This is a genomic window from Marivirga sp., from assembly GCF_035704835.1.
GTDB lineage: Bacteria > Bacteroidota > Bacteroidia > Cytophagales > Cyclobacteriaceae > Marivirga.
The window spans coordinates 1-57,671 of record NZ_DASSWQ010000074.1 but is presented as its reverse complement, the minus strand read 5'-3'; the positions used below and the strand labels follow the sequence as shown (position 1 = coordinate 57,671).

44 protein-coding genes and 2 pseudogenes (1 of these 46 running past the window's edge) are annotated in these 57,671 nt (G+C 34.3%); 39 read left to right on the top strand and 7 right to left on the bottom strand.

Annotation, left to right across the window (positions count from 1 at the left end):
* Positions 1–54 (bottom strand): annotated as a pseudogene (locus VFM92_RS12765) (peroxiredoxin); its annotated part reaches 258 nt to the left of the window's first position; the annotation flags it as partial.
* A 214-nt stretch (positions 55–268) separates the two neighbouring features.
* Between VFM92_RS12765 and VFM92_RS12760 the strand changes: the two are divergent.
* Positions 269–811, top strand: coding sequence for a hypothetical protein (locus VFM92_RS12760; RefSeq protein WP_325122607.1), 543 nt, complete (start codon positions 269–271; stop codon positions 809–811).
* Between the two features lie 66 nt (positions 812–877).
* Here VFM92_RS12760 and VFM92_RS12755 read toward each other — a convergent pair whose 3' ends face one another.
* Entirely contained in the window at positions 878–1,513 is a 636-nt protein-coding gene (locus VFM92_RS12755) for a peroxiredoxin (RefSeq protein WP_325122606.1), read from the bottom strand.
* A gap of 414 nt (positions 1,514–1,927) precedes the next feature.
* Here VFM92_RS12755 and VFM92_RS12750 point away from each other — a divergent pair, with 414 nt between their 5' ends.
* The 8 genes from VFM92_RS12750 to VFM92_RS12715 all read left to right on the top strand — a co-directional run bounded on the left by VFM92_RS12750 (position 1,928) and on the right by VFM92_RS12715 (position 11,923).
* Complete coding sequence (locus tag VFM92_RS12750) at positions 1,928–2,908, top strand: polyprenyl synthetase family protein (protein WP_325122605.1); 981 nt, start codon at positions 1,928–1,930, stop codon at positions 2,906–2,908.
* A complete protein-coding gene (locus VFM92_RS12745; RefSeq protein WP_325122604.1) occupies positions 2,908–3,525 on the top strand; it encodes a rhomboid family intramembrane serine protease in 618 nt (205 codons plus the stop codon). Before VFM92_RS12750 ends, VFM92_RS12745 begins: the two co-directional genes overlap by 1 nt.
* A gap of 175 nt (positions 3,526–3,700) precedes the next feature.
* Positions 3,701–5,155, top strand: coding sequence for a potassium/proton antiporter (locus VFM92_RS12740; RefSeq protein WP_325122603.1), 1,455 nt, complete (start codon positions 3,701–3,703; stop codon positions 5,153–5,155).
* An 18-nt stretch (positions 5,156–5,173) separates the two neighbouring features.
* Positions 5,174–5,992: a universal stress protein gene (locus VFM92_RS12735; protein ID WP_325122602.1), complete on the top strand. Its 819-nt coding sequence runs from the start codon at positions 5,174–5,176 to the stop codon at positions 5,990–5,992.
* 10 nt (positions 5,993–6,002) lie between these two features.
* The gene (locus tag VFM92_RS12730; RefSeq protein ID WP_325122601.1) at positions 6,003–6,560 is read left to right on the top strand and encodes a hypothetical protein; all 558 of its coding nucleotides are present in this window, start codon (positions 6,003–6,005) and stop codon (positions 6,558–6,560) included.
* Positions 6,561–7,202: 642 nt separating this feature from the next.
* On the top strand, positions 7,203–7,703 hold the full coding sequence (locus VFM92_RS12725; protein ID WP_325122600.1) for a hypothetical protein: 501 nt from the start codon (positions 7,203–7,205) through the stop codon (positions 7,701–7,703).
* Positions 7,704–7,886: 183 nt separating this feature from the next.
* On the top strand, positions 7,887–10,118 hold the full coding sequence (locus tag VFM92_RS12720; protein WP_325122599.1) for a S9 family peptidase: 2,232 nt from the start codon (positions 7,887–7,889) through the stop codon (positions 10,116–10,118).
* Between the two features lie 287 nt (positions 10,119–10,405).
* Entirely contained in the window at positions 10,406–11,923 is a 1,518-nt protein-coding gene (locus VFM92_RS12715; RefSeq protein WP_325122598.1) for a fasciclin domain-containing protein, read from the top strand.
* A gap of 462 nt (positions 11,924–12,385) precedes the next feature.
* Here VFM92_RS12715 and VFM92_RS12710 read toward each other — a convergent pair whose 3' ends face one another.
* Entirely contained in the window at positions 12,386–15,367 is a 2,982-nt protein-coding gene (locus VFM92_RS12710) for a TonB-dependent receptor (protein ID WP_325122597.1), read from the bottom strand.
* Positions 15,368–15,572: 205 nt separating this feature from the next.
* Here VFM92_RS12710 and VFM92_RS16930 point away from each other — a divergent pair.
* From VFM92_RS16930 to VFM92_RS12685, 6 genes and pseudogenes are all read left to right on the top strand, one after another.
* A pseudogene (locus VFM92_RS16930) lies at positions 15,573–15,800 on the top strand (BatA domain-containing protein); the annotation flags it as partial.
* An 18-nt stretch (positions 15,801–15,818) separates the two neighbouring features.
* Positions 15,819–17,528: a hypothetical protein gene (locus tag VFM92_RS12705; RefSeq protein ID WP_325122596.1), complete on the top strand. Its 1,710-nt coding sequence runs from the start codon at positions 15,819–15,821 to the stop codon at positions 17,526–17,528.
* Between the two features lie 2 nt (positions 17,529–17,530).
* Positions 17,531–18,814, top strand: coding sequence for a dihydroorotase (locus VFM92_RS12700; RefSeq protein ID WP_325122595.1), 1,284 nt, complete (start codon positions 17,531–17,533; stop codon positions 18,812–18,814).
* 1 nt (position 18,815) lies between these two features.
* Positions 18,816–19,340 carry a DUF4199 domain-containing protein gene (locus VFM92_RS12695; protein ID WP_325122594.1) on the top strand — a complete coding sequence of 175 codons (525 nt, stop codon included), beginning with the start codon at positions 18,816–18,818 and terminating at the stop codon, positions 19,338–19,340.
* The gene (locus VFM92_RS12690; protein WP_325122593.1) at positions 19,337–20,302 is read left to right on the top strand and encodes a glycosyltransferase family 2 protein; all 966 of its coding nucleotides are present in this window, start codon (positions 19,337–19,339) and stop codon (positions 20,300–20,302) included. Before VFM92_RS12695 ends, VFM92_RS12690 begins: the two co-directional genes overlap by 4 nt.
* Entirely contained in the window at positions 20,299–21,288 is a 990-nt protein-coding gene (locus tag VFM92_RS12685; RefSeq protein ID WP_325122592.1) for a glycosyltransferase, read from the top strand. The genes VFM92_RS12690 and VFM92_RS12685 overlap by 4 nt, the downstream gene beginning before the upstream one ends.
* A 13-nt stretch (positions 21,289–21,301) precedes the next feature.
* Here the strand turns inward: VFM92_RS12685 and VFM92_RS12680 are convergent, their stop codons facing one another.
* The 3 genes from VFM92_RS12680 to lpdA all read right to left on the bottom strand — a co-directional run bounded on the left by VFM92_RS12680 (position 21,302) and on the right by lpdA (position 24,259).
* Positions 21,302–22,132, bottom strand: a complete 831-nt coding sequence (locus VFM92_RS12680) for an anti-sigma factor (protein ID WP_325122591.1) — start codon at positions 22,130–22,132, stop codon at positions 21,302–21,304.
* On the bottom strand, positions 22,129–22,656 hold the full coding sequence (locus tag VFM92_RS12675) for an RNA polymerase sigma factor (protein ID WP_325122681.1): 528 nt from the start codon (positions 22,654–22,656) through the stop codon (positions 22,129–22,131). The genes VFM92_RS12680 and VFM92_RS12675 overlap by 4 nt, the downstream gene beginning before the upstream one ends.
* Positions 22,657–22,867: 211 nt before the next feature.
* Positions 22,868–24,259, bottom strand: coding sequence for a dihydrolipoyl dehydrogenase (gene lpdA, locus VFM92_RS12670; RefSeq protein ID WP_414675574.1), 1,392 nt, complete (start codon positions 24,257–24,259; stop codon positions 22,868–22,870).
* A 111-nt stretch (positions 24,260–24,370) separates the two neighbouring features.
* Between lpdA and VFM92_RS12665 the strand changes: the two genes are divergently transcribed.
* From VFM92_RS12665 to VFM92_RS12650, 4 genes are all read left to right on the top strand, one after another.
* Complete coding sequence (locus tag VFM92_RS12665; protein ID WP_325122590.1) at positions 24,371–25,576, top strand: hypothetical protein; 1,206 nt, start codon at positions 24,371–24,373, stop codon at positions 25,574–25,576.
* Positions 25,577–25,677: 101 nt separating this feature from the next.
* On the top strand, positions 25,678–26,430 hold the full coding sequence (fabG, locus tag VFM92_RS12660; protein ID WP_325122589.1) for a 3-oxoacyl-[acyl-carrier-protein] reductase: 753 nt from the start codon (positions 25,678–25,680) through the stop codon (positions 26,428–26,430).
* Positions 26,431–26,664: 234 nt separating this feature from the next.
* On the top strand, positions 26,665–27,159 hold the full coding sequence (locus VFM92_RS12655; RefSeq protein ID WP_325122588.1) for a hypothetical protein: 495 nt from the start codon (positions 26,665–26,667) through the stop codon (positions 27,157–27,159).
* A gap of 49 nt (positions 27,160–27,208) precedes the next feature.
* On the top strand, positions 27,209–29,254 hold the full coding sequence (locus tag VFM92_RS12650; RefSeq protein ID WP_325122587.1) for an OmpA family protein: 2,046 nt from the start codon (positions 27,209–27,211) through the stop codon (positions 29,252–29,254).
* A 319-nt stretch (positions 29,255–29,573) separates the two neighbouring features.
* Here the strand turns inward: VFM92_RS12650 and VFM92_RS12645 are convergent, their stop codons facing one another.
* Positions 29,574–30,563 (bottom strand): T9SS type A sorting domain-containing protein, encoded by a 990-nt coding sequence (locus tag VFM92_RS12645; RefSeq protein ID WP_325122586.1) that lies wholly within the window; start codon positions 30,561–30,563, stop codon positions 29,574–29,576.
* Between the two features lie 283 nt (positions 30,564–30,846).
* On the opposite strand from VFM92_RS12645, the gene VFM92_RS12640 reads away from it, so the two are divergent.
* The 20 genes from VFM92_RS12640 (at position 30,847) to VFM92_RS12545 (ending at position 57,661) form a co-directional block, all read left to right on the top strand.
* Entirely contained in the window at positions 30,847–31,632 is a 786-nt protein-coding gene (locus VFM92_RS12640) for an enoyl-CoA hydratase/isomerase family protein (RefSeq protein WP_325122585.1), read from the top strand.
* Between the two features lie 191 nt (positions 31,633–31,823).
* Positions 31,824–33,302 carry a lipopolysaccharide biosynthesis protein gene (locus VFM92_RS12635; RefSeq protein ID WP_325122584.1) on the top strand — a complete coding sequence of 493 codons (1,479 nt, stop codon included), beginning with the start codon at positions 31,824–31,826 and terminating at the stop codon, positions 33,300–33,302.
* A 25-nt stretch (positions 33,303–33,327) separates the two neighbouring features.
* Entirely contained in the window at positions 33,328–33,759 is a 432-nt protein-coding gene (dut, locus tag VFM92_RS12630; RefSeq protein ID WP_325122583.1) for a dUTP diphosphatase, read from the top strand.
* A 191-nt stretch (positions 33,760–33,950) separates the two neighbouring features.
* Positions 33,951–34,961, top strand: a complete 1,011-nt coding sequence (locus tag VFM92_RS12625) for a sugar phosphate nucleotidyltransferase (protein WP_325122582.1) — start codon at positions 33,951–33,953, stop codon at positions 34,959–34,961.
* A gap of 5 nt (positions 34,962–34,966) precedes the next feature.
* Positions 34,967–36,739 (top strand): tetratricopeptide repeat protein, encoded by a 1,773-nt coding sequence (locus tag VFM92_RS12620; RefSeq protein ID WP_325122581.1) that lies wholly within the window; start codon positions 34,967–34,969, stop codon positions 36,737–36,739.
* Positions 36,723–37,469, top strand: a complete 747-nt coding sequence (locus VFM92_RS12615) for a DUF4292 domain-containing protein (RefSeq protein ID WP_325122580.1) — start codon at positions 36,723–36,725, stop codon at positions 37,467–37,469. Before VFM92_RS12620 ends, VFM92_RS12615 begins: the two co-directional genes overlap by 17 nt.
* Positions 37,459–38,664 carry a murein hydrolase activator EnvC family protein gene (locus tag VFM92_RS12610; protein WP_325122579.1) on the top strand — a complete coding sequence of 402 codons (1,206 nt, stop codon included), beginning with the start codon at positions 37,459–37,461 and terminating at the stop codon, positions 38,662–38,664. Before VFM92_RS12615 ends, VFM92_RS12610 begins: the two co-directional genes overlap by 11 nt.
* A 143-nt stretch (positions 38,665–38,807) precedes the next feature.
* Positions 38,808–39,053, top strand: a complete 246-nt coding sequence (locus VFM92_RS12605; RefSeq protein ID WP_325122578.1) for a twin-arginine translocase TatA/TatE family subunit — start codon at positions 38,808–38,810, stop codon at positions 39,051–39,053.
* 2 nt (positions 39,054–39,055) lie between these two features.
* Positions 39,056–40,480 (top strand): Asp-tRNA(Asn)/Glu-tRNA(Gln) amidotransferase subunit GatA, encoded by a 1,425-nt coding sequence (gene gatA / locus VFM92_RS12600; RefSeq protein ID WP_325122577.1) that lies wholly within the window; start codon positions 39,056–39,058, stop codon positions 40,478–40,480.
* Positions 40,481–40,500: 20 nt separating this feature from the next.
* On the top strand, positions 40,501–41,949 hold the full coding sequence (locus VFM92_RS12595) for a lytic transglycosylase domain-containing protein (RefSeq protein WP_325122576.1): 1,449 nt from the start codon (positions 40,501–40,503) through the stop codon (positions 41,947–41,949).
* A gap of 256 nt (positions 41,950–42,205) precedes the next feature.
* The gene (locus VFM92_RS12590) at positions 42,206–43,300 is read left to right on the top strand and encodes a DUF4837 family protein (RefSeq protein ID WP_325122575.1); all 1,095 of its coding nucleotides are present in this window, start codon (positions 42,206–42,208) and stop codon (positions 43,298–43,300) included.
* Positions 43,301–43,424: 124 nt separating this feature from the next.
* Positions 43,425–45,704 carry an NADP-dependent malic enzyme gene (locus VFM92_RS12585; RefSeq protein ID WP_325122574.1) on the top strand — a complete coding sequence of 760 codons (2,280 nt, stop codon included), beginning with the start codon at positions 43,425–43,427 and terminating at the stop codon, positions 45,702–45,704.
* Positions 45,701–46,294, top strand: a complete 594-nt coding sequence (ruvA, locus tag VFM92_RS12580; RefSeq protein ID WP_325122573.1) for a Holliday junction branch migration protein RuvA — start codon at positions 45,701–45,703, stop codon at positions 46,292–46,294. Before VFM92_RS12585 ends, ruvA begins: the two co-directional genes overlap by 4 nt.
* 52 nt (positions 46,295–46,346) lie before the next feature.
* A complete protein-coding gene (sprA, locus tag VFM92_RS12575) occupies positions 46,347–53,468 on the top strand; it encodes a cell surface protein SprA (RefSeq protein WP_325122572.1) in 7,122 nt (2,373 codons plus the stop codon).
* A 76-nt stretch (positions 53,469–53,544) separates the two neighbouring features.
* Positions 53,545–53,925, top strand: coding sequence for a glycine cleavage system protein GcvH (gene gcvH / locus VFM92_RS12570; RefSeq protein ID WP_325122571.1), 381 nt, complete (start codon positions 53,545–53,547; stop codon positions 53,923–53,925).
* Between the two features lie 86 nt (positions 53,926–54,011).
* Positions 54,012–54,299: a VanZ family protein gene (locus VFM92_RS12565; RefSeq protein ID WP_325122570.1), complete on the top strand. Its 288-nt coding sequence runs from the start codon at positions 54,012–54,014 to the stop codon at positions 54,297–54,299.
* 85 nt (positions 54,300–54,384) lie between these two features.
* Entirely contained in the window at positions 54,385–55,065 is a 681-nt protein-coding gene (locus VFM92_RS12560) for an energy transducer TonB (RefSeq protein WP_325122569.1), read from the top strand.
* A 136-nt stretch (positions 55,066–55,201) separates the two neighbouring features.
* On the top strand, positions 55,202–56,530 hold the full coding sequence (gene rmuC, locus VFM92_RS12555; protein WP_325122568.1) for a DNA recombination protein RmuC: 1,329 nt from the start codon (positions 55,202–55,204) through the stop codon (positions 56,528–56,530).
* 88 nt (positions 56,531–56,618) lie between these two features.
* Positions 56,619–57,377: a carboxypeptidase-like regulatory domain-containing protein gene (locus VFM92_RS12550; RefSeq protein WP_325122567.1), complete on the top strand. Its 759-nt coding sequence runs from the start codon at positions 56,619–56,621 to the stop codon at positions 57,375–57,377.
* A 158-nt stretch (positions 57,378–57,535) separates the two neighbouring features.
* Positions 57,536–57,661, top strand: coding sequence for a hypothetical protein (locus VFM92_RS12545; RefSeq protein ID WP_325121132.1), 126 nt, complete (start codon positions 57,536–57,538; stop codon positions 57,659–57,661).
* Positions 57,662–57,671 lie beyond the last annotated feature (10 nt).

The window sequence follows — 57,671 nt, the reverse complement described above, 5'->3', positions numbered from 1 at the left end:
ATCAGCCACTAATGCATAAATTACACTTAAGATTCCACCATTTTTCTGAGGAGTCAAATTAACTTTCCTATTTTGCTTTAAACTGAATTATGGATAGATAAAATTGAAGGCGTGTGTAGCTTTTAATCACTGTTCAGTCTGAAGTTCATTGCGCCAAATCACTTGCCAAAGCTCTAATATCAGTAAAAATACCTATTATAATTTACGTGATTTCGCTCTTTATTTCTATTTACTTAATGTGTTAAATTTGAATTATAAAAGGAAAATTATGAATAATTCAACACAAGGAGTGACTTTATCATCCGCATTTGTAAAAGATGTAATTGATTTATACGAAGGGAAAGAATCATTTCAAAAGGAGTTAAAAAGAATGGCGGTTGGACTTGATATGTCTAGTGCAATGAAGTTTGTACCGATGGAAATTTATAATTCCATGTGTAATTGGATTGAAGCTCAAATTGGACAGGTCAACACCAAAAAATTAGGTAGAAGAATTGGGTCAACCGCTTATTCTGGTATGTTAGCAAATGGATTGATTACGAGTGATGCCACACCCAAACAAATGATGGAAGGCTTGGTGAAAGTAGCTTCTTTGATGATTAAAGATGCAGAAAAAAGAGGATGGGTGATTTTGGAATCAGGACCTAAGCATATAATCATGCGAAGAACACAGACTTTTAACAGTACTTTACAATTTGGGTTGCTTGATGAATTAATCAGAAAAACGAAAGTGGTAAGCCCTAAAGTAGAATATATTAAGTCAGTAGCGGCAGGAGATGAATTTGATGATTATAAAATTTCTTGGTTTTGAGTTTTGAACTAAAAAAAAAGCCTGCTTAGTTTCCTAAGCAGGCTTTAAAGCCATAATCAATTCAGATTATTTTTTGTTTTTTGCTAAGTATGAAGAAACGCTTTCTTTTGACGCTTGCATAGCTTCTTTTCCTTCTTCCCAGTTTGCAGGGCATACTTCACCATATTTTTCAACATGTTGCCATGCATCAACAATTCTTAACATCTCATCGATATTTCTACCTAATGGTAAGTCGTTGATAGTCTCATGACGAACAATTCCTTCTTTATCGATTAAGAATGTTCCTCTATAAGCTACTGGAGTTCCTTCAAAGATTAACTGTCCTTCTTCATTGTAATTCCAGTCTCCTGCTAATACACCAAAGTTATTAGCAATAGTTTTAGAAGCATCAGCCACTAATGGATAAATTACACCTTCGATTCCACCATTTTCCTGAGGAGTCATTAACCATGCTAAGTGAGTCTCTTCTGTATCAGTTGATGCACCTACAACAGCTACACCTCTTTTTTCGAACTCAGCTAATTTCTCTTGGAAAGCCAAGATTTCAGTTGGACAAACGAATGTGAAATCTTTTGGGTAAAAGAAGAAGATCACATCTTTTTTGCCTATATATTGCTCCAAAGAAAAATCTTCAACAATTTCTTCTCCGTTAATTACTGCTCCTGTTTTAAATACTGGTGCTTTTTTTCCTACTAAAGACATATTCTATTATTAATTTATTGTTAAAAAAATATTGTTCAATACATTTTATCCTATTTCTGTCAACGGATAAATACATTTGATGTTTTTTGTATACTAATTAATTTTAATCTAATTAGTATTAAATTATAACCTTTAAAAACTAAGAAAATGAATTCAAAATTCGCTTTTAAATAACCAAAATTAAGGATTTGAATAAAAATTTTAATTCCATGTCTGAAATCAAAGTGCAAAGGTAAGCTTCATATTTTTTAATAGCAATTGAGAGCGCAAAAGTTTCTATTGATATTAGTAATTGAGTTATCATCATAATCTATGATGAAAAAAGACTTAAATTCTATAACTCCTCTTATAAAATTTACTTTTTATATCCCTTAATATTCCTATATCTTTAAGCTTTTAATTCTAGCGTAAATAATGAATAAATTAATTAAAGAATATATAGTTTCTATTAATTCAGCTATTGAAAAAGAGGATTTTGGAGACAAACCACAAGTGCTTTACGAGCCTATTCGATATATCATGTCTTTAGGCGGAAAAAGGATGCGCCCACTTTTAAGTTTATTGTCATATCAGCTTTATGGAAAAAATATTAAGGATATAATCCCTGCTTCTTTGGCAGTTGAGATTTTTCATAATTTTACTCTTATGCACGATGATATTATGGATAATGCGCCACTAAGGAGAGGACAACAAACTGTTCATGAAAAGTGGAACAATCCTGTTGCTATTCTTTCTGGAGATGTAATGTTGGTAAAAGCATATCAACAGATAATTGCACATTGTCCGAAAGAAAAATTAACTGATATTTTAGAAAAATTTAATCAATGCGCCATTGAAGTATGCGAAGGACAGCAAATTGACATGAATTTTGAGGAGCAAGAGCAAGTTCATGAATCCGAATATTTAGAAATGATTCGTTTGAAAACAGCCGTTCTTTTGGGTTTTAGTCTTGAATTTGGCGGGATTTTAGCTATGGATAATGAAGCCGACCAGGCATTGCTGTACCAGATGGGAGTAAATGCTGGAATAGGTTTTCAATTAATGGATGATTTGTTGGATGTATACGCGGATCAAGAAAAATTTGGAAAGCAGGTGGGAGGTGATATTATTGCCAATAAAAAGACTTTTTTACTCATAAAAGCTAATGAACTTGCTTCCGGAGAAAATACAGTGGAACTCAATAAATGGTTAGCCGCTTCAGATTTTGATAAGGAAGAAAAGGTAAATGCAGTAAAATCTATTTACGATAAGCTTAATATCAAAAAGCTTACAGAAGCTAAAATGAATGAGTATTTCAAAAAGGCATTTCAAAATTTGGAAGATTTAGATGCACCTTCAGAAAGAAAAATTATCATCATGGACTTCTTTAATTATCTAATTAACAGAGAACAATAATGAGCACTACCGTAATTATCATCATAGTGACCTGTATCATCAGCATACCTACTTTTAGTAACCCATCTAGAATGTATGCCTGGATGTTCAATCCTTATCAAGTGGTGTACAGAAAGCAATATTATCGCATGCTAACTTCTGGTTTTTTGCATGCTGATTATATGCATTTGATTTTCAATATGATTACGCTTTATTTCTTTGGAGATGCTGTGGAGTATTATTTTAATCAACTAACGGATTATGGAACCCTGCTTTATGTAGGCCTTTATTTGACGGCCATCGTGATTTCTGATATACCGAGCTTAATTAAGCATAAAGAAAATCCTAATTATAACGCTTTAGGAGCATCTGGGGCTGTTTCTGCTGTTGTTTTTAGCAGCATTCTGTTCAATCCTATGACTGATTTATGCCTATATGGATTATTATGTCTACCAGGATTTATATTCGGAGCGATTTATGTTATTTATTCGTATTATAAAGGCAAGCAACAAGGAGATAATGTTAATCATGATGCTCATTTGTTTGGAGCCATTTATGGTGTGATTATTACAATTGCAATCTGGCCAGGGGTTGTGATGCATTTTATAGATCATTTGAGTACTTTTAGTTTGTTTTAAGTGAGAGGATAGGATTAAGAGTTGACTTATTCGCTGGCACTATTTAATGTGTGAAATATTGAATTTGGTGATAATAGTAAAGTATAGGTAAAAATTTGATTGAATAATTTTAAATCCCGATATATAGTACTTTGACTACGTACATTTGAGAAACCAAAATTAAGATTTAAAAAGAATGGATTTAACTATTGAAAATATAGTATTAGTTGGCTCTCTATTATTATTTATAAGCATTATTGTAGGTAAGACATCTTATAAATTTGGAGTTCCCACCTTATTGCTTTTCTTAATAATTGGAATGATAGCAGGTTCTGATGGACTTGGAATCGAATTTGATAATCCTGAAATCGCTCAATTCATTGGTATTATTTCACTTAACTTCATTCTATTTTCAGGTGGATTGGATACTCATTGGAAATCTGTTAAACCAATTCTCAAAGAAGGTATTGCCTTATCAACATTAGGTGTTTTATTTACAGCCGTTTCCCTTGGAACATTTGTTTGGTTTCTAACAGACTTTACAATTTACGAAAGCATGTTATTAGGTTCCATCGTTTCATCAACAGATGCTGCAGCCGTCTTTTCAATTTTACGTTCCAAAAGTCTTGCACTTAAAACCAACCTTCGCCCAACCCTCGAGCTTGAAAGTGGTAGCAATGACCCAATGGCCTACGTGTTGACTATTGCATTTCTAACATTGGTAGTCAATCAAGACCAAACTATTGTATCCATCATTCCTCTTTTTCTCCAACAAATGATTTTAGGAGCTATTGCTGGTTTCGTATTTGGGAAAATCAGCAAATTCATCATAAACAAAATTCAGCTTGACTTTGAAGGCCTTTATCCTGTCCTGGTAATTGCTTTGATGTTTATTACGTTCTCTGCAACTGATGCCGTGGGCGGTAATGGTTTCCTCGCCATTTACATATGCGCAGTTTACTTAGGAAACCAAGACCTCATACATAAAAAAACCATACTGAAAATGTTTGATGGTCTAGCGTGGCTAATGCAAATTGTGCTATTTCTTACGCTAGGATTACTTGTTTTCCCATCCGAAGTAATTCCTTATTTAGGAGTAGGTATCCTCATCTCCTTGTTTCTAATTTTGGTGGCCCGTCCAGTAGGTGTCTTTCTCAGCTTAGTATTTTTCAGAATGAAAATGAGAAGAAGGTTTTATATTTCATGGGTTGGGCTGCGTGGAGCTGTTCCTATCGTATTTGCAACTTATCCTCTGCTTGCGGGAATTGACAAAGCCAATATGATTTTTAACATTGTATTTTTCATTTCAGTTACTTCCGTCCTGATTCAAGGAACCACACTTTCTTTAGTAGCAAAATGGTTACATGTAGCATTACCAGAAAAAGTGAAGCCTATTTCTGCTATCGACAGGTTTATATCTGAAATTCCAAAAAATGCTATGAAAAAAATTAAAATATCTGCTGATTCAAATGCAGTAGGTAAAAAAATAGTTGAATTAGGTTTCCCAAAAACAGCCATTATTTCAATGATTGAAAGAAATGATAATTATACCATCCCAACTGGTGCAACAATTTTGGAAGAAAATGATATCTTAGTGATACTTTCAGAAAATGAAAAAAGTCTTGAGGAAGTTGAAAAATGTCTAAACTAAATTTATTAAGCCATAACTATGACTAAACGATTTATTATACTTGTTGACTTTTCAGAATATTCATTCAACCTAGTAAAGTTTGCTTGTGATTGGGGTTTGAAAACAAATGCAGAAATTCATCTGGTACATCAAACCCTCATTACTGTACCTGCATTAACTGATAATCAAAGCAGACAACAAATTGTGCAAGAGGTCAATAATGAGGCCTTGAAAAAATTGAAAGAACTTACAGAAGATTTGATACCTAGTTCTATCAAAGTTTCATTTTCAGTTTCAGAGCATAATTTGCATAATGTTTTACAAAAACTAGTTGCTGAACCTTTTGATAATTTAATTTTCACAGGACTGAAAGGAACAGGTTTACTAAAAAAAATATTTCTGGGCAGTGTAGCACTAAAAGTGATTGATACTATACAGAATATTGTAGTTGCTATGCCCAAAGAACTAAGCAGTTTTTCACAAGAAAAAATATTTATAGCAGTAACAGAAAAGCATCCATTAAACATTTCGGAATTAAATCACTTTTTAAATTTCATAAATAACGAGAAATCAAAAATCACTTTTTTTCATTTGGCTAAACCCAAAGAAAAAACAGAGAATATAGAAAAACATCTTAAAGATTTGCAAGCATTATTCTCGGATAGATTTGATGCTAATTATGCAATTTATGAAGGTGAAAACCCTTTTAAAGATATCAAGAAAGTGATAAACAGTACTGTTAATGAAATACTCATTATTCAAAAAGGCTCACGTCTTTTAACTGACCAACTTTTTAGGAGATTTTTAATTAATGAATTAGTATATGAAGGGCAAACACCCTTAGTTGTTTTACCGTAGAATAAACATTATGACTGACCCAACTTTACAAATGTATTTGCCTGCCTTTATGGTCATAGCGACTTGGCTAATTGTTTTTTGGAAGCAGTTCAGGAAAATATCCAGAATTCCAGAACCTGAACCTACTACTCAAAAAATAGTTGAATACAACCGCCTGAAACGCATCAGTCTGTTTTTTTGGATTATTTTTTCTCTGTTTGGTGTGATGACCATAATTTATTCTCTAGTACCTGAATTTTATTATGTGTTCTTACCGCTTGACGTTTTCCATCATCCTTTGATAAATGTAATAGGCTTATTAATTATGAAAATTGCTATCGTTTTGATAGTAGTTGCTCAGGTTCATATTGATAAAGAGATTTATAAGTATTCACGCAATATTGAAAGTTTATCTGCAATGGAGCTTGTTCGATATTCCGAGAAAATGCTACTTACAGGCATGTTAGTTTTATTTATTGGCTTTTTTACAACCATTACCAACATCATCGGTCTCCTGTTAGTAGTGACGGGGGTTATCATTTATCTAAAATTATTTTTCTTCAATCCTCCGCATCAATTTCAAAATTAAATAAATTTATTAGTCTATATTTACCCCGTGAAATAGTCAAAACCAAATATACTTACTGAAATGAATATTACAGATCACTGAAGGTTGGTTAACTTGGTTTTTGAAATTTGACTATTCCATGTGGCTTTTTAAAACAATCAGATACACATGAAATCGAATAGCATAAGAGTTTTTAGTGTAATCTGTTTAATGACGGTTTATTGTTTTTCAATAGGCGTTGTTGCAAATTCCTTTACATATTCTGATTTTCAATCCAAGCAATTTTCTTCTTCACAAGAAAAAATTGTATCAGATTTTTCAACCAATCTATTTCTTCATGCTTCTCAACATGAGAATTCGGTAAATAACTTAAATAATTTTCCTGCCCCAACATTCAAGAACCATTCCCATGAATATTGGGCAATAGCCAAAGAAACTGAACACCTTTTTAACACGGAATTTTCTCAATACATCACATCCTTTTCGAGAAACATTCTTATAAACTACAGAAAATCTAACATCATTTTTCCCTTTCAATATTTTTGGTAATTCCTTTTTTCATCGCTCATTATTGTTCAATCGAACGATAAGAATTGATTATTTAATGTTTTGCATGTCCGCAAAACACATTCAAACCTTTTAGAACACTTAAATACCAAAAAAATGGAATTAGATTGGGGAACAGTTATAATCGGCTTTGCTGCATTAGTTATATGCGTTTTACCTTTTGTTTTTGATTACAGAAGTAGAAGTAAGAAAACAAAACACCTCAAATTATCGCTTGCAAAACTTGCTGAACAACATAATTGTGAAGTAAATCAATACGAGTATTGTAGTAATTTTATTTTAGGTATAGATGAAAACAGGAACTCTCTTTTCTTCTTTAGACAACCAAAAACAGAAGAAGGAATTTCTCAATACATTAACCTTGAAGAAATTCAAAAATGTGAGGTCGTTAAAAAAACAAAAAACGTAAAAACCGACACTGAAAACCTTACGATTGTTGAACGTGTTGAAATGAGTTTCATACCATCAAACACAAACAAGGTTGAACAAAAAATTGAATTGTTTGACAAGGAAAAAAATATGCAATTAAACGGTGAATTACAATTCGTTGATAAGTGGTCAAAACAAATTAACGGCCACCTTAAATCCAAAAAGTAATTATTACATAGCCCTGTGGAATTTTCACAGGGCATTTTTAAGCATTAAATTAATAGAACATCAATAATCAATAAATATTCATTGATTTTGTTTCAAATTTGGTAACTCATCAACTTGAAAACCTGCTTACCTATCAACCCAAATTCCAAACATTTTTATTAAATTCAGGCACAATTGAAAAAAATGGAAAATAGAAATATGATAAGGAAACGATTTACGCAGCTATTAAGCTTGCTAATACTATTGGTGTGCTTCTCGCTTCAAGCACAAGAGAAACAAACATTTACTAGCTTTCAAGAAGCTATGCAAGGATTACGTCCTTTAGGTGGAAACCCAGGGCCAAGTAATATTAATTGGATAAATGACGGAGAAGCCTATTCATTTACTGAAAGAGGAGAAAATGGAGCGCAACTTATTAAGTCATTCAATCCTGAAACAGAAGAAGAGAAGTTGATTTTTTCCACAGAGGGATTGAAAGTTCCTGGAACTGAAGATGCTTTTCAATATGTTTCTTTCCAATGGTCAGATGACTCAAAATATCTACTATTCCAAACCAATTTTCGTCCAGTATGGCGAAGATCTGGGATTTCGGATTACTACTATTACTCCATTGAGGATAAGAGTTTAAATTTAGTGGCGAAAGATGCCCAAACCGCTGAATTATCTCCTAATGGGAAGAAAGTAGGCTATGAAAGAGGAGGTAATCTTTTTGTTTTTGATTTGGCTGCAGAGCAAGAAACCCAATTGACAAATGATGCTGAAGATGGTTTTTATAATGGTCGCTTTGGATGGGCTTATGAAGAAGAATTCGGATTAGCTCAAGCTTGGGAATGGTCTCATGATAGTGAATATATCGCTTTCTGGCAGTCAGACGAAAGAGAAGTGCCTATTTTTCAAATGACCGACTACCAGGGTACTCATAAAGAATGGGTAAAATTACCCTATCCGCAAGTTGGAGATACAAACCCTACAGTGAAAATTGGAGTGATTAATGTAGCTAAAAAGTCAAAAGAATGGATGCAAGTGCCGTTAGAAGAAGGATATATCCCAAGAATTTACTGGACAGCAGAAGAGGAGAAATTGGCGATTATGCATCTAAACAGAGCACAAACCAATATGAAATTGTATATGGCGGATGCTACTTCAGGTGATGCAAAAATGATTTTGGAGGAAAGCTCTGATGCCTGGATAGATGTATTTGATTTTTTTGCCGGTATCATGCATTATGCATTTTTCCCTAAAGATTCTAAAGAATTTTTCTGGATAACGGATAAGGACGGCTATGCGCATTTATATCGCTATAATTATGAAGGAGAACTTTTAAATCAGGTTACCACTGGAAATTGGGAAGTAGTTTTTGTTCATTCTATAGACGGCAAAAAGAAGAAAATTTATTACAGCTCTACAGAAGACTCACCTTTGGAAAGGCAGCTTTACGTAGTTAATTTCAATGGTAGAGGAAAGAAGAAAGTAACAGAAATGACAGGCCGACATGCTATTGATATGGCTCCTGAGGCTACCTATTTTATTGACCGATATTCAAATGTGAATACGCCAACAAAAGTCGAATTGAGAGATGCATCAGGTAAATTAGTGAAAATGCTGGAGGAAAATAAAGAAGTTAATGAAGCCCTAAAAAATGTAGCTTTTGTAATGCCTGAATTGTCAAGTTTTGAAAATAGTAATGGTGATAAAATTGACATTTCTATTTATAAGCCTGTGGGATTTGATGCTTCAAAGGAATATCCAATGGTCTTGGATGTCTATGGTGGGCCTGGTGCGCAGTCAGTTTATAATCAATGGAGCGTAAGCGCATGGCATCAATATCTGGTTCATAATGGATATGTGGTTCTTCAAGTTAATAATAGAGGTGGTGGAGCATACGGTCGTGAGTTTGAAAAGGTGGTTTATAAAAATTTAGGACATGCTGAAGCTCAGGATTTTGCGGAGGCAGCCCAGCATATGATAAATCAAGGTTATGTAGATGCGGATAATGTTGCGATAAGAGGACATAGTTATGGAGGTTATATGAGCAGTTTTTCTATTCTAAACCACCCTGATGTATTTAAAGTTGCCTTAGTGGGTGCTCCAGTTACGGATTGGAGATTATACGACAGTATTTATGCCGAACGTTATATGGGATTAGAAAAGGATAATGAGGATGGTTACATCAATTCAGCTGCAACCACTTATGCCAAAAACTTAAAAGGACATATGTTTATTGCGCACAGCACGATGGATGAAAATGTGCACGTTCAAAATACTTTTCAATTGGTAAAAGCATTGATAGATAATGGAAAAGATCATGATTTAAAGATTTTTCCTCCGGGCGCCCATGGGGTAGCTTACAATTATCCGAGTTACTTACTACTCATGAATAATTATATTAATTATTTGGATAGATATTTAAAATAATAGTGTCTAAATTATTTTAGTAATCCTGTCAGGTTTGAGATTGTGAAATCATCTAGCTTTTATTTTAAAAAGTATGATTTTTTAGAACCTGACAGGATTTTTTGTATATAAATAAATAATAATTTTAATCAACTCCCAACTATATAGACTTATGTAGTGTCTTTTGAACGTTAGTAATTTATTAATTGGGATAACAAGTCGTTATGCATAATAAAAAATTACAACAAAATTTTAAGAATGAGGTTTAAATACCTATTTTCACAACTATTAACAAAACAAAAACAATTATGAAGAAGAAGAATTTATTTTTAAGATCAACAAAAACGCTTTACACTTTGCTTTTTGTTGCGATGTCGACTTTAATATTTTCGGCATGTACCGAGGACGTTGAGCCAGAACCAGAAAACAATATTGTAGAGACATTAACCGATTTAGGTGGATATGATTCCCTATTAAAATATGTATCAGTTTATCCTGATTTAGTATCAATTTTAAACTCAGCTTCTGAGAAAACTTTATTTGCACCTAATAATGCGGCCTTTGCCTCACTATTAGAAACTCCAGGTTTTCCTCAAGATATTAGAGATATCAATCCTGATATAATCAAAGGTGTTTTATCTTATCATGTTGTGCCCGGCCAAGAGATTTTAGAGGCTGAATTATCTGGTGAATTAGTTACCGCTTACAATGGTGAAACTATTAAGGTTAATAATGGTACTTTAGAAACAGGTGCTACTAACCCTGAAATTACTTTAGGTGATACTGATATAAAAACGACCACTGGTATTATTCATGAAACTAACTCTGTTCTAATCCCACCATCAGTAGGTGCTAGTTTAACTCCAATTTTAGGGACAGTTTCAGGTACTTTATTATTAGGAGCAAATTTCTCTGATTTAGCTATAGCTATTCAAAGGGTAGATGCTGCTAGAACTGAAAGAGGAGATACTCCATTTGCAGCAATATTAGCTAATAGACAAGGTAGCTATACCGTTTTTGCACCGATAAATCAAGTTTTCGAAGGAGCGGGTATTGACCCTGAAACTGCTAATGTAGGATTTTTGGAAGCTGTTATATTGAATCATGTAATTTCAGGTGAAAATTTATCTTCGACAGATATAGCCGCGCAATTACAGGGAGGAAATAATATTTTGACTTCTCTAGGTGGAGACGTAACAGTTTCACCAACTGAATTTCAAGGAAATCCAACATTGTCTATAGGTGGAGCAGCAGTTGTTTCTCCTGATAATGTTACTGGAAATGGAACAGTTCACGCGGTTGCTGGATTTGTATCTTCAAATTCAAATTCATATACAACTGTATTGTTAGGTTCACAAGGAAGCGCAGAAGCTAGTTTTTATGATGCAGTTCAAAATGCCACTAAAGGATATGCTGCTTCTAGAGATGCTTCAGCTACTGTTGATTTTGCTTACTACTGGGGAGCTAACAATCTTAATTCTTTAGGATCAATAGATTCTGAGGATTTACATACTGTTTTCAATTCAGTTGATTTACCTATTGAAGGAATTTTTGCAACAAGAAATGCAACAAGATTCCAAGTAACTGAATTGGGTGCTGCAGATTTTGATGCAATTGTTACTAATGCTCAAGTATCTGGAATTGCAAACTCTGAATTAACTTCACAACCAGATGCTACTCAATTAGTAGAAGGCAATGTGGTTGCTTTCAAATTAGATGACGCAAGAGGAGGATTATTTGGTTTAATCAAAATTGCTGAGGTTAATGATACTAATGGAACTGGTTCAATTACTATTGATGTAAAAGTAATTGCAGATGCATTTTAAATAGTTAACACAATATTATTTAAAGAGGTTATCATATTGGTAACCTCTTTTTTTGTGTCTTATTATGAATACTATCTCAACCATTTACCTTTCTTGAATGATAAAAATTTACGCTTCTAAAAGATCATTAAAGATGTTTTTTGCATTCAGGCTCTTTAATTAACGTTGACATTTTCTATCCTGTAAGCAAGAGATTAATTTCCGCAGCTAGAATGGTCTTTTTATTTTTAGCTTTTAAAGTCTTATTTATTATTCATAGTGTTAACAAAATAATAGTAAGCTAATTCCTATTTACTTTACAATTGATTGAATCCTATTTTTGCTTGAGATATCAAACTCTGTATACTAATCAACAATTAAGTAATGCATCCTAGCTAGTTAACAAATTGTTAAAATGTAGGAGAAACAAAAAAAGGTGACCAATTTACTGGTCACCTTTTTTATTAACGTTAGAAATGTTTCTTATCTATTTGTTAACTGGTCGAAAGTAAGCGATACATAGTAAATAGCGCCTATATTAGGTGCACCAAAACTTTGGATGTAATAATCATTAGTAAGGTTACTACCGCCAATTTTCAACAATGTCTTGTAAGGCATTTTATAAGAGATTTGGGCATCTAAGGTTCCGAAAGCAGGAATTATTCCATCTCCGAATGACGATTCCCAATAGAATTCTGATTGCCATCTGTAGGCAACATTAAATCCAATCTTATCCGTCAATTTTCTGTTACCAAATTTCACATTGAATTTATGTTCTGGAGTATTAAAACCAAATACAAAACTTTGTCCTTCTGCATTTTTGGTGTTTAGAACGTTCCAATTGTAATTAGAACCAACCGTATAACCACTGCCAATAGAATAATCAACCCCTATTGCTGCACCTTGTGATACAATTTGCTGTTGAGCATTTGTGTAAATTTGGAAGGTATTATCAGCGTTTCCTTGTAATAAACTACTCAAGTTTGGTGATCCGTCAGGATTTGCCTGCGCTTTTCTTACTCTCTGTTGTGTAATGAAGTTATTGTATTGATTATAGTAATACACAGCATCAATCATTATCTTTTTATTGATTAAGCTCTTATAGCCTACCTCAATTGATTGTACCTGCTCAGGTTTAACTGACTCATAATTCAATGTATTTTCATTATCTAAGAACGACTCATCAAAGCTTCCTGTAGAATATAAGTTATTAATCATTGCGTTGACAGACTCTAAAGTGTAGATATTTGGGTCAGTTCCAATTCCATACGTTTCAGCATATTGAGGAAGCCCTCCCAGAAGTCTACTAGAGATGATATTCAAATTAATATGTTGTCCCTGAGTAGTTGGATTTCTAAAACCAGTTTGGAAAGAAGCCCTTATATTGTTGTTCTCCGCAACTTCATAAACTGCCGATAGTCTTGGGCTGAATACTGCATCAAAGTTTTGATTTTTATCAACTCTGGCAGAACCTGTTAGCTTTAATTTATCGTCCATTACTTTCTTACTGGCTTGAACATATGCGCCATATTCTGCAATTGAAATAGGATTGCCGACTGTATCTGGAAATATTGTACCGTTTGAATTCAAATTGTATAATCTAAATGAACCCCCAACTTGAATCGAAGCGAAATCTATTTTTGAAGTTAAATCATATTGAGCCTCTGCATGATACATTTGCGTCATGTCCGCAAAGCTTGGTCCATCAGGAACAGTTCCTGAAGATAATGCACGTTCTTTAGCTTCGTTAAATGCTTCCGAACCTGGCTCATAACGGCTTCTGTCGGCAGCATTTCGTGCAGCACTGAAAGCAGACTCTTGTAAATTAATAAAGCCCATCGGGTCATTAGCACGTAAAGCTGCTAATTCTTGAGGTGTGTAATTTCGGCTTATCTCTTTTAGGTAATTTGCAGTATAAGTAGCAAACCACGTATTATTTGGTGAAAAGGAACTGTTAACCTGATTTCCTAAAAATTCTGTAATGTAGGAGTCTCCTGAATTTTCAAAAGTTCCGTATGCTCTTACAAACCAATCTGTAGACTTTAATTCTAATTTATGCTGCTGAATACTAAAATTAGAAAGAGAATATCTTTGAGCTCCAGTATAAATAGAAGTTCCTGAACCATAATTCCACTGATAAATCCCTTCTATATTGTCTGTAAGTCTGTAATGTGCAGATGCATTTAATTTATAATTATTTGCTCCGTAATCAATTAATTGATGTTCTTCGTAAGGAGTTCTTGAAACCACTTGATTAGGGGCAAAGGCTAAATAATCAGTAAAGTTCTGATTATCTTTTGGTGCAGAACCTTGGAACATGATTCCACTGTATAATGTTCTTAACCTTTGGAAGGTTTCATTATCTCTTTCAGTCCCATCAGCAGCAAATGCTGACTGAATTGCGGTACCTAAAAATGCAGCGTTTACACTTGCTTCGTCACCCATTGTATTTGGATAGTCACTTCCAGGGTTAAAAGAAAGATTTCCTTGTCGACCAGCTTCTCGATCAGTGGTGTAATTTGTGGCATACCAATCCTCCGCTTGCATAAAGCTTGCATTTACTTTGAAAGCAAAACGGTCGTTGAAAAGAGATTTCGCATAACGAACTGAAGCTTCATACATAGGCTGAGGACTAGAAGGTGCGCCAGCCTCAGTATCAGCACCAAAATGATTCATACCAAATTTAGTGAAAGCGCTAAAACCCTGATACTCAAAGGGTGATTTAGAATTCACTAATAAAATTCCATTAAATGCATTGGGTCCATACAGTGCGGATGCAGCTCCAGGAATCATTTCCACGCTTTCTACGTCTAGTTCTGAAGGGCCATTAAGGTTACCAATAGGGAAGTTCAAAGCAGGTGCTTGAGTATCCATCCCATCCGTTAACTGAACAAATCGTGTGTTACCAGTGGAGTTAAATCCTCTTGCATTTACAATCTGAAAGTTGATACTACTTTGAGTAACATCAACACCTTTCAAATATCCAATTGATTTGTAATAATTATCTGCTGGAGTTTGCTGAATATCTAATACATCCATTTTTTCAATGGAAACGGGCGACTGCAATATGCTCTCTTCCACTCTGGATGCAGAAACAACTACTTCTTGTCCCATCAGAAATTCTTCTTCCATTGCAATTTTAATTCCAGTGCTGCCTCCAGTTTGTCGTTCCGGATTATTACCACCGTCATTAATGGTATATTCTTGCGTTTTGTAACCCACCATGCTAAATTGAAGTGTAAGTGGAGTAGGTAAATTTACATTGAAGCTAAAATTACCATCAAAATCTGTGGTGGTTCCTAATACTTTTCCTTTTACAACTACATTGACACCAATTAAGGGGATTTTCGTTTCCGCATCAATTACTGTTCCTGATATAGTGGTACTTTGGGCACTGCTTTGCCATGCAAATCCTATAGATAGGATGAAAAATAGGATAGTTTTTTTGAGTAAATTCATTTCCATAGGGTATAGTTTAAAAATCATATATCAAATTAGCTAAAATTTAAAGCCTATTAAGCCGTACATTCAACAATTTTAAATAAATTAATACAATTTATCCCTAAAAATTAAAATTATCTTTCGGATGTTTAATTATTATGGATGAAAGCATGAATTATTACCATAAAGTGTTGATTACTTTCTTCCATTGAACTAATTTGCCCTTTGTATGAATATTACCAATCCCAATGCCTTTTGGCTTCTCTTTTTAATACTTATACCTATTCTGATCCATCTATTTCAGTTTAGAAGATATAAAACCTTAAAATTTAGTAATCTCTTTTTTCTGAACGTTGTCAATGAGGAACAAAAACGAAGTCAGAAACTAAAGCATATTCTCATTTTATTGAGCAGAATGCTTTTGATTTTATTTATAGTGCTGTGTATTGCTAAACCATTTTTGAAAAGTGATTTGATGGCACCAGAGATTAATCTGGTCGTAATTGATAAGAGTCCCTCTAGTTACGGGTATGCTGAAGGAAGCACAAATTCTGTGGTGGAGGATAATATGAATATTGTCAATCAATTATATGAAAAGTATCCTCAAAACCTAAATGTTGTAAATCACAGAGGCCAATCAATAGAGCCTTATCAAGAAATAAATGTAAATGAGGCGAGCAGTCAATTAAATCTAAAAAATATAGTAAAACGTAATGCATCTTCAGAAAAAGTGTTGATTCTGAGTGATTTTCAAAAGCAGGTGATTGATGAAAATGTTGATTTATTATCTGATTCCGCTTTTGCTTTTGTATTGATGCCTCCGCATCAGTCATCACCCGATAATGTTTGGGTTGATTCACTATGGCTGACACAAGAGGGGAACAGTGGGGAGAATTTACTTTTACAAGTTCAGTTATCTTCTACAGGAAATAATGATAATGTAAATGTGGCATTAGAAAATGCCAATCAGCTAATCGGAACCCAACAAATTGAATTAGTGGGCGGTAATTATAAAAAAATAGAATTTCCAATAGCTCGATTTTTAGAAAATGAAAATAGGTCTTATCAGCTTGTTATTGATGGAGACGCAGTGGAATTTGACAATGAATTTTATTTTGAAGTTCCTTCTCAAAGAAGATTGAAAATTTTGTCACTTTCAAATGAAAGAGAAAACCTACTGATGCGCACCGTATTTGAAAATGAGAAACTTTTTGAGTTTAAATCTGAATCATATAATAACTTTTCCTTTCAAGATTTGGATGAATATGATTTTGTTCTTTTGCAAATTGGGCAGGAGCTCAGCAGCTTTGCTTCCTCAGCACTCAAAACATATGCTACTAGTGGAAATAGTTTATTGATTATTCCTGAGGATGATTTTGTCCAAACTTCTCTACTGGAAGATTTAGGTTTTGCCAATGTTCGCAGGATAAGTCGTGATAATTCTTCCCCTATTAAGCTTGAAAATCCTGATATTCAAAATCCTTTCTTTAGCAATGTTTTTAGTTCAATGGATTCAAAAATGACGATGCCCGAATCTAAATTATTTTTAAGATGGGAAAGTGGTCAAAGTTTACTTTCCCTCGTAAATGGTTATCCATTTTTAAGTGTAACTGGAATTAATAGTAATGTTTATGCATTTTCGGTTCCCTTATCAAATGAATTTACAAATTTCCCTCAGCATGGTCTTTTTCTTCCTACTCTTTATAAAATGGCCTTCTCAGGAAGAAAGGAAAACCAGTTACAATATGCATATTTGAATCAGGAAATTGTAACTCTTAATTTTGAAAATGGTCCCAACTCCTCTGTTTATAAATTGAAACAAGGGGAGCAGGAATTAGTCCCTGACCAGCGGATGAGTGGAAATAAATTAAGGTTAATTCTTCCTGATGAAAGTATTAAGGCTGGTTTTTATGATTTAATTGATACCAAAACGGAAGAAAAAATAATGAGTGTAGCATTGAATTTCCCGAAAGTGGAAAGTGAAAATTCATTTTATACGACCTCCGAGTTGCAAGATTTATTTCAAGATGAGCGTAATATTCAGGTTCTGGAGGAATACGATTTTTCATCAATTGATAATTACATTGCTGAAACCAAAAAAGGTTTTCCTTTGTGGAAATACTTCTTAGTATTAGCTTTGTTGAGTTTATTAGCTGAAGTTTTAATTATCCGCTTTTTAAAATAGATATGCGCACTTACATCAAGGCTGTCAAAATACTGAATTCCGCTTCCAAATGGCATAATCAAACTATTGATTTGATTATAGAAAATGGGAAAATTTCAGACATTAACCCTAAGGGAGATATCAAAGCGGATCAGGTGATGGAAGCTCATAAAATGTTCGCAACTCCATCTTGGGTAGATATGCGCGTTTTTTCGGGGGAGCCAGGTCAAGAATACCGAGAAGATTTTGAAAGTTTAGCCCAAGTTCTAGAAAGTGGTGGCTTTGGTTCAGCACTATTGATGCCTAATACTAATCCTGTAATTCAAAATAAAGCTGATATCAAGACTGTTTTATCACACAATAAATCTCAGGTAAGCCAGATTATGCCATCAGCAGCCATTACAATTAATTGCGATGGAGAAAATTTGAATGAAATGTTGGATGTTTATCATGCTGGAGCAATTGCTTTTACAGATGGTTCACAGCCACTATGGAATAGCGATATTTTAGTTAAGTCATTGCAGTATCTTCAGAAATTTGATGGATTGCTCATTAATTTTCCTCAAGATCATAAATTGGCGCTTTTCGGCCAGATGAATGAAGGGAAAGTGAGTACAGGCTTAGGATTGAAAGGTATCCCACATTTAGCTGAAGAAATTGTTATTCAGCGGGATCTGGAATTACTAAAATACGCAGGTGGTAAAATTCATTTTAGTTGTATTAGTAGTGCCAAAAGTGTTGAAATGATAAGGCAAGCTAAAAGGAATGGGTTGAATGTCACTTGTGATGTGAATATTCATCATTTGATATTGGATGACGAAAATCTTGAAAGTTTTGATACCAATTTTAAAGTTTTGCCTCCTTTAAGAACACAGAAAGATATAGAAGCATTGATTGAAGGTGTAAATGACGTGACGATAGATGTGATTGTATCAGGTCATCAGCCTTACGACCAAGACCATAAAAAAATGGAATTTGATTTAGCTGAATTTGGAATAATGGGAGCTCAAATTACTTTCCCACTTTACCATAAATTCTTATCAGAAAAAATTGAGCTTGAAAAATTTATTGCTTGTATCGAAAGCAATCCGAAAAAGATTTTAAAACTTAAGCAAACCGTAGTTGAGAAAGGCGCTGAGGCTGATTTAACTTTATTTACCTTAGATGAAAATTGGAAGTTTGATGCTGAAAGTAATCATTCTAAAAGTGATAATTCTCCATTTATGAATACAGAATTTTCTGCTAAGGTTCTAGGTGTTTTCAACAATAATCATCAATATTTAGGTTCAAAATTTATCCACTCTTAACATGAGTTTATTAGTCAAAAGTCCATTACGATTTAGCTTGATTGCCATCTTTTTTGTGGTATTGATGTTTTTCATCTTAATTTTTTTAGATAAAAACCCAGTTATTTATTCAAGCAATATTATTTTTATTGGTCCGCTACTGAGCATTTTTCTTTTCTTTAGCATTAAGATTTTTCGAGATACTAATCCTGATGGGCTTAGGTTTTGGCAAGGGTTCTCTATCGGAATTTTATATACGGTATTCTTTACTACTTTTTATGCCATAGTTTTATGGTTTGATGGAAACGTATTTGAAACTGCTCATTTTGATGAATACAGACAGATGATAACGGAAAAAATTGTAGCTGGAAAGGATATGCTAGTAGACCAAATGGGGGAGGCAGGTTTTCAGGAATATTTGAAGTCTGGGGAATCATCAAATGCTAGAATTATTGGAAGTTTAGCTTTTAACAACGTTTTGATTGGTATTTTAATGACGCCTTTAATTTCTTTATTTATGCGTACCAGTGAACCTAAGCGAGTATGAAGTATAATATTAGCATAGTAATACCGGTTTTTAACGAGGAAGAATCTATTCCCGAGCTGATTGCATGGATTGAAAGAGTGATGGCAGTTCATCCAATGCTTAGCTATGAAGTGATCATGATAGACGATGGAAGCTCTGACGATTCATGGAAAATTATTCAAAATTTAGCTAAAAATAAACTTTGCGTTAAGGGTGTGAAATTTGCCAGAAATTATGGTAAGTCTGCTGCGTTACATACAGGTTTCCGTTCGTGCCAAGGAGAAGTAGTAATTACTATGGATGCGGATATGCAAGACAGTCCTGATGAAATTCCAGCTCTATATAATATGGTAGTTAAAGATGGCTATGATATTGTTTCAGGCTGGAAGAAAAAACGACATGATCCTATTAGCAAAACGATTCCTTCCAAATTCTTTAATTTAGTAACGCGTAAGATTTCTGGAATTAAGCTTCATGATTTCAATTGTGGTCTAAAGGCTTATCGTCATAAAGTTGTAAAAAATATCGAAGTATACGGAGAGATGCACCGCTACATTCCCGTTATTGCCAAGTGGAATGGTTTTAGAAAAATAGGGGAGAAGGTAGTGCAACACAGAGCAAGGAAATACGGAGAAACCAAATACGGACTCGAACGATTTTTATATGGATTTCTGGATCTACTATCCATCACCTTCGTTTCGAAATTCAAGAAAAGTCCGATGCATTTTTTTGGTGCCATGGGCACACTCTCCTTTATCTTTGGTTTTTTTGTAACTATTTACATTATCGCTAAGAAATTTTATGAAATTCATTACAGTCTACCAGTTCGGGAAATCGTAGATCAACCATTATTCTTTTTAGCATTGGTAGCGCTTATTGTTGGAGTACAATTATTTTTAGCGGGTTTTGTGGGGGAAATGATCACCATGAATTCTCCTCAAAAATTGGATTATATAATCGATGAAGAAACTGGAATTGAATGAGGTTCTATTCAGTCATTATTCCTATTTATAATCGCCCCGATGAAATTAGGGAATTATTAGAAAGCCTTACACATCAATCTTTTCAAAACTTTGAAGTATTAGTAATTGAAGATGGGTCAACGTTGAGATGTAAAGAGGTTTGTGATTCATTTTCTGGACAATTAGACATCAATTATTACTATAAAGAAAATTCAGGACAGGGGTTTAGCCGAAATTACGGTTTTGAAAGAGCAAAAGGAGATTATTTTATCGTTTTTGATTCGGATTGTATAATTCCATCCAATTATTTTGAAACAGTTGATAATTATCTTAGCCAAAATAAACTTGATGCTTTTGGCGGACCCGATGCTGCTCTTGATAGTTTCACCATTGTTCAAAAGGCCATTAGTTATTCAATGACTTCATTTTTCACCACGGGTGGTATAAGAGGTGGGCAAAAGCAATTAGAGAAGTTCCGACCAAGAAGTTTCAATATGGGGATTTCAAAGCAGGTTTTTGAAAAAACAGGTGGCTATCATATTACTCGAATGGGAGAGGATATCGAATTTAGCATACGTATTGAAAAGGCAGGTTTCAAGACTGGATTGATTACCGATGCTAAAGTTTTTCACAAACGGAGAACAAAATTAAGTCAGTTTTACAAGCAATTATTCTTTTTTGGAAGAGGTAGAATTAACATTTTCAGATTTTATCAGAGCGAATTGAAATTAGTCCACCTATTACCTCTTTTTTTTGTATTAGGTCTTTTTCTTTGGGCATCAACTGCCTTCTGGAACTGGCAACTTTTTCAATTGGGAGGAGCTTTAATTGCACTTTATTATTTTTTAATCGGAATAGATGCCTTGATTAAAACTAATGATTTTAAAGTGGCTATCATAAGCCTTATCACCTCATTTATACAGCTATTTGCTTATGGGATGGGATTTATAAAAGAAAGTTTTTCGTATTTAGCGGGAGACCGGTCTGTTAAGATGAACAGAAAATAAAAGCGATTATTTATTAAATCTGACCAATCACATACATTTTCTCCATTGTAGGATTTTCACTTCCGCCTCTAGGCTCCAAGGTTACTGCAAAAGCAGAGGCTTTTGAAGTAGTTTTCATCTTGAGTAATTGCGTCATGTCACCTGCTACATCAAAAACTCCCATATCAACTGGCGCTCCATCAACAATGGCCCAAAGCTGATACTGATTATCCATATCATTGGAAGGCATCTTCTTAGCATTAAGAAAAACTTCGTTTGTTTTCTTATTCCAGTGTACAAATGCTTGAGCTTCTGGTGCAATATCTAATCCATTCATAGGAACCGTTTCTATTCCAGGCTGCCTTAAAATTTCTATATTTTCAGCATATTGATCCATTTGGTTTTTCACCACATTATATTGCTGAGCCATGCTTTGATTCTGCGCAATTATATTGGACAATCTATTTTCAGTTGCTTGCCATTGGTTATAATAATAAGCACTTAAAGCGATACCTATTACTGCCACGATACTTGCTGCTGCTGATAGAAACGGATAAATAGAGAATGATTTTGCTTCTTTTTTGATTTTGCTTTCAGAAATATCCTTTTTCACTTCTTCAGATGCTGAGGATTCCATTTGTAACACTAACTCTTCAAATAAAGCATTTTTAGATTGAGCTGGAGGTGCAATACTACCTTTTTGCCCTAAAGCAAATAAAGTTTCCTCAGCTTCATCAATGGCCGATCGGACTTCCTGATGCTCTTCAGCATACTGAAGTAACTCCTTTGTTTCAGCATCACTAAGCTGCCCCAAAACGAAAGCTTCGATTACTCCTGACGATATGTATGCTTCAATTTTATTCACGATAATAGTTCCCTTAATGTACGCATGGCTGTTCTTGCTCTAGTTTTGACAGTCCCTAAAGGAATGTCAAATTCTTCTGCAATTTCAGTTTGCGTATAGCCTTTAAAATACATTTGATCAATTACAAATCGAAGTTCGTCTGAAAGTTTATCTAAAACTTTCTCTAACCCTATGCCGTCAATCGACAGCTCAGTGGAGTTTGCATTGTCAATAGTATGTACGTTGTCTGAGACTGAATCGGTTTTAGTTGTTTTCTTAATTTCTTTTGACCGAAGTTTATCGATGGAAGCATTTCGGCTAATATTCACTAACCAAGTATATAGGCGTCCTTTTTCAGCACTGTAGGCATCAATATTTTTCCACGCTTTCATAAAAGCATCGTGTAAAACTTCTTGAGCTACTTCCTCTGATTTTACTATTCTCACTATAACTCCATATATGGCTGCACTGTAATTGTCATACAGATATTCGAAAGCACTTGATTTTTGTGCTTTTAGTTCTTTAACGAGAACTTCTTCCGATATTTTGACTGCTGTTGCTATAGTGCTGAATTTGTAGATGCTAAATAAATCATATTACGGCAATAAAAAAAGCTGTTAGGCAAATTCAATTCATTAAATCTGCTTAACAGCTTTTTGTTTTATTTTTTATGAAGCGCTAGCGCGAGCTTCCTAGCTCGTGCTTATGTATTACACTGCACTGTCGCAAGCGTCCGCTTGTGACTAGCTCGTGCTATTATATATGAATCACCTCATCATAAGCAGCCGCTGCAGCTTCCATGACTGCCTCACTCATGGTTGGGTGAGGATGAACGGTTTTTATCAATTCATGACCAGTAGTTTCTAATTTTCTAACGGCTACTAATTCAGCGATCATTTCTGTTACATTGGCACCTATCATATGAGCACCTAGCAGTTCACCGTATTTGGCGTCAAAAACTAATTTCACGAAACCATCTTTAGCACCCGCAGCACTTGCTTTTCCTGATGCTGAGAATGGGAATTTTCCCACTTTCAATTCATAGCCAGCTTCTTTCGCTTGTTTTTCAGTATATCCCACAGATGCAATTTCAGGACTGCAGTAAGTACAACCAGGAATATTTTTATAATCCAGTGGCTCTGGGTTTTCACCTGCTATTTTCTCAACGCAAATGATTCCCTCAGCAGAAGCTACGTGAGCTAGTGCAGGACCATGAACGATATCGCCAATAGCATAAACACCATCTACATTGGTTTTATAGAAATCATCAACCAGTACTTTTCCTTTATCAGTTGAAACACCAACATCTTCCAGACCAATATTTTCTAGGTTAGTAGTTACCCCAACTGCTGAAAGGACAATGTCACACTCTATTTTTTCTTCACCTTTTTGTGTTTTAACAGTCACTTTGCAACCACTTCCTTTGGTGTCAACTGAAGTTACTTCAGAGCTGGTCATAATATTGATACCCGCTTTTTTGTAAGTCTTAGCCAAAGCTTTAGAAACTTCTTCGTCTTCAACTGGAACAATTCTGTCCATAAATTCTACTATGGTTACTTCCGTACCAATAGAATTATAGAAATAAGCAAATTCAACACCAATAGCTCCTGAACCTACTACAACCATTTTCTTAGGTTGTTTTTCTAAGCTCATAGCTTTTCTATATTCTATTATTTTCTTTCCATCAATTGGAAGATTTGGCAATTCTTTGGCTCTTCCACCAGTTGCTAGAATGATGCTATCAGCAGAGTATTCAGTTTTTTTACCGTCAATTTCTACTTCTACTTTTTTACCTGATTTCAATTTTCCAAAACCGTCAATTACATCGATTTTGTTTTTCTTCATCAAGAACTGCACTCCTTTGCTCATGCCATCAGCTACACCACGACTTCTTTTTACCATGCCTGTGAAATCAGCTTTAGCATCTTTTACAGTAATTCCGTAATCCTCAGCATGGCTGATATATTCAAATACATTGGCACTTTTCAATAATGCTTTAGTAGGGATACATCCCCAGTTTAAGCAAATTCCACCTAAACTTTCTTTCTCCACTATAGCTACTTTTTTGCCTAATTGAGAGGCACGGATTGCGGCCACGTAACCACCAGGGCCAGAACCTATTATTATAATGTCATATTTTGATGCCATAATATCTATTAATTAAAATTTGGATTCTTTTTTACTTGTCGACAAATTTAATGGAAAAGGGGCTAGAAAAAAATTTTGTCGCTTTAATCAAATTTTCCATATCATTGAGTAATGTTTAGGAAGACTAATTTTATTTTAATAAATGAAATTTCCCTTTCGTTTTTTCTCAAAAAGAGCGGTGATTATTTTTGGGTATTAAGTATTTCCGGAATTTTATTTTGGATTGCAAATTTCTTTGGATTGGGAAATACTTCTGATTCTATGCTTTATAATGAAATTGCGGAAGAAATTAATTCAAAAAGTTTTTTTCTTGTCGAGGGATTTAAGATTAAACCGCCTGTTTTTCCCTTAATTATTTCAGTCATAGGTGAACAAAACATGGTTTGGCTAAACTTTCTGTGTTTATTAGGCATTCAAAGCTTCGGTGTATTTTGGTCGCGTAGAATCACTAATAGATTTTTGAGACACCTGTTTTTGATTATTGTTATATTCTCAACCCCACATCTATTGATAAGTTCTTTTCTCTGGACTGAACCCCTTTTTTTGTTCACATTGCTTCTTGTTTTTTATTTTTTAGATAAATTTCAACATACAACCCAGTTGAAATTTTTGATACCAGCTATCATTTTGATAGTTATACTGCCTTTTATTCGTTTTGCTGGTGTGTTTTTAATTATACCTCTTTTTGTAGTACAATTAGCTACTTTAAAGAATAAGAAAATCGCTTTTTTTTCCTTTCTTTTTTTACTTTCCCTCATCGTTGTTTGGGTATGTATATTTAATGAAGGTTTTATAAGACGTTGGGATAGGTTTACTTATCTATTTTTTTCAGGAAAATTAAGTCATTTGGAATTTAATCTTTATTCTTATTCAAAAGCTTTAAGTAGTTGGTTTTTTCCATATGTGATTGAAGGAGTTTTTTCTCGATTATTGAGTGTCATGATTTTACTTGCTGTCATTTATAAAGCATCAAGACTCTATTTTATTTCGCGAGCAAATGTCCTTTTCTTAGCTCCGCTATTATTTTTTGTATATTATTTTTTAATGATGTCAATTTTTAAGGTCGAATATTATGCTGCAGAAAGATACCTAGCTATTTTTTATTTCTTGATTATGCTGAATCTTTTTCTTCAAATTGATATTTATTTTAAATCAATAGAATCTGTTTATTTTAGAAGGGGAGTATATTTTACGATAATTATTTTTGCTGTTTACAACTTACTCAGAACACTCAAGAATGTGTATTTTTGGTATGATTTAAGGTCTGAATCTTCTTGGGTAGAGATTGTTGGAAATACGCAATCAATGATTTTATAAGAGAATTTATAATCTATAAAACCCTGTATCTTTCTTTTCATTTTCTTAATTAGCTTATTCCTTGTAATTTTAGGCTTTTTAGAATCAACTACAAACCCATTATGACAAAACTATTAGAAGGAAAAACCGCACTTATCACGGGTGCTTCAAAAGGAATAGGAAAAGCCATTGCTGAAAAGTATGCCGAACAAGGTGCTAATGTGGCTTTCACTTTTTTATCAAGTGTTGAAAAAGGTCAGGCGCTAGAAAAAGAATTATCGGATGCTTATGGTGTAAAGGTAAAAGGATATCGATCTGATGCCTCAGATTTTAAAGCAGCGGAAGAATTAATAGCAGGAGTAGTTGCTGATTTTGGAAGCTTAGATGTTTTGGTAAATAATGCCGGGATCACCAAAGATAATCTATTGATGAGGATGACAGAAGAAATGTGGGATGAGGTAATCAATATCAATTTGAAATCATGTTTCAATACTGTGAAAGCTGCTAACCGTACTTTTATGAAGCAAAAAAGCGGTTCTATCATCAATATGACTTCTGTGGTAGGGATTAAAGGAAATCCAGGACAGGCAAATTATTCAGCTTCAAAGGCAGGTATCATTGGGTTCACAAAATCAATAGCTTTGGAATTAGGCTCTAGAAATATTCGTTCAAATGCTATTGCGCCTGGTTTCATAGAAACTGAAATGACTGATGCCTTAGATGAAAAGACAGTTCAAGGATGGAGAGATGCTATTCCTTTGAAACGAGGAGGCAGACCAGAGGATGTTGCTGACTTATGTGTTTTCTTAGGTTCTGATATGTCTTCTTATATTACAGGCCAAGTAATTCAAGTGGATGGTGGAATGCTGACCTAATAATTAAATATTTTTTAAAGCCTGTCAGGTTTCTTAAGTTTCGCATCAATTCTAAGAAATGAATCTTTGATTGGGCAAAGAATTTGAAATTAACCTGACAGGTTTGATAATCCTCTATAATTATTTATTCTCGCCCCTTTTTTCCGTTTCTTTCACTCGAACTTATTAACTTTAACTTCCGTTTAACTGAACAATAATTATTCAGTTTAGACTGTATTTCATAAAAACAGTATCATGTACACTAATTTTGAAGATTTAAGCAAGAGTTCAAGACTTTGGGTTTATCAAGCCGATAGAGCTTTCAATATTGAAGAGAAGGAATTTATTCTACAAAATGGCAAAGCATTTGTAGCATCTTGGACTGCTCATAGTAAGGCATTAAATGCCTCAATTGATGTAAAATATAATCAATTTATTGTTTTGGCGGTTGATGAATCAAAAGCTCCTGCTACTGGTTGTTCTATTGATAAATCTGTCCATTTTATAAAAGCATTAGAGAATGAATTGAAAATTAATTTACTTGATAAAAGTAAAGTGGCTTTCTTAAAAAACAATGAGGTTTCTTTGGTGAATTTACCTGCTGTTAAATCAAAAGTAGAAACGGATGAAATTTCAGCTGATGTATTGACTTTTAATAATATGGTGACACGCAAAGAAGACTTTGAAACAAATTGGTTAATCCCAGCTGGAAAAAGCTGGATGGGAAGATTTTTCAAAACAGAAGCATGATTTTATCCCAAAATTCGTTTAGTTGGTATTGACTTTAATTTTTAAATTGGTGAGGATAAAAAACGTATTATTTGCTATAGTTTTAATTTTTCAGCTTGCTTGTTCTCCTTTTAAAAAAGCAGAGAAAAAGTTTGAGAAAGGGGAGTTTGATATTGCTATTGATTTATATCAAAAAGCACTAGAGAAAAATGAGAATCCCTCTGAAGCCTTATTTTCTATAGCTGAATCCTACAGATTATCTAATCGATTAGAAATTGCTGAACCGTATTATAAAGCGGCCATTGATTCTGGTTATACTGAAGACGAAGTTTTTTACAATTACTCCTTGTCATTAAAAGCAAATTCAAATTACGATAAAGCAGAAGAAGTTTTAGAAAATTATTTGCTTGAGGCCAATAATCCTGAAATAAAGCGATTAGCAGAATTTCAACTAAACAATCTGAATAATATTGATGAAATTCTTGAAGATCAAACATTTTATACTGTAAAAAATCTGGAAGAGATAAATACTCCTGATGCTGAATATGCCCCTTTTTTCCATGAAGATGAATTATTCTTTACCTCCACTCGCGATGAGGATGGAAGAATCTACAAAGCTACGGGCGATAATTATTCGGACATATATAAAGTTAGCTCTAAAGGAGCAAATGTTGATACTGCTACAGTAGAAAAATTACCTGCAATAATCAATTGGCCTGATGCAAATGAAGGCTCAGTTGCCATTGGACCAAGAGGGCGTACGATGGTTTTCGCACGCGGTAACACAGGGAAACGAAAGGGCTTAAATGATGTGAATCTATACATTACACGATATAGAAATGGTAATTGGTCCGAGCCAGAATTAATGCAAATTAATGATCCTAACGCATGGAATTCAACACCCGCATTTAGTGAAGATGGGCGAACTTTATATTTTTCATCTACTAGAGAAGGTGGCTACGGAGGAGTAGATTTATATTCAGCTACTGTTAATAGCCGGGGCCAATGGGGAAATGTGAGAAATTTAGGTGATAAAATTAATACTCCTGAGGACGAAATGTTTCCTTCTACCTCGCAGGATGGGAAATTATATTTCTCTTCCAATGGACATCGAGGCTTAGGCAAGCTGGACATATTTATTGCAGAGCGTACAGGTGGGAGAATTAAGATTTCTCATTTAGGTAAACCGATGAATTCTAATAAAGATGACTTTGCCGTTTTTATGTATTCACCCGACAGAGGTTTTTTCTCCAGCGATAGAGCAGGAGGCAAAGGAAGAGACGATATCTATACGTTTAAAAATGAAGATCCAAATTTAAAGATTGTGAATTACTTCTTAGCAGGAGAAACCACTACCAACAATTCCAGCAATCAGGAAGTAATCTTACCTGGAGCAAATGTGAGAATCTTTTCTCAGGACAGTGTTTTGCTTGGAGAAATATTGACGGGCCAAGATGGTAAATTCAATTTCAGGGTTTCGGAAGAGGAGGATTACTTTATTATTGCGGAAAAAGATAATTATTTAACCACTAGAAAGACTTTTTCCACTGTTGGCAAAACCTTGGATAAAAGCAAGCTTACTTCCCTGATTACTAATAAAGTATTTGAGACTGAAATATTATTGGAAGAAATCATTTTGGATAAAGCCTTCGAGTTGGAGAACATCTATTATGATTTTGATTCGGCAAATATTAGAGCTGATGCAGCCCTTGAATTAGATAGATTGGTGACCATATTAAAAGATAATCCTCCTATCAAAATAGAATTGAGTTCTCATACTGACGCTAGGGGAGAAGCCGCTTATAACCAAGAATTGTCAAAGCGCAGAGCGGAATCAGCAGTTGCTTATATCATTTCACAAGGGGTTGACCCCACAAGGATTAAAGCCAGAGGCTATGGCGAAAGTCAGCTGATTATTGAAGATGCTCAAACGGAAGAAGAGCATGAAACCAACCGTAGAACTGAGTTCAAGGTAACCGAATATGATAAGGAAATTGCCAAAAGGATACGTGAACAAGAAGAAGCCCAATTCAAAAAAGGAACCGTAGAAGTCGAAATTAAAGAGGAAAAAGAAGTCCCAGAAGAAGCTTCAACTGATGAGTTTGATTTTAATTAGACAGCCCCCTAACCCCCAAAGGGGGAATTTTCTCACAGATTATACTTATTTATTTTAATGTGATACAGAATATTCCTGAGTCACATTATTTTGCTCTTTTCATTTAAAAGTAAAGATGCTGTCTCAATTTTACTGCTCCGCGAAATCCGTGCGTGTTCCCCCTTTGGGGGCTAGGGGGCTGGACTAAAAAAGCCCCAATTGCTGTGAGGCATCCCCTATTGTTGAATGATGATGAATTTTTTGGCTTGAGCTACAACTCTTTCAAATTAAAAAGCTGAACTTCTTCATTGCGTGACTCCCCCTTTGGGGGCTGGGGGGCTTACTGCACAATCACCCTAATATTTTCCTGCAATCCGTTATGATTTACTTTTAAGATATACATCCCAGCTTTTAATTGCTGGTTGATTTGCAAAGTACCATCCGTATTAAAGTTTCTAAACTCCTGCACTTTAATTCCAGAAAGGTCAAATAAACCTACATAAGCTAATTGTTCTCTAAAATCACTTGGCACCTGTATTTTCAAGTTTGAAGCATCTTGCACTGGATTAGGAGAAACTGCTAGTTTACCTTCAAAACCAACTTCAATAGTCACTACAGGTGAGAATTCGTAAGAAGCATCTATATCAACTGATTTTAATCTATAATAAATTACTCCAAAAGGGACACTTCTATCAGTAAAATCATATTTTACATCAGACATGCTATCACCCATACCTTGAACTAATCCAATTTGCTCCCAATTCTTCTGATCTATAGAACGCTCAATCTCAAAGTGAGAAAAATTTTCTTCTTTAGCTGTTACCCAGTCTAAATCAATATTTTTACCTGATTTTGAGGCTGAGAAGGATTTTAGTTCGATTGGGAGAGTACCATCATTTACAGAATCTGCTCCACCTGCAGCTATTATATCTTGAAAATCTTTACCTTGATATGTTCCAGTTCCAATTGAAATAAAAACGTTTCCATTGTTGCCAGAAGATAAAGCGGAGGTATTATTTGTATCATCAATTAATAGAAATGAAGATTCAGACATAAGTAGTTCATCTCTATTGTTACCACTGCCGCTGAATATTAGCTGTCCTGATCCTTCAATTCTTAGAATCAAATTAGAAAATGATGTTAGATCCCAAGAATCTTCCATATTCACTGCTAGTCCAGTAGGAATAATAACCTCTTTACAATTGCAAGCATTAATACCAGAAACTATCTCTGCTCCAGAATAGGAAGTTTCAGATAGCGTAAATTGTGCTTGTGTTTTAAAGGGTAAATATATTATTGAGGCAACAAGTAAAAATAAAATCTTTTTCATAATCATTAAATTATATATGCAAATATACGGGTTTCACCTACAAGTATCTATAAATCAATAAGGATAAACCCTATTTTTCTTACATGAAACACCTAATATACGACTTAACCCTATTTTATGGATGTCAAGTATATAGCTTTTCCGTTGAACCATCGATTTCACTCGATTAAGCCTTTCAAATTCAAATTATACCAATCTTCATATTGTCATTAAAGCAATTTGCTCTTTGTGGTTGGGACTGCATAAGCTATATTTGCATTCTAAAAGAAACAAGAATTCATTTATGGCTGATTTTGAAAACCTACAACTGGCTAATGACAATGGTGTACTAACCATCACCATCAACAGAGCCGAAAAATTAAATGCCCTAAATATCGCCACTATAGAAGAATTGCGTGAAGCTTTCCAAGATATTTATGATAACCAAGAAGTAAAATCTGTCATTTTAACTGGGGCGGGAGAGAAAGCTTTCGTGGCTGGTGCCGATATTTCTGAAATATCAGAATTGAATGAAATGAACGGAAGAAAATTTTCTGAAAATGGTCAGGAAGTTTTTGAAATGATAGAGAAATGCCACAAACCTGTCTTGGCAGCTGTAAATGGTTTCGCTTTAGGCGGTGGTTGTGAATTGGCTATGGCTTGCCATATGCGTATTGCAACTCCAAATGCTAAATTTGGTCAACCGGAAGTAAACCTCGGAATTATCCCAGGCTATGGCGGCACTCAGAGATTAACGCAATTAATCGGAAAGGGAAAAGCATTAGAGCTAATGATGACAGCTGATTTCATTGGAGCAGAAGAAGCAAAAAGCCTTGGTTTGGTGAATCATATTGCAGAAAGCCATGAAGAATTAATGACTCTTGCCACCTCCATCCTAAGTAAAATAAACAGTAAAGCCCCTCTTGCCATTGGTATGGTAATCGACTGTGTAAATGGATATTATACTGGAGATGAAAACGGTTATCAAACGGAGGCCAACAGCTTTGCAGCTTGCTGCAAGTCTGAAGATTTTAAAGAAGGAACAAAAGCCTTTTTAGAAAAAAGAGCCGCGGAGTTTAAAGGAGAGTAGTTTTAATTACGAATTAGGAATTTGTTAATTACGAATTATAAAAACATGGAAATTAGGAAGATGAATTATCGTTTTGGTACTCATCTCCCTATTTTCAAATTCCGTTTCTCAACTTCCTACTTCAAGCTTCCCACTTCTAACTATTATCCCTCAACTCCCCACTTCCAACACCCAACTTCCAGCCCCACCACATGAACCCACTCAAAAAATTAGCATCAGAAGCCGGTTTGTATGGATTGCCTAGCATCCTGGGTAGGTTACTGAATTATTTATTAATACCTCTTCATACGGCAGTTTTTATTCCTGAGCAATTTGGAAGTATTGGTGAACTCTATGCCTATGCTGCTTTTTTAAACATTATTTATACTTACGGCATGGAAACGGCCTATTTCCGTTTTACCACTAAAGAAAATTCCGAAAGCTATTATGCACAGGCTTTCACGGCTATTCTGTTAACCTCAATCATTTTCAGTGGCAGTATATTTATTTTTGCAGAACAAATTATCCAATTCCTTGATTTATCTGTTGAAACATACATTGTCCGTTATCTGGCCGTCATCTTTTTTGTTGATGCCATAGTAGCTATTCCACTAGCGAAACTTCGACTCGCGCACAAAGCCAAGAAATTTGCTTTCACTCGAATAAGCAATATTGCCTTGAATATTTTATTCAATCTATGTTTTTTGATGCTCTTTCCTTTTTTAGCGAAAGCCGGAATTATGGATTGGGATACACAGAAGCCCTATGAAATTGGCTATGTATTCTTAGCTAATTTATTAGCCAATGTATCCATGATTTTGATTTTATATAAGGAAATCTTCTTAGTCAAGCTGCAGTTCAACTGGGCAAAGACCAAAAAAATGCTGGTTTATGCGTGGCCAATTTTGTTAATGGGCGTAGCAGGCATATCCGTAGAGCAACTGGATAAAGTGATTTTTGAGCATCTACTACCTGAAAATTTTTATGACGGAAAAACAGCTGAAGCAGCATTGGGAATTTATATGGCTGCTTTCAAATTGAGTGTTTTTATGATGTTGGCTATTCAAGCTTTTCGTTACGCAGGCGAACCTTTCTTTTTTAGCCAAGCGGAAGACAAAGAAGCACCAGAACTTTTCGCAAAAGTACTCTACTATTTCGTTTCTCTTTCGTTAGTTATTTGGGTAGGTGTTAGTTTGAATGCCGATTTGATTGGAAAGCTGTTTTTGGGAAGGGCTGAATATAGAGAATCACTTTTTTTAGTGCCTATCTTGCTTTTTGGTAAATTGTTTTTCGGTATCTATATCAATTTGAGTATTTGGTTTAAAGTAACTGACAAAACGCATTATGGAGTTTATATTAGTGTTGTGGGTGGGATTGTGGCTTTAATTGGGAATATATTGTTAATTCCTATTTTAGGTTATACTGGTGCAGCCCTAACTTCAGTACTCGCTTATTTTAGTATGATGGTTTATTGTTATTTTATAGGTCAAAAATATTTTAAAATCCCATATCCTGTAGGTAAAATTGCCCTGAACATATTAGTTGCCGGGATAATAGTTGTTGCTTTTTTCTACTTTAAACCGACTTCTATGTGGCTTAATTACGGATTGGGAATTTTGATTACCTTAATTTATGCAGGATTGATGTTTTTATATGAGCGAAAAAGGATTTTTTCCAAAAGATTAAAATGATACTTTTGAACTAGAAAAATAAATTATGCAAGTAAAAGTTATAAATAAATCAACGAATGAATTGCCAGCCTATCAAACGCAAAGTGCAGCTGGCTTGGATTTAAGAGCAAATTTGGATGAACCCATTAATTTAAAGCCCATGCAAAGAATTTTGGTTCCAACAGGTTTGTTTATGGAATTGCCTGATGGTTATGAAGCGCAAATCCGTCCTAGAAGTGGGCTGGCATTCAAACATGGTATAACAGTTTTGAATAGTCCTGGCACGATTGATGCAGATTATAGAGGAGAGATTAAGATTTTATTGGTTAACTTATCGGATGAAGCCTTTTTTATAGAGTCGGGAGAAAGAGTAGCACAAATGGTGATTTCCAAACATGAGCAAATTGATTGGAACTTAGTAGAGGTTTTGGAAGATTCTGAAAGAAGTGCAGGAGGCTTTGGAAGTACGGGGAAATAGAGCCCCCTAGCCCCCAAAGGGGGAACGCTACCAGATTGAAATTTGCAAAAATAGCTTGTTTCATCACTCCTTTTGTAATTTCACGAGTTAAAGATTTAATAAAGCGATACAAAATCAAATTAAAATGTAAATGCAGTTCCGTGCGAATTCCCCCTTTGGGGGTTAGGGGGCTGGGCTAAATATAAAACATTATGAACATTATCATTCCAATGGCGGGCATGGGAAAACGCATGCGTCCACATACATTAACAGTACCAAAACCATTAGTCCCAATCGCTGGAAAGCCAATCGTGCAGCGCTTGGTGGAGGATATTGCAAAAGTTTGCAGTAGCCAAGTAGATAAAATTGGATTTATTATAAAATCTTCTTTTGGTAAAGAAATAGAGCAAAGTTTAATAAAAATAGCTGAATCAGTTGGCGCGGAAGGCTCCATTCATTATCAAGAGGAAGCTTTAGGTACCGCCCATGCTATCATGTGCGCTAAAGATTTATTGGAAGGAAATTCGGTAGTTGCTTTTGCAGATACGCTTTTCAAAGCCGATTTTAAATTAGATACTTCCGAAGAAGGAATTATTTGGACGCAAAAAGTAGACGATCCTTCCGCTTTTGGTGTAGTAAAAGTAAATAATGATAATGTAATAACTGACTTCATTGAAAAGCCAAAAACTCCTGTTTCCAATTTAGCGATTATTGGTATTTACTACTTTCAAAAAGGGGAAGACTTAAGAAAAGAGCTTCAGTATCTTTTGGACAATGACGTCAAAGATGCAGGTGGTGAATTCCAAATTACAGTGGCATTGGAGAATATGAAAGATAAAGGAGTGAAATTGCGTCCAGGTACTGTCACTGAATGGCTGGATTGTGGAAATAAAGATGCTACAGTTTATACCAATCAACGTTACTTGGAGTTTATAAAAAGTGAAAAATTAATCAGTAAATCAGCTAAAATAGAGGATTCTGTCATTATTCCTCCAGTATATTTGGGAGAAAATGTGTCAATTAAGAACTCTGTAGTAGGTCCACACGTTTCTATCGGAGATAATACTGAGATTAAAGATAGTCGAATAAGCAACAGTATTATTCAAACAAACTCTGTCATATCTGAAGCACAAATAAAAAACAGTATGTTAGGAAATTTTGTACAGTACCAAGGCGCAGCTAAAGACTTGAGTATTGGTGATTATAATAAAGTGATTGAATAAAAATTGTGAACAAAAACTTTCAATATTTTTTAAAGGTTCTAGTTATTTTCTGTCTATTTCATGGACAGGTAGAGGTACTATATGCCCAGACTCCCGAAACTCCAGAAATTCTTCAGCAGGAAGATATTCTTCCAGATTCCGACCCACTAAAAGTGGATCGTTTCAATGTAGAATTTTTGATTGTGGAAGGGATGCATTTTCTAGCAATAGAAAATCAAGCGAAAGCATTAGAAAGCTTTTTAAAAGCCCATCAAATAATGCCTGAAAATGCAGCTTTAAACTATAAAATTGCTGAAATTTTTAAAGCAAGTGAGGAGACTGATCAAGCGCTTTTGTATATTTCAAATGCTACGGAAAAGGAAAAAGATAATCACTATTATCAGTCATTAAAAGCGGAAATACTAACCGCTCAAGGTGATTTGCCAGGTGCAATTGCTACTTATGAGGATCTGTACAAATTTGCTGAAGATGCACCAGATGATTACCTATTAGAATTGGCTGCTTTATATCTATACAATGAAGAACCTTATAATGCTTTAAAAACATACGATAGAATTGAAAAGCGATTAGGTATTTTAGAGGAAGTGAGTATTCAAAAGCAAAAAATATATTTACAGCAAAATAAATTAAAAGAAGCCCTAATTGAAGGAAAAAATTTAGTGAATGCCTATCCGAAAGTAGGAGGTTATGCGGTTTCAGTGGCTCAAATATTGGTTTCTAATAATAAAATTTTAGAAGCAATAGAATATCTGGAGAATTATTTAATTGAGCATCCTAACCAAGCAGAAGCCCATTTAGAATTAGGGAAATTATATCGGCAAAGCAATCAAATAGACCTTGCCTTAGTTAATTTCACAACCGCCTTTCATTCTGAAGAAATTTCGTTGGAATCAAAGCTAAATGAATTTATAGCTTTGATTAGAAAATCTCTTACTCCTACTTACACTAATAAGTTTAAGGAATTAGGAGAGACTATCATAGAAGTTCATAATACCGAAGCAAATGCATTTGCTGCATTCGGAGATTTATTTATTGAACTAGATCAAAAAGATAGTGCACAGTTTTTTTATGAGAAAGCGGTTGCTTTAAATGGAGATAATCTTCAGTTGTGGCAAAATATCTTGTCATTAGAACTAGAAAATAATAATTTTCAACAAGCTGCGGAATATTCCGAAGAAGCGATTACCTATTTCCCTAATCAGCCAATATTATATTTATTCGGAGGATCTGCCTATTATGCTTTAAAGGAATTTAAAAAAGCCATTATGCTCTGGGAACAAGGTAAATCTATGGTTTTTGGAAATGACAGGATGAAAAGTAGTTTCGCGGCTCAACTTGCGGATGCATATCACGCGAATAAAGACTATAAAAAAGCATTTGAGACCTATGAAGAAGCTATAAAACTTAATCCTGAGAATTATTTTGCGGTAAATAATTTCGCTTATTATTTATCTTTAAGAAAGCAAAATTTGGAAAGAGCAAAGGAGCTTTCTTCGATTATGGTAAAAGCTAATCCTAATAATGCTAACTTTTTAGACACTCACGGTTGGGTTTTATTTCAAAAAGGAGAATATGAAAAAGCTTTAACTGTTCTAGAGAAAGCAGTAAAATTGCAAGCATCTGGAACAATTATTGAGCATTATGCAGATGCACTCTTTAAATTAGGAAAGAAAGAGGAAGCATTGCAACAATGGAAGCGTGCCAAAATGAAAGGTGGAGCATCCGATTTAATTGACAAAAAAATATCTGAAAAACAATATTATGAAGCATCTATTTAGCGTATTACTATTTTCTGCAGCTTTGATTTTCACCTCTTGCGGTAAAAAGCTTTTACCAACTTCCACTGTAGAAAAGGAATATGCATTAGAAAAATTTGATTTTGAGTATTTGCAAGCTAAATCCAAGATTAAATTTAATTCTCCAGACCGAAACTTAAGTTCCAACGCCAATATTCGGATAAAAAAAGATAGCATCATTTGGGTTTCAGTTGCTCCTATTTTTGGTATAGAAGCAGCCAGAGGATATATAAGTCAAGATACTATTGTTTTTTTGGATAGAGTAAATAAGGAAGTCTATCGCTACAATTTTGAAAGTTTGAGTAATGAACTTAATTTTGATATTAATTTTCAAATTATTCAATCTATCCTTTTAGGTAATCAAGTATTTGAATTTAAAGGAGATGATAATTTTTCTAAGAGGTCGGGAGAATTGAGAATTAATCAAAAAAGAGGACGTTTTGAATTACAGACTTTAGCTTCATCAGAAAATAGAAAAGTAAAAAGCATTAAAGTTCAAGAAATACCAGATGGAAGTAAAATGGAGATGATCTTCACAAATTTTAATATTGTGGCAAACCAAAATTTCCCTTTTAACGCTTATGTTAATATTATTTCGAAAGGCACCTCAGGCGAAGAATCTACAACAGTAGAAATCATTCATTCTAAAGTTGATGCAGGAAGCACTCCAATTTCATTCCCGTTTAGTGTTCCCGATAGATATGAAAATTAAATTTCCCTATATTATTTTATTGCTTTTTTTTCTATTTGCATTACAGAGCGTTAAAGCCCAAAAGTCTAGAGCTCAGTTAGAGCAAGAAAAGAAAGAAAACCTTGAGAAAATAAATCAGGCTGAAAAAATATTAAATCAGACCAGGTATAAAAAGAGTGCGACTATCGGTCAATTAAATGCTTTAAACTACAAAATAGAAGCTCAGGAAGCACTTACTAATTCTATATCCAATGAATTAAGTTTATTGAATGAGAAGCTTAACGAAATTGGAAGTATTATCAATTCTATGGAAGAAGATTTGGAAAGCATGAAAGCTGAATATATTAGCATGCTTTATGCCACGCAAAAAAGCAATCAATCTTTAAGTAAGCTAGCATATATTTTTGCATCAGAGTCTTTTTATGAGATGTTTATGCGCCTAAAATACATGGAATATTATGGTACCATGAGAAGACAGCAAGCCAAGCAAATTGAAATGATTAAAGAGTTATTAATCGGTCAAAAGGAAAGTGTAGAAGACGTCCGTATGGAGAAAAGCACCCTGCTGCAAGAACAAATTTTTAGAAATCGAGAGTTAAATAAATTAAAAATTAGCCAAAGTAATCTCGTTGCAGAATTGAGCAAAAGAGAGAAGCAAGTAAGAAGTGAGATTGATGAACGGAAAAAGGCAGTTGAAAATTTAGAAAAGGTAATAGCGGATTTAATAAAGGAGGAGATTGAAAAAAGCTCCAAAGGTGCTTCATCATCTAAATTTGCTTTAACTCCTGAAGCCAAGGAGTTGTCAGATTCATTTGCAGGAAATAAGAATAAATTATTTTGGCCAGTAACAGCTGGTTTTATTTCTCAGAAGTTCGGAACACATCCACATCCAGTATATAAAAATATAATTGTCAATAATAATGGAGTAGATATTCAGACAAACGAAAACGAAGAAATTCGAGCAGTTTTCGATGGAGAAGTGAAAAATGTGGCCTTTATACCAGGTATGAACAACGTAGTAATGGTACAACACGGAGAATATTTCACGGTTTATGCTAAGCTCAAAACAGTAGACGTTAAAAAGGGTGAAAAGGTAACGGCCAAGCAATCTTTGGGAGTGGTTTATACTGACAGAGACGGTACTTCAGAAATTCAATTCCAAGTCTGGAAAAATAATAATAAATTAAACCCAGAACAGTGGTTGTTTAAGAAGTGATAAAGTAAAATAGAACCTTTACCCCTGAACTATTCCTCTAAATTTTCCCTTATGTAAGAATAAGCAATCAATTTTTTGATGTCTGATTGCTTATGCAATGGATTATTATTTAACTTTACGTTCACATTATTAAATTGAAAGCAATGAACACAGTATTTGCATTTTTAGGCGGTGGAATAGGCGGATGGGAAATCCTCCTTATCATGTTGGTGATATTAATATTTTTTGGTGCTAAAAGAATTCCTGACTTGGCAAGAGGATTGGGTAAAGGTATTAGAGAATTTAAAGATGCTACCACAGAGATTAAAGATAACATTGAAGACGGAGGAAGAAAAAATACAACTTCCAAAACAGACACGACTGAAAGTAGCAATACAAAGGACCAATAAAATTGGACACTTATCACAGTCTGAAATTACTTCAACTTGAGCTGAAGCAGGAGAAGTATTCCCTAACCTCAGTTGTTAAATATTATTTAAATCAAATTAAGGTGCAAAAGCACCTTAATGTGTTTTTAGATGTTTATGAAACTGAAGCATTGGCTAAAGCCGAAGAACTTCAAAAGAAGTTGAAAGCTGGAAAGCCTTTAGGAAAACTCTTTGGATTAGTGATAGGAATTAAGGATGTATTGGTTCAAGAAAATTATAAAGTACGTGCTGCTTCCAAAATTTTAGAGGGCTTTGAGTCTCAATTTACCGGAACAGCTGTCCAACGATTACTCGATGAAGACGCCATTATCATTGGGTCTCAGAATTGTGATGAATTTGCGATGGGGTCTTCAAATGAGAATTCTGCATTTGGTCCGACCCTCAATGCCGCAGATAATTCAAAAGTAGCAGGTGGTTCTTCGGGTGCATCCGCAGTTGCAGTTCAAGCTGGACTTTGTATGGCCTCTTTAGGTACTGACACTGGCGGGTCAGTAAGGCAACCCGCAGCTTTTTGTGGAGTCGTTGGCTTAAAACCAACCTATTCCAGAATTTCTCGATATGGATTAATAGCTTTTGCATCTTCTTTCGATTGTATCGGAATTCTTTCAAAAAATATTGAAGATAATGCCCTAATTTTAGAAGTAATTGCGGGTCATGATGAATTCGATAGTACGGTTTCCTCGGAAAAAGTGCCTGCTTATGCTGAAAATCTCCAACTTGATAAAAAGTTGAAAATAGCATTCGTAAAGGAAACCTTAGAAAGCGAAGCACTTCAACCAGAAATTAAAGAAGCCACACTTTCAAAACTAGAGTGGTTAAAATCACAAGGACATCAAGTAGAGGAAGTCACATTTCTATATTTAGATTATCTTTTACCAACTTATTATATTTTAACCACAGCAGAAGCAAGTTCTAATTTATCGCGTTTTGATGGGGTAAGATATGGATATCGGGCTTCAGAAGTTCAAGATGTTGAGAGTATGTATAAGCTTTCCCGAACGCAAGGATTTGGTGAAGAAGTGAAACGCAGAATTATGTTGGGAACTTTCGTGTTATCAGCTGACTATTTCGATGATTACTACACAAAAGCGCAAAAGGTTAGAAGAATTATTCGAGATGAAACCAGCGCGGTGTTCGCAGAGTATAATTTTATTATAATGCCAACTACGCCTACAACAGCTTTTTCATTAGGTACTAAACGAGATAATCCTGCAGAAATGTACTTAGAGGATGTTTTTACCGTTCAAGCAAACGTGGTAGGAAGTCCAGCTATTTCAATTCCTAATGGTAAGGATAAGCAAAATTTACCAATAGGATTGCAGATTATGGCTGATTCATTCAAAGAAAGGGAATTATATGCATTTGCTGATTATTTGATGAAGTCTTAATATTTTTTAATAGGAGAGTAATGATAAAAAATATATCGATTTTTGCATTAATATGGCTTTTTTCGCTATCTGCTAGTTTTGCAGTTCAGAAAAGTCCATTGTTTTATACTTTATCTTTTGATTCTACTTTAGTTTTGGAAGATACTACCAATGAAAATTTAATTCATTTCTCGCATCAATATGAATTTGTGCCTGAATTTGAAGATAACGTCATACAAGAACGTCTCGCACTCATTGAAAATGAAATACCATTAACTTACAATCCTATTGTCAATTCATTCATTCGCTACTTTACTGTTACGGATAGAGAATATACCCGAAAAGTTGCCAAATTGCAGACTAAGTATTTTCCGATGATTGAGCGTTATTTGAAGAAATATGGATTGCCCGATGAGTTAAAATATTTAGCAATAGTAGAATCCGGCTTAAACCCAAAAGCACAATCACCAGCTGGAGCTGTTGGGCTGTGGCAATTTATGCCTTTAACTGGCAGGCTGGATTATGGGCTTTCAGAGAATTGGTATTTAGACGAAAAAATGGATATGGAAAAATCGACTGATGCAGCTTGCCGATATCTATCATTCCTTTATAATTATTTTTATGAAGATTGGCCTTTAGCACTAGCAGCTTACAATACTGGCCCAGGAAACGTTAGAAAAGCAATCAGAAGAAGTGGTTATAAAAAGAATTTCTGGGAGATTTACCCCTATTTATACAGAGAAACCAAGTCCTATGTGCCACAATTCATAGCCATTATGTATAGCATGAATTATTTGGAAGAGCATAATTTCTTTATTGAAGAATATGAATATATGCCTGATTATGAAACGATTGCTATTAATGGATTTCTTAGTTTGCCTTTATTTGCTGAGCATTCAGGCATTTGCATGGAGACTTTAAATGATTTAAATCCAGAGCTGAAACATGGTGCTATTTCTGAAAACCATAATATGTATCCATTAAGAATTCCTTCGCATCAAATGGACTTTGTTGTAGAAAATTTGAATGAAATTATGCGTTTTGCAGGTCAAGGTAAAGAGCATTTCGAAAGGTTAGTAAAAAATGAAGTAGGAAGTACGTATGGTCGTCAAAAATTGACCTATAAAGTCAAATCAGGAGATGTATTAGGTAAAATTGCCAGTACTTATAAGGTTAGGATAGCAGATCTACAACAATGGAATAACTTGAATGGAACGATTATCAGGGTAGGACAACCTATAAATATCTGGATTGCAGATGAATTTTATGATCAATCTAATAGTAAACTAGCATCAGCAAGTCAAAATGCAAGTTCTAATCAAAACGTTAACATTCAGTCTGGAGAATATAGAGTGCAAGTTGGAGATACATTATGGGATATTTCTAGAAAATTTGATGGCTTAACGGTAGAAAAGTTGAAAAAAATAAATAATTTGGACGGAAATAGCATAAAGCCTGGTCAGGTTTTGAAAATTAACAGTAACTCATAGTTAAATTAATCTTTCATGAAATGAGCGTAAATTTTAGAATCCTCAACATACCGACCAAGGATAGCTTGTCTGCCTCTGGCAGGAATAAAATTTATCGAATTACATTTGACCGTTGAAAATAAAACTATACACATGAAATAACCATAAACTGCCGAATACCAACCGAGCTTGAATAATATAAGTAAAAGTGTTGGTTTTAAGGTTTTCTGGTGGCTGAGCTATTCCATGTGCCGAATAAAAAATAAAACATATACACATGAATAATCTTAAAAAATACCAAAGCATTTTATCCATAATTTTTGCTACACTTTTATTATTTTCATGCGATTCTGGAAATGAGAATTCTGATGATAATAGAACTTTACCGAATGCTAGAGGGGAGTCTGGAGAGATAATCATGGTAATGCCTCCATCTATTTGGGAAGGTGAATTAGGTGACTTAATTAAAGAAATATTTACTTCAAATGTTGCGGCTTTACCACAAAACGAACCTCTTTATGATTTGAAACAAGTGGACCCTAGTAAGTTTAACAGCATATTTAAAAGCTCAAAAAACTTGTTATTTGTAGCCACGCTAGACAACAATAAGCCAGAAGGGAAATATATGAAAAGATATTTCACAGATAATTCATTAAATCAAATCAATAAAAACCCAGATATATTTTCATTCAATCAGCAAGATGTTTATGCTCGCGGTCAGGAGGTTTTGTATTTATTTGGAAGAAATGAGCAAGAATTAATTAAAAATTTGAAAGCAAATAGAACTGCTATAAAGGAATTTTTCAATGTCAAAGAGACGAATAGATTGGTAGAATCATTCAAAAGTTCAGCTGAAACAGGGATTATGAATTATATTGCAGATAGTTTGAATCTAGAACTTATTATTCCAAATGGGTTTGATATTGCAGTGAAGGAAGATAATTTTATATGGCTAAGAGAGCTTGATTCTGAAGAGGAATTTAATTTATGGCTTGTAAGAATGCCTTATAATAATGATGAAGTTTTCAATCCTAATAACATTAAAGAATTAAGAAATTCCTTGGGTGAAAAATATATTACAGACAAAGATTTGCCTGATTTGCACCTAACAAGTCAAGATGAGGTTGAATTTGTAATTGATACTGTTAATCTGAATGGTAATTATGCTATCAGAACAAAAGGTTTGTGGAAATATTCTGATAATTCAAGAGGAGGGGCTTTCGTAAGTTATCTTTTTGCTAACGAAGCCACAGGAGAGCTTTATTATTTAGAAGGCTATTTGGATGCGCCTGGAGGGGAAAAAAGAGAGCCTATGCGTAAGTTGAAAGCAATTCTAGGAACAGCTAAAACGCCTACTGGAATTAACGACTAATTTGAATCTTTTTCTTGTTGATTTGAGATTGCTATCCTAAATTCAATTTTTCTTTTATTATGGACTTAATCTAAACTTTGAATAAAAGATTAAGTATGCTATTATTTACTATTACATATTTATTATGCCAAAAAAAGTTCGCAGACAGGACGCATTAAACTATCATATGCAAGGGTCACCAGGTAAAATTGAGGTGGTGCCTACAAAAATGTTAAGCTCTCAATCGGATTTAGCATTAGCCTACTCGCCAGGAGTGGCAGAACCTTGTAAAGAGATTGAAAAAGATAAAGAAAATGCCTATAAATACACAGCCAAAGGAAATTTGGTAGGCGTTATATCAAACGGAACTGCTGTTTTAGGATTAGGAGATATTGGACCTGATGCCTCTAAACCTGTTATGGAAGGAAAAGGTGTGTTATTTAAAAAATTCGCAGGAATAGACGTTTTTGATATCGAAATACAAGAAAAAGATCCTAAAAAACTGATTGAAATAATCAAATCATTAGAACCTACTTTTGGAGGAATTAATTTAGAAGATATAAAGGCGCCTGAGTGTTTTGAAGTAGAAACTGCATTAAAGGAGCAAATGAATATTCCAGTAATGCATGATGATCAGCATGGAACGGCTATTATTTCTAGTGCGGCCTTGCTGAATGCCTTGGAATTAGTAGACAAAAAAATTGAAGATGTCAAAATTGTAGTGCTAGGAGCTGGTGCAGCTGCTATTTCATGCACTAAATTATACCATTCGTTGGGAGCCAAGATTGAAAACATTTATATGTTTGATAGAAAAGGCTTGCTCACAAAAGATAGAGATGATTTAAGTGAATTTGGAAGATTATTTGCTTCTGATAATTCTGATATTAAGGAGGTATATGATGCAATGCAAGGAGCCGATGTATTCTTAGGATTGTCTGCAGGAAATGTGATTAGTAAAAAACACATCAAAGCAATGGCAGATAATCCAATTGTGTTTGCCTTAGCGAATCCGGATCCGGAAATTCCTTACGCAGATGCACTTTCAGTTCGGAAAGATATTATTATGGCTACGGGTCGATCTGACCATCCTAACCAAGTCAATAATGTAATTGGTTTCCCTTATATTTTTCGTGGTGCTTTGGATGTGAGAGCAACTGCGATTAATGAGGAAATGAAACTAGCAGCCGCTTATGCCATTGCAGAACTGGCTAAGCAACCTGTACCGGAATTAATTAACAAAGCCTATGACGATCAAAAAATTGTTTTTGGACGAGAATATTTGATTCCAAAACCATTAGATCCTCGATTAATCACTACCATTTCACCCGCAGTAGCCAAAGCAGCCATGGAATCAGGAGTAGCTAAAACCAATATTAAAGATTGGGCTCTTTATGACGTTGAGCTTCAAAAAAGAATTGGGGTTGATCAGAAATTGATGAACAGAATTCTTACCAAAGCTAAGAAAGATCCTAAAAGAGTGGTTTTTGCTGAAGCAGATAATGTAAATATCTTGAAAGCTGCTCAAATGGTTATTGATGAAGGAATTGCTCAACCGATATTATTAGGAAATAGAGAAAAAATTGAAGCTCTAATTGAAACTCATCAGTTAGATTTGACCGGTATAGATATAATAGATAATTTTCTTGATGAGGAAAAGCGTCAGGAATACGGGAAAGTACTTTACGATAAAAGAAAACGAAAAGGTGTTACTCAATATGAGGCAGTAAAATTAATGCGTGACCGTAATTATTTCGGTAGCATGATGGTTGAATTAGGTGCAGCAGATGCATTGATTTCTGGACTTACTAAAGATTATCCGAAGACCATTCGCCCAGCACTTGAAATTATTGGAGCCGAAGAAGGAAAAAGAGTTGCAGGTATGTATATTCTACTGACTAAAAAAGGGACATTCTTTTTCTCCGATACTACCGTAAATACAAATCCAACAGTTGATGAATTAGTAGAAATCATAGGATTAACAGCAAGAGGAGCTAAAGTTTTTGGTTTTGAGCCTCGTATGGCGGTGCTTTCCTATTCCAACTTTGGAAGCAGCAAAGGCGAAATCCCAGAGAAAACTGCCCAAGCTAGAAAAATTGCCAAAGAAAGATGGCCTGAATTAATAATAGATGGTGATATACAAGCCAATATCGCGGTAAACGAAGAATTATTAAAAGAAACCTATCCGTTTAGTGAATTAGCTGAAAAGGGGGCTAATACATTTATTTTCCCAAGTTTAGCTTCTGGAAATATTGCCTATAAATTATTAATGGAATTAGGTAATGCTGAGGCAATTGGTCCAATTCTATTAGGAATGAATAAACCTGTACATATTTTGCAATTAGGTAGCTCAATTAGAGAAATAGTAAATATGGTGGCTATTTCAGTAGTGGATGCTCAGAATTATCAGACCCGAACAAACTTATGATTTCATATTTAAAAGGAATTTTAATAGAATTAGAGCCTACTCACCTCATCATTGATGTTGGGGGAGTAGGTTATCATGTTAATATTCCTTTATCAACCTACGATGCTTTTAAGAAGCAAAAAGAAGCGAAAGTATTGACTCATTTCCATGTAAAGGAGGATGCGCAAACGCTTTACGGATTTCATTTATCGGAAGAAAGGAAAGTATTTCTAGATTTAATTGGAATTTCAGGTATTGGCCCATCAACAGCAATTGGTATGCTTTCAGCCATGAATCCTAAAGAAATTAAGTCTGCTATTGTAGCAGATAATGTTAAGCAAATTCAGTCTATTAAAGGAATTGGTGCCAAAACGGCACAAAGAGTGATTCTTGAATTGAAAGATAAATATAAGAAAGAAGATTTAATCACTGAAAGTGGACATTCTAGTGTATCTTCAAACAATAGCTTACGAAATGAATCGTTATCTGCTTTGATAAATCTGGGTTTCGCTAAAAATTCAGCTGAGAAGGTAATTGATAAGATTTTGCAGGCTAATAAAGAAGATATTACATTAGAGCAATTAATTAAACAAGCATTAAAATCAGCTTAAACTAAATTTTATTTTGCTAAGTAGAAGGGTTCCACTTCTTTTATGGGTTATAATGCTTTTTATCCTCTTTTTTGGGGGAAAGAGTCATCTATATGCAAATTTTAACGCAAGTTCTTTTGAATTGTTTCAAGAAGTTCAGCAGGTTCAGGATACTGCTAAAACGGACAGCACAAAAGTAGACAGCACTAAGGTTGATAGTGTTCGAAATTACCAGCCTAGTAGAAGACCAACCTACCAAGCACAGGACCGCTACGGAAACCCCTTTTTAAATAATTTTAGCAACAGCCCACTATTGCTGGAAGATCCAGCTGCTTTAACTTTAGAAGTTGAAATAGACACAGGCTTTAATTATTACTTTTACGAAACGATTGGAGATATTGATTTCAGACCTACCTCTTCTATGTCGTATGAAGAGTTTTCCGATTATCAAGATGATCGAATTTTAAGAGAATACTGGAAAGAACGTTCTTTAGGGCTTGATGGTGAAAGTGCTGTAAGTGGTCGTTCATTAATTCCACCACTTTATGTGAGTCCAGTTTTTGATCGATTATTCGGAGGTAGCTTCGTTGAGTTAATTCCAAATGGATTTATCACACTTGATTTTGGGGGTAGATTCACAAAAAATGCGAATCCCAATCTTCCAGCTCAATCACAACGATATGCAAGTTTTGAGTTCGATCAACAAATCAATATGAATGCAGTAGGCAAGGTGGGAGACAAGCTTGCGGTCACGGCCAACTTTGCAAATAATAATTCATTTGATTTTCAGAATGATTTAAAAGTAGAATATACAGGTTATGAGGAAGAAATTTTAAAGAAAATTGAAATTGGAAATGTGAGTATGCCAGTCAATAATTCACTCATGTCTGGTGCACAGAATCTTTTTGGAGTAAAAACACAAATGCAGTTTGGGCATTTATTTGTTACTAGCGTTGCTTCCACGCAAAGAGGAAAAGCAGAAAGCATCAAAGTAGAAGGAGGTTCTCAAAGACAGGAATTTGAAGTTCGAGCCTCAGATTACGATGAAAATAGACATTTCTTTTTAGGTCATTTTTTTAGAAATAATTATGAAAGGTGGTTAAGTGGTTTACCTAGAGTGAATTCAAGTTTGGATATCAGAAGGGTAGAAGTTTATATTCTTAATCGAAATCAAAACACACAAAATTTAAGGTCTATAGCCGCATTTATGGACCTGGGAGAGGCTAATCCAAATGACATCAATCAGCCTCAATTTTTAGAATCAGGTATTCCAAATAATAGTCCCACTGATAATGATGCAAACGGTTTATGGGCTGAAATCAATAGCTACAATAAAAATTATGATAATTTTCTAAGCTCTTTAGAAACTTCAAGTCAAGAATTAGCCAGAACAGAAGATTATGAAATAATTAATGTAGCAAGAAAGTTAGATGCTACTGAATATTCATTCGATAAGGTGTTGGGATATATTTCTTTGAGAAGGCAGCTTCAAAATGATGAATTACTTGCTGTATCTTATGAGTATACTTATAATGGTGAAAGATTTCAAGTAGGAGAAATGGCGGAAAATTACGGAAGTAGATCGGATGACGAAGTGGTTATTTTAAAACTTCTTAGACCTTCAAAAATCAATGTAGATGTACCAACATGGGATTTGATGATGAAGAATATTTACAACCTGCAAGGAAATCAAATTTCTCAGGATGGTTTTCAACTTCGGATTATTTATAGAGATGACAGAACGGGACAAGACAATCCAAGTTTACATGAAAGTTCATTGCAAGATATTCCTTTGCTTAGAATTTTTAACCTAGATAGTTTAAATCAGAATAATGATCCGCAACCTGACGGTAACTTTGATTTTATTAATGGATTAACGATCAATCAAGAAGAAGGAAAAATTATTTTTCCCGTTTTAGAGCCTTTCGGAAGTAGCCTCAGCGAACAATTCAGAGAAGATGAACAAACATTTAGAGGTAAATATGTTTTCAATACGCTATATGAATCTACTAAAAACGATGCTCAGCAACTTACCTCCAAAGATAAATTTTTTATAAAAGGACAATACGAAAGTGGATCTTCTACTGAAATAGCACTTCCTGGATTAAATATTGCAGAAAACTCTGTTAGAGTCAGTGCCGGAGGAACCCCCCTCCAAGAAGGTATTGATTTCCGAGTGGATTATAACTTAGGCAGGGTGATTATTCTTAATGAAGGTATTTTGGGTTCAGGTAGAGATTTGGACATTGATTTTGAAACAGAAGACATGTTTAATTTTCAATCAAAGACACTAGTTGGAAGTCGGTTTGATTATGTTTTAGGTGATAAATTTAATGTAGGTGCTACGGTTTTGAAACACACGCAAAGACCTTTAGGGGTTTCTCGATACACAATAGGTTCAGAGCCATCAAGTAACACCAAATGGGGGGTAGATTTAAATTATAATGATGAAGCTCCTTTTCTGACGAAATTAGTAGATTTAATTCCATTGATCGATACGAAGGAACCTTCTTCTCTAAGCTTTAGAGGGGAGTTTGCTCAGTTGATTCCCGGAACAAGCAGTGAAGTGGATGGTCAAGGAACTGCATATTTAGATGATTTCGAGCAATCAGTCACGGTTAATAATTTGGGAAGTGATTTTGTAAGTTGGAATTTGGCTTCCACACCCGAAACGGGGGATATGCGATTTATCGGTCAAGGTAAATACGGTGTTAATAAAAAACGTGCAAAAATAGCATGGTATAATATTGATAACACTGCCATTTACCAAAATACAGGTTTTAATTTACCCGAGATTTCAGATGAAGCGAAAGAGAATCACTATGTAAGGAGTGTTGCTGAGCAGGAAATTTATAAGAACCGAGATCCTAATTTTGGAATTAATCTACAACAGACATTTGATATTGCTTATTTTCCTGACGAAAGAGGGATGTATAATTTTAATAGTGATTTGACTTCTGAAGGCTTTTTAAAGAACCCCAAACAAAACTGGGCAGGGATTACCAGAGCTATTACTTCGGAAGTTGATTTTGACAAGAATAATATTGAGTACATCGAATTCTGGTTGTTAGATCCATTTATTCAAACCGATAGGGGTGTGGTGGATGATGGAACTGAAGATGCCACTAATAATACTACGGGTGGGAAATTAATTTTTAACTTAGGGAGTGTGTCTGAGGATGTATTATCTGATAATAAATTATCTTTTGAAAATGGATTGCCGGAAAATTATACTAATGAATCGGAAGTAGATATCACAGAAGTGGCAAGAGTACCTTCTAATGCTCCTATTACGGATGTTTTCTCTGCAGATGCTAATGCTAGAGAAAATCAAGATGTTGGATTAGATGGTGTTAGAAATGACCAAGAGGCAGAATTTTATAGCGAATTTGTGGATGAAATTATGGCAAACACACAAATTTCTCCAGAAGCTAAAAACCGTATTTTGAATGATATTTCTGCAGATAATTTTACATTTTTCCTCGGCGAGGAGTTTGATGAACGAGAAGCACCGGTTCTGGAGCGCTATAAGGACTTTAGTAATTTGGAAGGAAATACCCCTGCCAATAATGGTGATACTGACGTAAACCCTTCAGGTAGTAGATATCCAGACTCTGAAGATTTGAACAATGATAGAACGGTATCAACTTTAGAGGAATATTATGAATATGAAGTACCATTATCTAGAAGTACGTTAAGCGTTGCCAACAATCCTCTTATAGTCGATGAAGTAACTGCTTCTGATGAGGATGAAAATGTTAAATGGTATCTTTTTAGGATCCCAGTAAGAAATCCTGATAGAACGCAAGGTAATATTCAAGGATTTAAGACTATCAGATACATTCGAACAATTTTAACTGATTTTGAACAACCTGTGGTTTTAAGAATGGCAGATTTTAGATTGGTAGGTTCTCAATGGCGTAAGTATGATGGCTCATTAGTCAAAACAGGAATAATTGAAACACCAGAAGAAGAATCTTCTAATTTGGTAATTTCTTCAGTCAGTATAGAAGCCAATTCTGAAAATGGTCAGGGAAAAGTGCCTTATACTTTACCTCCTGGCATCACACGTGACCAAGACATTGCGTCAGTTGCAAATCCAGTTCGGCAAAATGAAAAATCAATCCAATTGTGTGTAGAAGATTTGGAGGATGGAAGAGCAGTGGCGGCTTTTAAAAACGTGAATTTTGACCTTATCAATTACAACAGGCTTAAACTTTTTCTCCATGCTCAAGGACCGCAAGTTAAGGATGATGAAGTTACTGCTTTCGTACGATTAGGGACTGATTTTGATGATAACTACTATGAAATTGAAATCCCGTTAAAGATTACGCCATATCAAACTACTAGTCCGCGTGATATTTGGCCGCTAGAGAATGAAATCGATTTAGATCTTAACCGACTTTATGAATTGAAAGCTAGGAGAAACAGAATTTTAGGGAATCAGAATATTTTACTTCCATATTCTGAAGAGCTTGGCAAATATACAATTACAGTAAGAGGAAGACCTGATATGACTTCTGTTCAAACTATGATGATTGGTATCCGAAATCCTGATGGTGGCAATACACTACCCCAAAATATTTGCCTTTGGGCGAATGAAATGCGAGTTACAGATTTTGACCAAACAAATGGCTGGGCGGCAAATGCCACCATGAATGCAAAGCTAGCCGATTTTGCCAATGTAACGGTAGGGACTAACTATTCCACAGTTGGATTTGGTGGAATAGAACAAAATATTGCCCAGAGAACTCGTGAAACAGCTGAAGCATTTGATGTATCAGCTAATATAAGTCTAGGAAAATTCTTTGGAGATGAATCAGGCGTGAAAATCCCGATGTATCTTGGATATCAAACTTTTACATCCACCCCATTTTTTGATCCAAGAGATCCCGATATTCCCCTTACGGCAGCTCTAGAAAGTTTTGAAACCGTTCAAGAAGCAGAAGATTACAGAAATTTGGTGGTAGATCAGGAAGTTAGAAGAAGCATTAATTTTACGAATGTTCGGAAAGAACGCAAATCTAATGATAAACTCGTATTGCCATTTGCCATTTCAAATTTTGATTTCACTTATATATACAGCGATATAAATAGAAGCAATTTACAAACTGCACAATTTGAAACCAGAAATTATAAAGGAGCAGTCGGATATAATTATGGCTTTCCGAACACCAATATCGCGCCATTAAAAAATGTAGAACTATTTAGTTCGCCTTATCTAAAATTAATACAAGACATCAATTTTAATCCTTTACCATCAAGTTTTAGTGTTCGAGCCGATTTGGATAGAAGTTATGTGAAAACACAATTAAGAAATGATAGGTTAACAATAGAAGGCATTGAGCCACAATTTCAAAAATCTTTTACGCTCAATAGAAACTATAACTTAGATTGGAATTTGACGGAAAATATCAATATGAATTATTCCGCTCGAGCATTTTCTATTATAGATGAGGCTCCGGGAGAAATTAATTCTGAAGCTAAAAGAGATAGTATCATTACTAATCTTCAGAATTTGGGTAGGATGAAAAGTTTTGATCAAAGTATAATAACAGGGTATCAAGTGCCCTTTGCAAAGTTCCCTTTAACTGATTGGATATCTTCCGAGGCTAGATATAAAGTAGATTTTAATTGGACTTCAGGTTCACTGAATCAAATCGATACATTAGGTCATATCATCCAAAACAGCAGTGAGTGGGGGTTGAACTCTCGATTGGATATGAACAAGCTTTACAATAAATTAAAAATTTTAAATAGTATCAATAATCCTCCTAGAATGAGGGCGGATCAAGAAGATACTACCTGGACGCAACCAGGAGCACCAATTGTGAAAGGACTTCTGAAATTATTAATGTCTGTGAAAAATATAACGGGAAATTATTCTGAAAGAGGAGGTACCATTCTTCCCGGATTTAGAAATAGAGCTTTCCTTTTTGGACTTGATTCCTCACTGACGGCTCCTGGTATCCCATTTATTTTAGGTAGTCAAGATCCAAGTATAAGATTTAATGCAGCAGAAAATAATTGGTTAGCCAAATCATCTTCACAATCTAATTTCTACACTCAATCTATTGTCAAAACCTTGGATATAAAAGCAACACTTGAGCCAACAAAAGATTTAAATATCCAATTAGAGGTAAATAGGACCGTAAATGAAAATTACAGTGAATTATTTAGGTTTAGCGAAGATCAAGATGCTTTTGTTAATCTGACTCCAACTCGAAGTGGGAATTATATCATGAGTTACAATATGATAAATACAGCATTTGTAAACACAGATGAAAATAATTCTCCGTTATTTGAACAGGTTCGGCAAAACAGAGAGGTTTTGAGACAAAGAATTTCAAATTTGAATCCCAATGATGGAGCATATCAATTGAATCACCAAGATGTTTTAATTCCATCTTTCTTAGCGGCATATTCTGGTATCTCACCCGAAGAAATTGATACCAATCCATTCCCTAAGTTTCCTTTACCAAATTGGCGTATCGATTATAAAGGACTAAGTAATATAAAGGTCATTAAAGAAATTTTTCCTAGCGTGAGTATAAGTCATGCCTATGTTTCTACTTTAACTATCAATAATTATATCAACAATGCGGTATATAGCAGTGAGTCTGAACTGAATTTAACTAATAATTTGAATAATTATCCATTACCTTCTGAAGTTTCAGATAGTGGATTCTTTTTACCTGTTTATACAGTCGGTCAAGTGTTAATTTCGGAGCGATTTTCTCCATTGATTGGAGTAAACTTAAGAGGTAAAGGAAGATTCACTGCAAAATTTGAATTAAATAAAGAGCGAAATGTAGCACTTAGTACCGAAACCTCTCAAATCACTGATCAAAAAAGTAACGATGTAGTGATAGATATAGGATTTACCGATCCTAACTTTACCTTACCTTTTAAAGTGAATGGGAGAACTGTTTCTCTCGAAAATGATTTGATAATGCAGCTAAGCATCACTGTGCGAGATACGGAGGTAGTTCAAAGAACTTTAGATGATGGTAGAAATGTATTAGTTGACGGAACTATTAATTTTCAATTGAGACCTACAGTGAATTATATTGTTAATGACAGATTGAATCTTAATTTTTATTATCAAAGAAATTTCAACGAACCAAGGGTTCAGAATTCATTTCCAACCACAAATACATCCTTTGGTGTACAAGTTAGCTTCGGATTGCAATAATAATTTTTGCATCCGGAAAAAGAGTGTAATTTTGGGATAAGTTATAAATCAGTAGCTAAATTTAAATAATAAAAGAATGAATATTCCTGACAATTTGAAGTACACCAAAGACCATGAATGGGTGAGAGTAGAAGGAGATGAAGCCTATGTAGGTATCACAGAATTTGCGCAACGTGAGCTTGGTGATATTGTATATGTAGAAGTGGAAACTGTTGATGAAGAAGTAGCGGAAGGTGATGTTTTTGGAACAGTAGAAGCGGTGAAAACGGTATCTGATTTATTTATGCCAGTTGGAGGAACCGTTTTAGAGTTTAACGAAGCTTTAGAAGATGCACCAGAGTCTGTTAATGATGATCCATATGGAAATGGTTGGATGATAAAACTGAAATTATCAGATCCTTCATCAGTGGATTCATTATTATCGGCTGACGAGTATAAGGAGCTGATTGGGATCTAATTGTGTTTTTAAGGTATAATTTATTTGGAATTATTTGGTTTTGCCTTATCCTATTATTGGGTTTAACACCAGGCGAATCAATGCCCATGACAAATGTGTGGGATATATTTGGTTTTGACAAAATTGCGCATTTCAGTGTTTTTGCAATCTTATCATTTCTGCTTATCCTAGGGTTTTCTAAACAATATACCTTCCTATTTGTCCGTTATAATGCTGTTATATTATCTATATCAATAAGTTTTATGTACGGACTAACAATTGAATTAGTTCAGACGTTAATACCAGAAAGAGGTCTTGAGTTATCGGATATCATTGCCAATACTGTTGGAGTTTTTGCAGGATGGATTGTATTTTATCTGATTTATAAGCTCTAAATTGTTTTTTCTTTGAAAAGAATTGACGGAAAATTTGAATTTAATTCATTAAATAATAGTTTTACTATCTAAACGATGTTTAATTATGGAACTTAAAAAGAATCCGAAAGCAGACATCAATAAAAAGTCAACGCTTTTTTTGAATATTGGATTGTTTATATCCATTTCCTTGGTGTTTTTTGCTTTCGAGTACAAATTTTATGATGATGGTCCAGTGATGGATTTAGGAACTGTGACTGATGATATGGAAGAGATCATGGAGATTCCGCCAACGGAGCAGCCACCTCCACCGCCTCCCAAGGTAAAACTTCCGGAAATCATTGAGATTCCTGATGAAGAAGAGATCGAAGAAGAGATCGAATTAGATCTTGATATGGATATGAGTCAAAATGATGTTATTCAGGATCTCGTATTCGAGGAAGAAGTTGTAGAAGAGGAAGTGGATAAGGTATTCACAATTGTAGAGCAACAAGCTGAACCAGCTGGTGGTATACAAGCATTCTATGATTATGTTGGTACTCAATTGTCTGATAAATATCCTAGACAAGCTCAAAGAATGGGTATTGAAGGAGTTGTTTATGTCCAATTCGTAATTGAGAGAGATGGTTCTTTAACTGATGTAAAAGCTGTAAAAGGTATAGGTGGAGGTTGTGATGAAGTAGCTGTTGAAGTGGTTAAAAATGCCCCTAAATGGATACCAGGTAAGCAAAGAGGTAGAGCAGTACGTTCTCAAAGGGTAATACCTATTAGGTTCGTATTGAATTAAGATGTTATAGATTAATAATTTCTAAAGCCGGTTATACCGGCTTTTTTTTTTATGCGCTTTTTTAAATATGCAAATGATATGAGCTAATGAATCTTTATTTTTGTCTTTATCATTTTGGTTGCTTAATAATTTTAATATGGAAATAATTGGGGTAATTATTGGTTTATTAGTGGGAGCTGTTTTAGCATATTTTATTCTTAAATCTCAAAATAAGAATGGAACTGAACTGGAAAGCTTAAAGGTAGAGAAACAACAGGTTTTAACAGAATTAAGCGTTTTAAGAAGCCAGAAAGATAATTTCATAAATGAATTGAAAGAAGAGAAAAATGCTCATGCTCAGGAGCGAGAAAAGAATGTTCAATTAAATAGACAATTATCTACTGTTGAATCCGACTATAAAAATCTTAAAACCAAATTGGAGGAACATAAATCTGAGTTAACAGAACTTCAACAACAATTTAAGAATGAGTTTAAGAATTTAGCACAAGAGATTTTCGAGGAAAAAAGTAAGAAATTTACCGATCAGAATAAAACTAATATTGGAGAACTTTTAAACCCTTTACGTGAGAAGATTGATAAATTCGAAGAAAAAGTAGAGAAGAGTAACAAAGAAAATCTGATTTGGAATAGTGCTTTGAAAGAGCAAATTACTTCTTTAAAAGAGCTGAATTTACAAATTACAAAAGAAGCTGAAAATCTCACTAGGGCATTAAAAGGAGATTCTAAATCTCAGGGAAATTGGGGCGAAATGCAGCTTGAAGCCATTCTTGAGAAAGTAGGTTTGCAAAAAGGGATTCATTATGAAAAGGAGAAAAATTATAAAAATGAAGAAGGAGGCAATCAGAGACTTGATTACATTATTAAAATGCCTGATGATAAATATCTAGTATTAGATTCAAAGGTTTCTTTAACTGCCTATAGTAATTATTTCGATGCGGAAGATGATGTACAGCAAGCCCGTTTTCTTAAAAATCATTTGGATAGCATGTATACTCATATTAAAACCTTAGGAGAAAAGAACTATCAAAATTTATATGATATCAATCAACCAGATTATGTTTTAATGTTTGTTGCAAATGAGCCTGCTTTAACTATTGCCTTGAAAGAAGACCATGGCCTTTATGAAAAAGCCTTAGATAAAAATATTGTATTGGTTTCTACCACTACTTTAATGGCTACATTAAGAACTATTTCCTATATCTGGAAGCAAGATTTACAAAATAAGAATGCGATTGAAATTGCAACTCAAGCAGGTGCTTTGTATGACAAATTCACCAACTTTACTGATGATTTATTGAAAGTCGGTAATAATTTAAAAACTACACAAAATAGCTATTCTGATGCTATGAAGAAACTTTACGATGGGAAAGGAAACTTAATTAGAAGAACAGAGATCTTACGAGAATTAGGAGCTAAAACTACTAAATCCATAGATAAGCGACTTTTGGATAGATCAACGGAATAATCTTTTATTCGTAAAAATTGATTGAATTTTCTGTTAAAAACTTTTGTTAGTTTGTACTAATATTTGATCTAATTGCGTTCGTAATTAAATGAAATTAATCAACTTAACCATTTTATTATTTATTATAGCTTCTTTTTCAGATTTGCATGCACAAATTAAAAAGGGGAGAGTTGCCTCAAATGCTGATAATGTACCTATTGAAGGAGTTCATATTGTAAACACCAGTGCAAATAAAATGGCTATTTCTGACCAAAATGGGTTATTTTATATTGTTGCAAACCCAGGCGATACTTTGATAGCCTCTAATGTTAATTTTAAGTCTAAAATATTTGTGATAAATAATGAGCAGTTTTTAAAATTTAAATTAAATCCTGCAGTAATTCAATTAGATGAAGTAAGAGTGAGTAATATTCCAGAAACGGAATCTGATTTCAAGAGGAAGATGGTTGGTATGGATAATATCGAGGACAAATCAATTAAGATTGATGGATTGATGCCAACCGTTCCCAAAGGCAAAATACCCAAGAATTACGACCCAGGCTATACAAATTCATTTAAATATGCGATAAATAAGCCTTTATCATTCATTGTTAAAAAACTTAATAAGAATTATAAAAATAAAGTTAAATATTATCAAATTGTCGCTAATCACTCCAATACTATAGCCAACAATAAGAAGTATAACCCTGAGATTGTCACAAATTTAACTGGCTTAAAAGGCGATGAGTTGGTAGATTTTATTCAATTCTTAGACCTCGACCCTGCTTTCGTGAAAAGGTCTAGTGAATATGAAATTGCATTACATATTATTAAGGAATTCGAGCATTACACCGCTCGGAAAGGTTGATTTTAACTCACTCTAAACCCAATAATTAGAATGTCATCGATCTGGTATTCTTGTAATTTTTTCTATTCAAAAGTTAAGTTCTAACTCATTATTTTCTTGTTCGTCTGCTGGCAAATGGGTAATTTCTGCTAAAAAAGTACACATCATTTTTGTTGGTAATGATGCCAAAAATAGTTGGTGATTTTTATCCAAATATTGTATTAAATTGGGAATGTAAATCTGAAGAGGAAGTAGGCTCTGCTGAGGAGCAACCTACCAGCAATAAGGTTTACCAACTGGAATGACCTCCCTTAT

Coding starts and splice junctions, on each gene's coding strand:
- VFM92_RS12760 (WP_325122607.1), top strand. CDS start 269: ATGAATAATTCAACACAAGGAGTGACTTTATCATCCGCATTTGTAAAA.
- VFM92_RS12755 (WP_325122606.1), bottom strand. CDS start 1,513: ATGTCTTTAGTAGGAAAAAAAGCACCAGTATTTAAAACAGGAGCAGTA.
- VFM92_RS12750 (WP_325122605.1), top strand. CDS start 1,928: ATGAATAAATTAATTAAAGAATATATAGTTTCTATTAATTCAGCTATT.
- VFM92_RS12745 (WP_325122604.1), top strand. CDS start 2,908: ATGAGCACTACCGTAATTATCATCATAGTGACCTGTATCATCAGCATA.
- VFM92_RS12740 (WP_325122603.1), top strand. CDS start 3,701: ATGGATTTAACTATTGAAAATATAGTATTAGTTGGCTCTCTATTATTA.
- VFM92_RS12735 (WP_325122602.1), top strand. CDS start 5,174: ATGACTAAACGATTTATTATACTTGTTGACTTTTCAGAATATTCATTC.
- VFM92_RS12730 (WP_325122601.1), top strand. CDS start 6,003: ATGACTGACCCAACTTTACAAATGTATTTGCCTGCCTTTATGGTCATA.
- VFM92_RS12725 (WP_325122600.1), top strand. CDS start 7,203: ATGGAATTAGATTGGGGAACAGTTATAATCGGCTTTGCTGCATTAGTT.
- VFM92_RS12720 (WP_325122599.1), top strand. CDS start 7,887: ATGGAAAATAGAAATATGATAAGGAAACGATTTACGCAGCTATTAAGC.
- VFM92_RS12715 (WP_325122598.1), top strand. CDS start 10,406: ATGAAGAAGAAGAATTTATTTTTAAGATCAACAAAAACGCTTTACACT.
- VFM92_RS12710 (WP_325122597.1), bottom strand. CDS start 15,367: ATGGAAATGAATTTACTCAAAAAAACTATCCTATTTTTCATCCTATCT.
- VFM92_RS12705 (WP_325122596.1), top strand. CDS start 15,819: ATGGCACCAGAGATTAATCTGGTCGTAATTGATAAGAGTCCCTCTAGT.
- VFM92_RS12700 (WP_325122595.1), top strand. CDS start 17,531: ATGCGCACTTACATCAAGGCTGTCAAAATACTGAATTCCGCTTCCAAA.
- VFM92_RS12695 (WP_325122594.1), top strand. CDS start 18,816: ATGAGTTTATTAGTCAAAAGTCCATTACGATTTAGCTTGATTGCCATC.
- VFM92_RS12690 (WP_325122593.1), top strand. CDS start 19,337: ATGAAGTATAATATTAGCATAGTAATACCGGTTTTTAACGAGGAAGAA.
- VFM92_RS12685 (WP_325122592.1), top strand. CDS start 20,299: ATGAGGTTCTATTCAGTCATTATTCCTATTTATAATCGCCCCGATGAA.
- lpdA (WP_414675574.1), bottom strand. CDS start 24,259: ATGGCATCAAAATATGACATTATAATAATAGGTTCTGGCCCTGGTGGT.
- VFM92_RS12665 (WP_325122590.1), top strand. CDS start 24,371: ATGTTTAGGAAGACTAATTTTATTTTAATAAATGAAATTTCCCTTTCG.
- fabG (WP_325122589.1), top strand. CDS start 25,678: ATGACAAAACTATTAGAAGGAAAAACCGCACTTATCACGGGTGCTTCA.
- VFM92_RS12655 (WP_325122588.1), top strand. CDS start 26,665: ATGTACACTAATTTTGAAGATTTAAGCAAGAGTTCAAGACTTTGGGTT.
- VFM92_RS12645 (WP_325122586.1), bottom strand. CDS start 30,563: ATGAAAAAGATTTTATTTTTACTTGTTGCCTCAATAATATATTTACCC.
- VFM92_RS12640 (WP_325122585.1), top strand. CDS start 30,847: ATGGCTGATTTTGAAAACCTACAACTGGCTAATGACAATGGTGTACTA.
- VFM92_RS12635 (WP_325122584.1), top strand. CDS start 31,824: ATGAACCCACTCAAAAAATTAGCATCAGAAGCCGGTTTGTATGGATTG.
- dut (WP_325122583.1), top strand. CDS start 33,328: ATGCAAGTAAAAGTTATAAATAAATCAACGAATGAATTGCCAGCCTAT.
- VFM92_RS12625 (WP_325122582.1), top strand. CDS start 33,951: ATGAACATTATCATTCCAATGGCGGGCATGGGAAAACGCATGCGTCCA.
- VFM92_RS12615 (WP_325122580.1), top strand. CDS start 36,723: ATGAAGCATCTATTTAGCGTATTACTATTTTCTGCAGCTTTGATTTTC.
- VFM92_RS12610 (WP_325122579.1), top strand. CDS start 37,459: ATGAAAATTAAATTTCCCTATATTATTTTATTGCTTTTTTTTCTATTT.
- VFM92_RS12605 (WP_325122578.1), top strand. CDS start 38,808: ATGAACACAGTATTTGCATTTTTAGGCGGTGGAATAGGCGGATGGGAA.
- VFM92_RS12595 (WP_325122576.1), top strand. CDS start 40,501: ATGATAAAAAATATATCGATTTTTGCATTAATATGGCTTTTTTCGCTA.
- VFM92_RS12590 (WP_325122575.1), top strand. CDS start 42,206: ATGAATAATCTTAAAAAATACCAAAGCATTTTATCCATAATTTTTGCT.
- VFM92_RS12585 (WP_325122574.1), top strand. CDS start 43,425: ATGCCAAAAAAAGTTCGCAGACAGGACGCATTAAACTATCATATGCAA.
- ruvA (WP_325122573.1), top strand. CDS start 45,701: ATGATTTCATATTTAAAAGGAATTTTAATAGAATTAGAGCCTACTCAC.
- sprA (WP_325122572.1), top strand. CDS start 46,347: ATGCTTTTTATCCTCTTTTTTGGGGGAAAGAGTCATCTATATGCAAAT.
- gcvH (WP_325122571.1), top strand. CDS start 53,545: ATGAATATTCCTGACAATTTGAAGTACACCAAAGACCATGAATGGGTG.
- VFM92_RS12565 (WP_325122570.1), top strand. CDS start 54,012: ATGACAAATGTGTGGGATATATTTGGTTTTGACAAAATTGCGCATTTC.
- VFM92_RS12560 (WP_325122569.1), top strand. CDS start 54,385: ATGGAACTTAAAAAGAATCCGAAAGCAGACATCAATAAAAAGTCAACG.
- rmuC (WP_325122568.1), top strand. CDS start 55,202: ATGGAAATAATTGGGGTAATTATTGGTTTATTAGTGGGAGCTGTTTTA.
- VFM92_RS12550 (WP_325122567.1), top strand. CDS start 56,619: ATGAAATTAATCAACTTAACCATTTTATTATTTATTATAGCTTCTTTT.
- VFM92_RS12545 (WP_325121132.1), top strand. CDS start 57,536: ATGATGCCAAAAATAGTTGGTGATTTTTATCCAAATATTGTATTAAAT.